52 protein-coding genes (2 of these 52 only partly in view) are annotated in these 57,671 nt (G+C 39.8%); 27 read left to right on the top strand and 25 right to left on the bottom strand.

The window, feature by feature from the left end:
- Positions 1 to 355 carry the start of a saccharopine dehydrogenase family protein gene (locus IEE83_RS04570; protein WP_194119440.1) on the bottom strand. Its footprint begins 698 nt before the window's first position, so only the first 355 of its 1,053 coding nucleotides appear in the window; the start codon lies at positions 353 to 355; its stop codon lies beyond the left edge, outside the window.
- Positions 356 to 521: 166 nt separating this feature from the next.
- On the opposite strand from IEE83_RS04570, the gene IEE83_RS04565 reads away from it, so the two are divergent.
- Entirely contained in the window at positions 522 to 1,754 is a 1,233-nt protein-coding gene (locus tag IEE83_RS04565; RefSeq protein ID WP_194119439.1) for a BaiN/RdsA family NAD(P)/FAD-dependent oxidoreductase, read from the top strand.
- Positions 1,755 to 1,817: 63 nt separating this feature from the next.
- Entirely contained in the window at positions 1,818 to 2,657 is an 840-nt protein-coding gene (locus IEE83_RS04560; protein ID WP_194119438.1) for a polysaccharide deacetylase family protein, read from the top strand.
- A gap of 1 nt (position 2,658) precedes the next feature.
- On the opposite strand, the gene uvrC is transcribed toward IEE83_RS04560, so the two are convergent.
- From uvrC to porW, 5 genes are all read right to left on the bottom strand, one after another.
- Positions 2,659 to 4,470: an excinuclease ABC subunit UvrC gene (gene uvrC, locus IEE83_RS04555; protein WP_194119437.1), complete on the bottom strand. Its 1,812-nt coding sequence runs from the start codon at positions 4,468 to 4,470 to the stop codon at positions 2,659 to 2,661.
- 59 nt (positions 4,471 to 4,529) lie between these two features.
- Complete coding sequence (locus tag IEE83_RS04550) at positions 4,530 to 5,669, bottom strand: glycerate kinase (RefSeq protein ID WP_194119436.1); 1,140 nt, start codon at positions 5,667 to 5,669, stop codon at positions 4,530 to 4,532.
- Between the two features lie 97 nt (positions 5,670 to 5,766).
- Positions 5,767 to 8,043 carry a penicillin-binding protein 1A gene (locus tag IEE83_RS04545; RefSeq protein ID WP_194119435.1) on the bottom strand — a complete coding sequence of 759 codons (2,277 nt, stop codon included), beginning with the start codon at positions 8,041 to 8,043 and terminating at the stop codon, positions 5,767 to 5,769.
- A gap of 25 nt (positions 8,044 to 8,068) precedes the next feature.
- Entirely contained in the window at positions 8,069 to 10,366 is a 2,298-nt protein-coding gene (locus tag IEE83_RS04540) for a transglycosylase domain-containing protein (RefSeq protein ID WP_194119434.1), read from the bottom strand.
- Between the two features lie 73 nt (positions 10,367 to 10,439).
- On the bottom strand, positions 10,440 to 12,659 hold the full coding sequence (gene porW, locus IEE83_RS04535; RefSeq protein WP_310588473.1) for a type IX secretion system periplasmic lipoprotein PorW/SprE: 2,220 nt from the start codon (positions 12,657 to 12,659) through the stop codon (positions 10,440 to 10,442).
- A 134-nt stretch (positions 12,660 to 12,793) separates the two neighbouring features.
- Between porW and IEE83_RS04530 the strand changes: the two genes are divergently transcribed.
- The 5 genes from IEE83_RS04530 (at position 12,794) to atpH (ending at position 16,181) form a co-directional block, all read left to right on the top strand.
- Positions 12,794 to 13,060, top strand: a complete 267-nt coding sequence (locus IEE83_RS04530; RefSeq protein ID WP_194119433.1) for an AtpZ/AtpI family protein — start codon at positions 12,794 to 12,796, stop codon at positions 13,058 to 13,060.
- Positions 13,061 to 13,503: 443 nt separating this feature from the next.
- Positions 13,504 to 14,598, top strand: coding sequence for a F0F1 ATP synthase subunit A (gene atpB / locus IEE83_RS04525; protein WP_194119432.1), 1,095 nt, complete (start codon positions 13,504 to 13,506; stop codon positions 14,596 to 14,598).
- Between the two features lie 47 nt (positions 14,599 to 14,645).
- Entirely contained in the window at positions 14,646 to 14,909 is a 264-nt protein-coding gene (gene atpE / locus IEE83_RS04520) for an ATP synthase F0 subunit C (RefSeq protein WP_090335138.1), read from the top strand.
- Positions 14,910 to 15,097: 188 nt separating this feature from the next.
- Entirely contained in the window at positions 15,098 to 15,592 is a 495-nt protein-coding gene (gene atpF, locus IEE83_RS04515; RefSeq protein WP_228101675.1) for a F0F1 ATP synthase subunit B, read from the top strand.
- Positions 15,593 to 15,644: 52 nt separating this feature from the next.
- Positions 15,645 to 16,181: an ATP synthase F1 subunit delta gene (gene atpH, locus IEE83_RS04510; protein ID WP_194119431.1), complete on the top strand. Its 537-nt coding sequence runs from the start codon at positions 15,645 to 15,647 to the stop codon at positions 16,179 to 16,181.
- A gap of 82 nt (positions 16,182 to 16,263) precedes the next feature.
- Here atpH and IEE83_RS04505 read toward each other — a convergent pair whose 3' ends face one another.
- The 11 genes from IEE83_RS04505 to IEE83_RS04455 form a co-directional block, all read right to left on the bottom strand.
- The gene (locus tag IEE83_RS04505) at positions 16,264 to 17,154 is read right to left on the bottom strand and encodes a sugar phosphate isomerase/epimerase family protein (RefSeq protein ID WP_194119430.1); all 891 of its coding nucleotides are present in this window, start codon (positions 17,152 to 17,154) and stop codon (positions 16,264 to 16,266) included.
- A gap of 36 nt (positions 17,155 to 17,190) precedes the next feature.
- On the bottom strand, positions 17,191 to 18,870 hold the full coding sequence (locus tag IEE83_RS04500; RefSeq protein ID WP_194119429.1) for a carboxylesterase family protein: 1,680 nt from the start codon (positions 18,868 to 18,870) through the stop codon (positions 17,191 to 17,193).
- Positions 18,871 to 19,031: 161 nt separating this feature from the next.
- Complete coding sequence (locus tag IEE83_RS04495) at positions 19,032 to 20,273, bottom strand: OmpA family protein (RefSeq protein ID WP_194119428.1); 1,242 nt, start codon at positions 20,271 to 20,273, stop codon at positions 19,032 to 19,034.
- Positions 20,274 to 20,580: 307 nt separating this feature from the next.
- Complete coding sequence (locus IEE83_RS04490) at positions 20,581 to 23,124, bottom strand: ATP-dependent Clp protease ATP-binding subunit (RefSeq protein ID WP_194119427.1); 2,544 nt, start codon at positions 23,122 to 23,124, stop codon at positions 20,581 to 20,583.
- Positions 23,125 to 23,193: 69 nt separating this feature from the next.
- Positions 23,194 to 23,853, bottom strand: coding sequence for a WbqC family protein (locus IEE83_RS04485; protein ID WP_310588472.1), 660 nt, complete (start codon positions 23,851 to 23,853; stop codon positions 23,194 to 23,196).
- Positions 23,854 to 23,954: 101 nt separating this feature from the next.
- Positions 23,955 to 24,581, bottom strand: coding sequence for an L-threonylcarbamoyladenylate synthase (locus IEE83_RS04480; protein WP_194119425.1), 627 nt, complete (start codon positions 24,579 to 24,581; stop codon positions 23,955 to 23,957).
- A 28-nt stretch (positions 24,582 to 24,609) separates the two neighbouring features.
- Positions 24,610 to 25,605 (bottom strand): glycosyltransferase, encoded by a 996-nt coding sequence (locus tag IEE83_RS04475; protein WP_194119424.1) that lies wholly within the window; start codon positions 25,603 to 25,605, stop codon positions 24,610 to 24,612.
- A 120-nt stretch (positions 25,606 to 25,725) separates the two neighbouring features.
- Positions 25,726 to 26,649 carry a YihY/virulence factor BrkB family protein gene (locus tag IEE83_RS04470; RefSeq protein WP_194119423.1) on the bottom strand — a complete coding sequence of 308 codons (924 nt, stop codon included), beginning with the start codon at positions 26,647 to 26,649 and terminating at the stop codon, positions 25,726 to 25,728.
- Between the two features lie 11 nt (positions 26,650 to 26,660).
- Positions 26,661 to 27,077 carry an acyl-CoA thioesterase gene (locus tag IEE83_RS04465; RefSeq protein WP_194119422.1) on the bottom strand — a complete coding sequence of 139 codons (417 nt, stop codon included), beginning with the start codon at positions 27,075 to 27,077 and terminating at the stop codon, positions 26,661 to 26,663.
- A gap of 47 nt (positions 27,078 to 27,124) precedes the next feature.
- Positions 27,125 to 28,162, bottom strand: a complete 1,038-nt coding sequence (gene mltG / locus IEE83_RS04460; protein ID WP_194119421.1) for an endolytic transglycosylase MltG — start codon at positions 28,160 to 28,162, stop codon at positions 27,125 to 27,127.
- Positions 28,163 to 28,238: 76 nt separating this feature from the next.
- On the bottom strand, positions 28,239 to 29,321 hold the full coding sequence (locus tag IEE83_RS04455) for an Ldh family oxidoreductase (RefSeq protein ID WP_194119420.1): 1,083 nt from the start codon (positions 29,319 to 29,321) through the stop codon (positions 28,239 to 28,241).
- A gap of 271 nt (positions 29,322 to 29,592) precedes the next feature.
- On the opposite strand from IEE83_RS04455, the gene IEE83_RS04450 reads away from it, so the two are divergent.
- The 5 genes from IEE83_RS04450 to IEE83_RS04430 all read left to right on the top strand — a co-directional run bounded on the left by IEE83_RS04450 (position 29,593) and on the right by IEE83_RS04430 (position 35,647).
- Complete coding sequence (locus IEE83_RS04450; RefSeq protein WP_194119419.1) at positions 29,593 to 30,219, top strand: DUF502 domain-containing protein; 627 nt, start codon at positions 29,593 to 29,595, stop codon at positions 30,217 to 30,219.
- Positions 30,220 to 30,304: 85 nt separating this feature from the next.
- Positions 30,305 to 30,919, top strand: a complete 615-nt coding sequence (locus IEE83_RS04445) for a hypothetical protein (protein ID WP_194119418.1) — start codon at positions 30,305 to 30,307, stop codon at positions 30,917 to 30,919.
- 68 nt (positions 30,920 to 30,987) lie between these two features.
- Complete coding sequence (locus IEE83_RS04440; RefSeq protein WP_194119417.1) at positions 30,988 to 32,232, top strand: 3-phosphoshikimate 1-carboxyvinyltransferase; 1,245 nt, start codon at positions 30,988 to 30,990, stop codon at positions 32,230 to 32,232.
- Between the two features lie 74 nt (positions 32,233 to 32,306).
- Positions 32,307 to 33,899: an FMN-binding glutamate synthase family protein gene (locus tag IEE83_RS04435; protein WP_194119416.1), complete on the top strand. Its 1,593-nt coding sequence runs from the start codon at positions 32,307 to 32,309 to the stop codon at positions 33,897 to 33,899.
- A gap of 74 nt (positions 33,900 to 33,973) precedes the next feature.
- Positions 33,974 to 35,647 carry a S8 family peptidase gene (locus tag IEE83_RS04430; RefSeq protein WP_194119415.1) on the top strand — a complete coding sequence of 558 codons (1,674 nt, stop codon included), beginning with the start codon at positions 33,974 to 33,976 and terminating at the stop codon, positions 35,645 to 35,647.
- A gap of 8 nt (positions 35,648 to 35,655) precedes the next feature.
- Here the strand turns inward: IEE83_RS04430 and IEE83_RS04425 are convergent, their stop codons facing one another.
- A complete protein-coding gene (locus IEE83_RS04425) occupies positions 35,656 to 36,195 on the bottom strand; it encodes an NUDIX hydrolase (RefSeq protein ID WP_194119414.1) in 540 nt (179 codons plus the stop codon).
- Between the two features lie 76 nt (positions 36,196 to 36,271).
- Here IEE83_RS04425 and IEE83_RS04420 point away from each other — a divergent pair, with 76 nt between their 5' ends.
- The gene (locus IEE83_RS04420; protein ID WP_194119413.1) at positions 36,272 to 37,171 is read left to right on the top strand and encodes a DUF2911 domain-containing protein; all 900 of its coding nucleotides are present in this window, start codon (positions 36,272 to 36,274) and stop codon (positions 37,169 to 37,171) included.
- Positions 37,172 to 37,244: 73 nt separating this feature from the next.
- On the opposite strand, the gene IEE83_RS04415 is transcribed toward IEE83_RS04420, so the two are convergent.
- The 3 genes from IEE83_RS04415 to IEE83_RS04405 all read right to left on the bottom strand — a co-directional run bounded on the left by IEE83_RS04415 (position 37,245) and on the right by IEE83_RS04405 (position 39,281).
- The gene (locus tag IEE83_RS04415) at positions 37,245 to 37,853 is read right to left on the bottom strand and encodes a trimeric intracellular cation channel family protein (RefSeq protein ID WP_194119412.1); all 609 of its coding nucleotides are present in this window, start codon (positions 37,851 to 37,853) and stop codon (positions 37,245 to 37,247) included.
- Positions 37,854 to 37,981: 128 nt separating this feature from the next.
- Entirely contained in the window at positions 37,982 to 38,803 is an 822-nt protein-coding gene (locus IEE83_RS04410; RefSeq protein WP_194119411.1) for a thymidylate synthase, read from the bottom strand.
- 37 nt (positions 38,804 to 38,840) lie between these two features.
- Positions 38,841 to 39,281, bottom strand: a complete 441-nt coding sequence (locus IEE83_RS04405; protein WP_194119410.1) for an OsmC family protein — start codon at positions 39,279 to 39,281, stop codon at positions 38,841 to 38,843.
- Positions 39,282 to 39,614: 333 nt separating this feature from the next.
- Between IEE83_RS04405 and IEE83_RS04400 the strand changes: the two genes are divergently transcribed.
- The 6 genes from IEE83_RS04400 (at position 39,615) to IEE83_RS33255 (ending at position 43,509) form a co-directional block, all read left to right on the top strand.
- On the top strand, positions 39,615 to 39,851 hold the full coding sequence (locus IEE83_RS04400; protein ID WP_194119409.1) for a 4a-hydroxytetrahydrobiopterin dehydratase: 237 nt from the start codon (positions 39,615 to 39,617) through the stop codon (positions 39,849 to 39,851).
- A 184-nt stretch (positions 39,852 to 40,035) separates the two neighbouring features.
- Positions 40,036 to 40,746, top strand: a complete 711-nt coding sequence (rsmI, locus tag IEE83_RS04395; protein WP_194119408.1) for a 16S rRNA (cytidine(1402)-2'-O)-methyltransferase — start codon at positions 40,036 to 40,038, stop codon at positions 40,744 to 40,746.
- The gene (locus IEE83_RS04390; RefSeq protein WP_228101674.1) at positions 40,703 to 41,971 is read left to right on the top strand and encodes a lipoprotein N-acyltransferase Lnb domain-containing protein; all 1,269 of its coding nucleotides are present in this window, start codon (positions 40,703 to 40,705) and stop codon (positions 41,969 to 41,971) included. Before rsmI ends, IEE83_RS04390 begins: the two co-directional genes overlap by 44 nt.
- Positions 41,972 to 41,977: 6 nt before the next feature.
- Positions 41,978 to 42,772 carry an inositol monophosphatase family protein gene (locus IEE83_RS04385; RefSeq protein WP_194119407.1) on the top strand — a complete coding sequence of 265 codons (795 nt, stop codon included), beginning with the start codon at positions 41,978 to 41,980 and terminating at the stop codon, positions 42,770 to 42,772.
- 45 nt (positions 42,773 to 42,817) lie between these two features.
- Complete coding sequence (locus tag IEE83_RS04380) at positions 42,818 to 43,354, top strand: YfiT family bacillithiol transferase (protein WP_194119406.1); 537 nt, start codon at positions 42,818 to 42,820, stop codon at positions 43,352 to 43,354.
- 17 nt (positions 43,355 to 43,371) lie between these two features.
- Complete coding sequence (locus IEE83_RS33255) at positions 43,372 to 43,509, top strand: FeoB-associated Cys-rich membrane protein (protein WP_194119405.1); 138 nt, start codon at positions 43,372 to 43,374, stop codon at positions 43,507 to 43,509.
- Between the two features lie 45 nt (positions 43,510 to 43,554).
- Here IEE83_RS33255 and acs read toward each other — a convergent pair whose 3' ends face one another.
- Entirely contained in the window at positions 43,555 to 45,444 is a 1,890-nt protein-coding gene (gene acs / locus IEE83_RS04370) for an acetate--CoA ligase (protein ID WP_194119404.1), read from the bottom strand.
- Positions 45,445 to 45,691: 247 nt separating this feature from the next.
- Here acs and IEE83_RS04365 point away from each other — a divergent pair, with 247 nt between their 5' ends.
- The gene (locus IEE83_RS04365) at positions 45,692 to 46,909 is read left to right on the top strand and encodes a THUMP-like domain-containing protein (protein ID WP_194119403.1); all 1,218 of its coding nucleotides are present in this window, start codon (positions 45,692 to 45,694) and stop codon (positions 46,907 to 46,909) included.
- A 34-nt stretch (positions 46,910 to 46,943) separates the two neighbouring features.
- Positions 46,944 to 47,582 carry a hypothetical protein gene (locus tag IEE83_RS04360; RefSeq protein ID WP_194119402.1) on the top strand — a complete coding sequence of 213 codons (639 nt, stop codon included), beginning with the start codon at positions 46,944 to 46,946 and terminating at the stop codon, positions 47,580 to 47,582.
- Positions 47,583 to 47,638: 56 nt separating this feature from the next.
- Here IEE83_RS04360 and IEE83_RS04355 read toward each other — a convergent pair whose 3' ends face one another.
- The 3 genes from IEE83_RS04355 to IEE83_RS04345 all read right to left on the bottom strand — a co-directional run bounded on the left by IEE83_RS04355 (position 47,639) and on the right by IEE83_RS04345 (position 50,260).
- Positions 47,639 to 48,319: a helix-turn-helix domain-containing protein gene (locus IEE83_RS04355; RefSeq protein ID WP_194119401.1), complete on the bottom strand. Its 681-nt coding sequence runs from the start codon at positions 48,317 to 48,319 to the stop codon at positions 47,639 to 47,641.
- A gap of 139 nt (positions 48,320 to 48,458) precedes the next feature.
- Entirely contained in the window at positions 48,459 to 48,812 is a 354-nt protein-coding gene (locus IEE83_RS04350; protein WP_194119400.1) for an ArsC family reductase, read from the bottom strand.
- A 50-nt stretch (positions 48,813 to 48,862) separates the two neighbouring features.
- Complete coding sequence (locus IEE83_RS04345) at positions 48,863 to 50,260, bottom strand: dicarboxylate/amino acid:cation symporter (RefSeq protein WP_194119399.1); 1,398 nt, start codon at positions 50,258 to 50,260, stop codon at positions 48,863 to 48,865.
- Positions 50,261 to 50,466: 206 nt separating this feature from the next.
- On the opposite strand from IEE83_RS04345, the gene IEE83_RS04340 reads away from it, so the two are divergent.
- From IEE83_RS04340 to IEE83_RS04315, 6 genes are all read left to right on the top strand, one after another.
- Positions 50,467 to 50,904, top strand: coding sequence for a hypothetical protein (locus IEE83_RS04340; RefSeq protein WP_194119398.1), 438 nt, complete (start codon positions 50,467 to 50,469; stop codon positions 50,902 to 50,904).
- A 210-nt stretch (positions 50,905 to 51,114) separates the two neighbouring features.
- The gene (locus tag IEE83_RS04335) at positions 51,115 to 52,029 is read left to right on the top strand and encodes an ABC transporter ATP-binding protein (protein ID WP_194119397.1); all 915 of its coding nucleotides are present in this window, start codon (positions 51,115 to 51,117) and stop codon (positions 52,027 to 52,029) included.
- Between the two features lie 42 nt (positions 52,030 to 52,071).
- The gene (locus tag IEE83_RS04330; RefSeq protein WP_194119396.1) at positions 52,072 to 53,400 is read left to right on the top strand and encodes an ABC transporter permease; all 1,329 of its coding nucleotides are present in this window, start codon (positions 52,072 to 52,074) and stop codon (positions 53,398 to 53,400) included.
- Positions 53,401 to 53,643: 243 nt separating this feature from the next.
- Positions 53,644 to 56,622: a glycosyltransferase family 117 protein gene (locus tag IEE83_RS04325; protein ID WP_194119395.1), complete on the top strand. Its 2,979-nt coding sequence runs from the start codon at positions 53,644 to 53,646 to the stop codon at positions 56,620 to 56,622.
- Positions 56,623 to 56,788: 166 nt separating this feature from the next.
- Positions 56,789 to 57,382, top strand: coding sequence for a Crp/Fnr family transcriptional regulator (locus tag IEE83_RS04320; protein WP_194119394.1), 594 nt, complete (start codon positions 56,789 to 56,791; stop codon positions 57,380 to 57,382).
- Between the two features lie 164 nt (positions 57,383 to 57,546).
- Positions 57,547 to 57,671, top strand: partial view of a hypothetical protein gene (locus tag IEE83_RS04315; RefSeq protein ID WP_194119393.1) — the 5' portion only. 274 nt of this gene lie beyond the right edge of the window; 125 of the gene's 399 nt are visible here — the first part of the coding sequence; its start codon is at positions 57,547 to 57,549; its stop codon lies off the right edge, out of view.

The following is a 57,671-nucleotide window of genomic DNA, read 5'->3' as shown; positions in this document are numbered from 1 at the left end:
CCGGAGCCAGCCCGCATTGCGGCACCATTACGCCTTTGCTGTCCTTTGCTAATTCACGAATAGCAGAAGTGGTGTAGACATCTTCCGTTAAATCGAAATAATGAATTCCTTTTTGATAAGCCATGATGGCTATCGGCAGGTTCAAATTGTAAGGCATGCAGGAAACCACGGCATCAGCCCCTGTCAGAATTTCATCTAAAAATGCATTTTCAGAAATATCTCCGGATTTAAATAAAAAAGGAATTTCAACCGGTGGTTTTGTTTTGTCGATGCCTGTTACCTGAAATCGCTTGCTGAGCAAGGTAGCAACCAGCGAACCAACCTTTCCTAATCCTATGACAACAATGTTTTTCATAATGATTTAAGAGATGAAGTGTGAATTTCGATCAGAAAATAAGTTGTCAATAATTCTTGATACCGACAGTATTGTTCTGCAAAAGATTTAATGAAAGATAGGGAAAGAAATTGCAGTTTTATAAAACTTAGTCGTCATTTTTGTAAGTTTTACATCAATTGGTACTATGCAGATTGTGATTATCGGAGGCGGTGCTTCGGGATTTATGGCAGCAATAACAGCCGCCGAAACTTATCTTGATGCTCGGATTATTATCTTAGAAAAAAATAAATCAGTATTAAATAAAGTCCGCGTTTCCGGAGGCGGCAGATGTAATGTCACGCACCAGCCTTCCGATCTCCGTTTTTTTATCAAAAACTACCCGAGGGGCGAAAAATTTCTGCGAAAACTTTTCTCTCGTTTTGACGCGCAGGATACAGTTAACTGGTTTGAAAACCGGGGAGTAAAATTAAAAACAGAGACCGATGGCAGAATGTTTCCGGTTACCGATTCTTCCCAAACAATTATTGATTGTCTTTTACGTGCTGCAAAAGTTTTAAATATTGAAATAAAAACGAGTACCGGCGTTAAATCTTTTGCCTGGACCGATATGGAAAATGTGCCCAAATTTTCTATTCAACTCGATACAGAAGAAGCAATAAAGGCGGACAAACTTTTAATTGCAACCGGCGGACATCCAAAAACGAGCGGGTTTAACTGGATCAGCGAACATGAACATTGCATTGTTGAGCCTTTGCCATCCTTATTTACATTTAACGTTCCAAACGGATATTTGTTACCATTATCCGGCGTTGCCGTGCAGGATGCTTATGTTAAAATAATAGGAACAAAACATGAATGGCGCGGACCCGTTTTGCTGACACACTGGGGTTTTAGCGGACCGGCGATTTTGAAATTATCAGCCTGGGGAGCGCGTGATCTGGCCGCGATGGATTATCATTTTACATTTAAAATCAACTGGCTGCCGGAAATGAATGAACAGCAGGTCAGGGAATTTTTGATTGCTGAAAAAACAAATACACCCAAACAGCAAATCAATTCGCACGCCCGTTTCGGAATACCGATAAGATTGTGGAAAGCTTTTACCGAGAAAGCGGAAATCACGGAGAATCTGCGTTGGTCGGATGCTACCAATAAAGTGCTCAACCGGATGGCAGAACTTTTGACAAATAGTCAGTTTGATGTAAGAGGAAAAAGTACCTATAAAGAAGAATTTGTAACCTGCGGCGGTATCGCTCTTTCCGACATTAACCAGGAAACATTGGAAAGTAAAAAGGTACCAGGATTATTTTTCGCAGGTGAAATACTGGATGTTGATGGAATTACTGGTGGTTTTAATTTTCAGAATGCCTGGACAACCGGTTTTGTGGTTGGAAAAGAAATTGGTCGAATTTCTTAACTTTAACAGAGCAATATTTCAATATCAGATTAATAAAATTCTTCAATACTGAAAAATATCTCAATGAAACTTTTAATCCTTTTCACTCTTCTTTTCTTAACCGGAAATTTAATTCTGGCTCAACCCGCCAATTTGAAAAATGATTATTTCCTCCGTCAGCTTTATAAAGATCAATCTTATAACAATCAAAAAGATCTGGTGCTTAAAGAATTTGTACATGTAGTTCCGGGTAGTTGGGGAGAATTTGTGAAAGGAGTGGATGAAGACATTGTCACAGACAAAAAACTTCTGGCGCTTACATTCGATGCCTGTGGCGGTCCGAGAGGAAGTGGATATGACGCAGAACTGATCAATTATTTGAGAAAAGAAAAAATCCCTGCAACGCTCTTTGTTACCGGAAAATGGATTGATGCCAACTATAATACTTTTCTGGAATTGAGTAAGGACACACTTTTTGAAATCGAAAATCACGGCCTGAATCATCAGCCCTGCTCTGTGGATGGAGAAAGTGAATATGGAATTAAAGGGACGCCGGATGTCCCTGATGCTTTTGATGAAATTGAAGCCAATGAAAGGAAAATTCAGTTTATTACCGGAAGACGTCCGAAGTTTTATCGTTCTGCAACGGCTTACACTGATGAAGCTTGCGCCAAAATCGCAAGACAACTTGATGTTACGGTTATCAGTTTTGATGTACTTTCTGGCGATGCTGTACCATTTACAAAAATTCCGGTCATAGAAAAAAGTGTATTGTCAAACGTAAAACCTGGGGCTTTGATCATCATGCATTTCAATCACCCGGAATGGAATACTTACGAATCCCTGGAAAAAATAATTCCAGTTCTGAAAAAGCAAGGTTATTCTTTTTCAAAACTGGAAACATATCCTTTGAAAGGGAAATGATTTACTGATGCGCCATGGTATCGAAATAGGCTCTCACTTTTGTCGCTCTATCCAATCCAATTAAGGTTGTTAAGGTTTCAAGGGAACTTTCACGGATTGCCCGTATCGAACCAAAATGTTTTAACAATTTCGTAGCCGTTACTTTTCCAACACCAACTACACCATCAAGTTCACTCACCAGACTGCCCTTACTTCGCTTGTCGCGGTGGAAAGTGATGGCGAATCTGTGCGCTTCATCCCGGATTTGCTGAATAAGTTTTAATGATTCTGATCTTTTATCAATATAAAGTGGCAGAGAATCTTCCGGAAAATAAATTTCTTCCAGTCGTTTGGCAATGCCTACAATCGGAACCTGACCGTAAATTCCCAGACTTTTCAACGCATCACAAGCAGAACTTAACTGACCTTTTCCACCATCGACAATGATCAGATCCGGCAGCGGCTCGTTTTCAGCTATTAATCTCAAATACCTGCGGCCAACGATTTCATTCATGGACGCAAAATCATTTGGACCAACCACGGTTTTTATATTAAAATGGCGATAATCTTTTTTAGACGCTTTCCCTTCTTTAAAACAAACCATGGAAGCAACCGGGTTTGTCCCCTGAATGTTTGAGTTATCAAAACACTCTATATGTCTTGGTAATGTTTTCAATTGAAGATCCGTTTTCAGTTTTATTAAAACACGATCCTTTTTTGAAGAACTGGCAGAATTTTCAACTTCCCTTCGCTCGGCTTTTTCTCTGCGGAAATACATCACATTTTTCATGGACATATCCAGCAATTTCTTCTTATCGCCAATTTGCGGGATTACCAGTTCAAGTTTTAATTCCAGATCCGGTTTCAGATTGGTAATCAATTCCTTCGCAGCGGTACCATATTTTTCACGCATTTCAACGATCATCATGGCCAGCAAATCTTCATCACTTTCGTCAAGTTTTTTCTTAACCTCGAAAGTCTGCGTGGCAATCATGTAACCTTCGGTAATTTTCATGAAGTTCAGATAGGCCGATTCCTCATCCGAAACAATGGTAAGCACATCCACATTACCAATTTTTGGATTGATAACCGTTGCCTTACTTTGAAAATTAGACAAATGCTCGATTTTTGTTTTCCAGGAATGTGCCTGCTCAAAAGCCATTTGCTCCGCCGCCGCCAGCATTTTTTCCTTGAAATATTGCTGCGGCAAAGTCAGATTTCCTTTAAGCATATGATGTATCTGCTCAATCTCAACATTGTAGTCCGATTCGGGTTGCAAACCCTCACACGGGCCTTTACAATTGCCAATATGATATTCCAGACAAACTTTAAATTTCCCCGCTTCAACGTTTTCTTTCGATAAATGCAAATGGCAGGAACGTATCGTATAAAGTGCCTTGAACATATCCAGCAGCGTATGCATGGACCTTAAATTCGCAAATGGGCCATAAAAAGTCCCGCGTTTTTTATCAAGTTCGCGCGTTACATATACTCGCGGAAAACGCTCGTCTGTGATACAAATGAACGGATATGTTTTATCGTCTTTTAGAAGAATATTGAATTTAGGCTGAAACTGCTTTATTAGTTGATTTTCAAGCAATAAAGCATCCCATTCCGTATGCACGATGGTATACTCAATCCGTCGAATCTGACTTACAAGCCGTTTCGTTTTTCTGTCGTGCTGATTTGATTTTAAGAAATAACTTGAAACCCTGTTTCTCAGACTTTTTGCTTTACCAACATAAATTACCTCCCCGGTATCGTCGAAATAACGATAAACACCAGGATCAAAAGGAATTTTAGAAAGCTCCTCTTTGTAATTAAATTCGGGCATGTATTATGGACTTTTTAAGCGAATGCGAAGTTTACTATTATTCAGAGCGAATTAAGAAATTAATTCCGGCTCTTATTGAAAAACAACCGTACCAAATGAAAAGTTGCGTCACGCACAAGTGAATAAGCTTCCGTCTCGGCTTGCTGTAAATTCATAGGACGATTTAAAACAGAAACTGCGTAAGTTATTCCCGCATTTTGAGCCTCTTCTGGTGTTATCACAAGCGTACCGCAAACAACAGCCAGCGGAACATTATTTTCCTGACAAAGATTTGCCAGCCCTTTTACTACTTTTCCCTGCAACGTCTGCTCATCTACTTTTCCTTCTCCGGTAATCACCAGATCAGCTTTTTGAACATGTTCAGCGATATTGGTTTGCTCCATGACAATACTGACACCTTCCCGAAGTTCAGCATTTAAAAACCAAAGCGCACCAGCTCCTAATCCGCCGGCTGCCCCGGCACCAGGATTATTACTGATATCGGAGCCAAAAGTTTGGGTAGCTACTTTGGCAATGTTTTTCAAACCATTATCCAGCTGAACAACCATATTTTTATCAGCACCCTTTTGCGGACCATAAACATAAGCTGCACCAGATTCTCCGTAAAGCGGATTTGTAACATCACACGCCACTATAAATTCAACAGATTTTAAAATAGAATTGACATTTTCTGTTTTGACGGATTTAATTGAAGAAAGATTTTCTCCATTAACAAGCATTTCCACCCCATTTTCATCCAGAAATTTATAGCCGAGCGCAGCTGCCATACCAATTCCTGCTTCCGTGGTAGCACTTCCGCCTATTCCAAGAATTATTTTTTTAACTCCTGAATTAATGGCGTGTAAAATTAATTCTCCTGTTCCATAAGTATTTGTCAAAAGTGGATTTCTTTCTTCCGGTTTTAAAAGATTTAATCCGGAAGCCGCAGCCATTTCAATGTAGGCAGTATTCCCATCCCCAGATAATCCGTATTCAGCTTCAATAAATCTTCCCAAAGGATCATGAACAACCGCCGTTACAAATTTCCCTTTCGATTGTTCTGTCAAAATCCTGGTTGTCCCTTCGCCGCCGTCGGCTAAGGGAACTGAAATAACTTCGGCATCCGCAAAGGCCAATCGTATTCCTTCTGCAACAGACTGACAAACCTCTGATGCTTCCAGAGAATCACGAAATTTGTCAGGTGCAACCAGAATGTACACGGGGATTAATTTTGAATGGGTGAATGATAGAATGAGTGAATGGGTTTTTCCACCACTTATTAGTTAAAGATTTTTTGGGATTTTGTTTACTATATTTTTAGAATGAAGTTCCTTCGTCGTCTGTTGTTGATGGCGGTATGTAGGTATCTGTACTATCAGATGCGACGTTTCCACAATCCAGGACAAAGTTTTCCGGTTTTATGAACGGACCTCTTCTGTATTGGATCAGGGTTTGGTCGTCGTAGACTTTTTTCATGTATAAACCCCAGGCCGGCATGGCTGCGCGTCCGCCTTGTCCTAGCTCTATGGTCCGGAAATGTATTTGCATATCTTCTCCCCCAACCCAAATCCCTGAAACCAGATTTTGGGTCATGCCCATAAACCAGCTATCCGAATGATTGTTCGTTGTTCCGGTTTTTGCCGCAATTTCATTTCCGCTTGTTACCCCATAAGAATGCAGACGACCGGCAGTTCCGCCTTTATCTTCAACAGCACCGCGCATCAAATACAGCATGTCATACGCAATGGAGGCCTGCAATTCCTGGTTTTGTTTTTGGTGAAATTCCTGTAAAACATTTCCGTTACGATCTTCAATTCTTAAAATTGTCATCGCTTCTGAGCGGTATCCGCCGTTGGCAAAAGCACAATAAGCATTCACCATTTCAAAAACGGAAACAGAACTTACGCCAAGTGCAAGGGCGGGATACGGATCCAGTTTACTGGTAATTCCCAACTTATGTGCATATTCAACCACCGTTTCTGGTTTCTCCATTTGAATAATGGCAGCACTGACAGAATTGACAGATTGCCCTAATGCCTGTCTGAGTGTTAATGACTGATTCGTATACTTCCCATTTGAATTTTGCGGATTGTATTCATTTTCCGGAATAGGCGCATCAACAATTTTGTCACAAGGCGTCAGAAAGTTTTTGTCCAATGCGGCGACATATACAAAAGGTTTAAAAGTCGAGCCTGGCTGACGAGTACCCTGTTTTACGTGATCATATTTAAAATATTTGAAATTCACACCACCAACCCAGGCCTTGATTTCTCCGCTTCTTGGATCCATCGACATCATTCCGGCGTGTAAAAATCTTTTATAATAACGAATGGAATCCATCGGACTCATTGTCACTTCTTTTTCTCCATCATAAGAAAAAACCTTCATTTTATAAGGTCTTTGCATCACTTTCCAGGCTTCGTCTTCCCCAATTTCGGCTTTCAAAACTTTGAAATAAGGTAATGCTCTGACTGCCTTTTCAATGAATCCTGGTATTTCTTTACCCTCTTCATCTGCCCAGGGATTTCTGCCTTTCCAATGCGCATCAAAAAGTTTCTGCTGGGTTTTCATATGCTCATTCAGCGCCTCCTCCTGATACTGCTGCAAACGGGAATCGATGGTAGTGTAAATTCGTAAACCGCTTGTATACAAATCATAATCAGTACCATTGTCGTCATTATATTGTTTCACCCAGGCACGCATATATCCACGCATGGATTCACGGAAATAAGGCGCCGGACCCGTATTATGTCCATCGACCGTAAACCTTAATGCAAGTGGTTTTTCTTTTAAACTTTCGAATTCCTCTTCCGGCAAATAATCATATTTTGCCATTTGAGCCAGAACTGTATTTCTGCGGTTTGTAGCATTTACCGGAAACCTGAGTGGATTGTACAAAGTTGGATTTTGCAGCATTCCAACCAGCAATGCCGCTTCACTAACTTCCAGATCGGACGGTTCTTTATCAAAATATGTTTTAGAGGCGACTTTTATACCAAATGTATTATTACCAAACGAAACCGTATTCAGGTACATCATCATGATTTCCCGCTTTGTATACTTCCTTTCCAAAGTCACCGACAAAATCCATTCTTTGGTTTTGGCAATAACGGTTCTGACGAACGGAATTTTACCAAGCAGGCCTTCAAACTTTTCAGAACGTGTTTCAAAAAGATTTTTCGCGACCTGTTGTGTCAAAGTACTTCCTCCACCCGAACTTGGATTTCCCAGCAAAACACCTTTGGCAACCCGCAGCATACTTCTCGGATCAATACCGGAATGATTCAGGAAACGGGCATCTTCTGTTGCCACCAATGCATCGGTAACATTTTTTGAAACCTGTTCAAATTCTACTGGCGTACGATTTTCAAAGAAATATTTGCCCAGAGATTTTCCATCCTGGGAAATTAATTCAGAAGCAAGCTCACTTTTTGGATTTTCAAGGGTAACAAGATCCGGCATTCCGCCGAATAGCCATAAAAAATTAAAACTTACGGCAACAATGTAAAGTATAAATAGCCCCAGGCCCAATGCTGTAAACAACCAGACGCGAATAATGCTGCGTCGGTATTTCCCTGGCTGCAATTCAATCATAAAATAAAGTTTCCTTGGTTATTAGTTAAAACAAAGCTCCTTCGTCGTCGGAGCGTGAAGGCGGAATATAGGTATCTGTGCTGTCAGAAGCAACATTTCCACAATTTAGAACAAAATTTTCCGGTTTGTTGAATGTCCCTTTTTTATATTGAACCAGCGTCGGATCGTCATATACTTTTTTCATATACAAACCCCATGCCGGCATCGCAACGTGACCACCTTGTCCGAGTTGCATCGTTCTAAAATGTATTGACATATCTTCTCCGCCAACCCAGATTCCTGAAACCAGATGTTGCGTCATCCCCATAAACCATCCGTCAGAATAATTCTGGGAAGTTCCTGTTTTAGCTGCAATTTCATTCCCTTCGGTTACGCCATAAGTTCTTAAACGACTGGCTGTTCCACCCGGATCCTCCACCGCACCACGCATCAGATATAGCATACTGTATGCCATATTTTCACTTAATTCCTGATTTTGTTTTTGGTAAAACTGTTGTAAAACATTTCCGTTACGATCTTCAATTCTTAAAATCGACATCGCTTCTGTTCTGTGTCCGCCATTTGCAAAAGCGCAATAAGCGTTTACCATTTCAAAAACAGTTACCGAACTGATACCGAGACAAAGGGATGGTTTTGGATTTAATTTGCTTGTGATACCCAGTTTGTGTGCATATTCTACAACAGTATTGGGCTTAACCATTTTAATAATATTGGCACTTACAGAGTTTACAGATTTCCCAAGGGCTTGTCTAAGCGACAGAGGGCGATAAGAAAATTTGTTACCGGAGTTATGCGGTGTCCAGCCACCCGGAACGCCATCTGACAGACCAAAATGAACGGGTGCATCCATAATTCTGTCACATGGTGTCAAAAAGTTTTTGTCCAAAGCTGAAACGTAAACGAAAGGCTTGAATGTAGAACCAGGCTGACGAGCTCCCTGTTTTACGTGATCGTATTTGAAATATTTAAAATTAACACCGCCAACCCATGCCTTGATCTGTCCGTTCCGCGGATCCATTGACATCATGCCTGCATGCAAAAATCTTTTGTAATAACGCAGAGAATCGATCGGACTCATAGTCACTTCCTTTTCTCCATCGTAAGAAAAAACTTTCATTTTGTACTTGCGGCGCATAACTTTCCATGCTTCTTTTTCCCCTACTTCTTTTTTCAAAACATTGAAATAAGGTAGTGCACGGACTGCTTTTTCAATAAATCCAGGTATCTCTTTTCCGTCCGGAGTTGCCCAAGGATTTCTGTCCGCCCAGTGCGCATCAAAAAGTTTTTGCTGCGTGCGCATATGTTCATTCAGTGCTTCTTCCTGATACTTTTGCATCCGGGAATCAATGGTGGTATAGATCCTAAGTCCGCTGGTATATAAATCCAGATCGGTTCCGTTTTCTTCATTAAATTGTTTTACCCATGCTTTCATATATCCACGCATGGATTCTCTGAAATAAGGAGCCAAACCGGTATTATGTCCATCAACAGTGAATTTCATCCCCAGCGACTTATCTTTCAAAGTCACAAATTTTTCTACCGACAGGTAATTGTATTTTACCATTTGTGCCAAAACTGTATTTCTACGGTTCAGCGCATTGGTAGGAAATCTTAGCGGATTATATAAGGTTGGATTTTGAAGCATCCCAACCAAAAGGGCAGCTTCACGGACGTCAAGATCCCATGCATCTTTATCGAAATAAGTTTTGGCGGCGACTTTAATTCCATAAGTATTATTTCCAAAAGATACCGTATTCAGGTACATCATCATGATTTCCCTTTTGGTATATTTTCTTTCCAAAACCACAGAAAGAATCCACTCTTTGGTCTTTGCAATTACTGTTCTTACCAAAGGAATTTTACCGAGAACACCTTCATACTTCTCAGAACGGGTCTCAAAAAGGTTTTTGGCAACCTGCTGCGTAAGCGTACTACCACCACCAGAACTGGAATTTCCTGAAACAACACCTTTAAATACACGCGCCAAACTTCTTGGATCTATACCCGAGTGATTTACAAAACGGGCATCTTCTGTCGCGACCAGCGCTTCAATAAGATTGGGTGAAATCTGGTCAAATTCAATCGGCGTGCGGTTTTCAAAGAAATATTTTCCCAGAGATTTTCCGTCTTCCGAAATCAGTTCGGAAGCAAGTTCACTTTTAGGATTTTCGAGCGTTTTAAGGTCTGGCATTCCACCGAAAAGCCATAATAAATTTACGCTGACGGAGAAAATGTAAAATAAAAAAAGACCCAGGCCAATTGCTGCATATTTCCAAAGGCGGACAATGCTGCGACGATATTTTCCTGGCTGCAATTCAATCATAAGTGGGGATAATTTATTTGTGAATCGTATTTAAACGGATCAATCAAGTCAACAAAGATACAATTTCCATGAATTATCTCTTTCCAACCGAAATTTCGCGAGATTCCTGCATTTCTTTAAGTCGTGGCAAATAAATGCTGCCGGGATATAAACGAACAAATTCGTTAATAGCTTGCAGATAGGCCTCCCGTCCTCTGACTTTCCCCACTAAAAATACTCTGAGTAGTGCAAATTTATCTTCCAGCATACTTCCTTTATATGCGGGCAAATCAGCTTCGATATCTTCAAGTGCCTTGGTGTAATTTCCGTTCGCATACAATTGATAAGCACTTTCGTAAGCCTTCACAGGATTATTTCTGTTTTTATCATCGGCTCCGGTTCCGACCGACTTATTAACCAGTCTTGCATAGGTTGAATTGGGGAATTCCGAGGTAAGCTTATCTTTCCAGGCAACCCGATTCTGATCATTTTCCGGAAGTGTCAGATACATCAGATAATAAATCTCTTCCCTGTATTGCGTCTTTGGATATTCTGTCAAAACCCTGTTAAATGTTACAACGGCGCGATCCGGTTCTTTTAAATCGAAGCGGTAGATTTTTCCGAGATTATATAAAGCATCTTCTTTTCTTTTTTGAGAAACTGCAAAACTTGAATCTGTCAACGGAATATTCTTTTTAAGATTGTCATGTCTTGCCTGCCAAATCGCAGTTCCTTTTGCCATCACAGGTTCTGCTGCTACCGCCGGAAGTCCTCTGCCATTTGACGCACTGTCAGCCGAATTATTTCCCCTTGCAGCCACAGAAGTTAATTGTTTTGTACTTCTGCGCCAGTCATCTTCAAGCACACGATTTCCCCAAAGTCTGCGGAACTCGATTTTCCCCTGGTTAATTAAAGCAGGATCATAGAGTTCCCACCGACGATCCGTGCTGCTGCTTATGGATGTTCCCGAATTTAAATTGATCTGGTTATTTGCAGCAAGTTGGGCGGCTTTCAGGCGTTTTTCGTCTTCAATCCTCGCCTTTTCCTGTTCCTCAATAATATTGTCGATTTTGTCATCCAGCGCTTTGGGATTCATATGAGAAAGAATCTGCAAACTGTCTTCCATTTTAACAATGGTAAGCTGTGTGACAAAATTATCCAAAGCGAGTTTGCGGTCTGATACAACACGATATTCCTGGGCGTCTTTTGGTAGAATAATTAAGGCACTGTCATAATAAGCTTTTGCCAGTTCATATCTTTCAAGCGCATCATAATGGATCCGGGCAAGCTGTAAATAGGTATAAGCTTTCTGAACATTATTTTTCCCTGATGCCAACGAAGCTGATTTTTGTAAATATTTTACTGCTTCCGGCAACTGTTTTCTATGCTCAGCAAGAAGTCCCATTGTAAAATAAATCCGGTCACGCAGATCATTATTTTTTCTGTCACGGAGCATTTTGTCAAAACCTACCGAAGAAACATCGGTTTTCGGATTGATAATAACCTGGTTTTGTAATGAATTCATGGAAGAATAAAATCCAAGATCATAATCCGGCCGGTTTTTGCTGACACTTTTGTAATGTTTGTTTGCCAGAGCAAATTGCCCAAGACGATCATACATCTGCGCAGCTGCGAAATGCAATCTTGCCGTTTCAATAGATTTACTCAGCAACGGAAATGTTTCTTCCAAAATGGCAACCGAAGTCAGATACTCTCCATTCTGCTGATGCAAATATGCTTTTGTCAGATAAAAATCTTTGGTAGCTGCTTTTGATAATGGTTGCTGGCTCAGATATTCTGCAACGCCAAGTGCATTGGAATAATCCTTGCGACTGATATATGCGCGCATCAGAACGATAAGCGCATTATTTTTATCATTTTCATCTTTACCGTTGGCATAAACGTAACGTAATGCTTCCAAACCATCGGCCCACTGACCCAGATATAGTCGGGATTTTCCTAAAATGATATAGCTGTTATCCACCCACTTGCTGTTCTGATGTTTTTCTGCAACAATGGAAGTTTTCTTGATGGCATCCAGCAATTGCGGTTTCACAGGAAGTGCCAGGATTGAGTCCAGAGGCATTAAAATTGGCAGAAGCTGGTTGTAATCCTCTTTGAAAGCGGCACGCATAGCGAATTCCGCATCAAGCATATCCTGCTCGGCAATAAAGTACGCGTTGTAATGAGAAGCAACATTATGAAAATTTACAGCCGCCGGTCGGGAACTGTATTGAGAGCACCCGATCAGTATACATACAAACAGGAGACAGAACGCTAATGTTTGAATAAAACGGGCTAGTGTATGAGTCACAAATAAAGACTTTATGGATGATATTTTATCTTTTCCTGGCAAAGCTAAAACGGTATTTTACTTAATAACGTATCGAAGATAATGCCATTTGCAAAATTTGAAGCAACTTTACCTATAAATTCTACAAAAAGCACATGGAAGAAGATAAAAATGAATGGAAAAATCCAGAAAATAAACCTTCCCTATCAAAGGGAAATTCCAGAAAAACGCCTTCAAACTTCATCAGATATTCAGGAATGGCCATGCAAATGCTAGGAACCATTCTGGTTTTCACTTATGCAGGTTATAAACTTGACCAGTGGCAAATGAATAAAACCCCGGTCTGGACTTTGGTGTTATCACTCAATTCCATTGCTGCATCTTTATACTTATTAATACGCAGTATGCCAAAGGTGAAGTGATTATTTGTCACCATTTGTCTACAAAATATCAGGATTTAAATTTACCATTTTCAGTTCACATGTTACGAAGCATTATTGCCTCAGTTATTTTAGCAATTGCATTATTTCTAGTACAGCGTTTTGTCAATGCTGCCTGGATACATCCTAATATATGGTACATCCTGGCGTTCTTTGTCATGCTGTCGTTTCTTATTCACAGACTGATGGAATACGGTCTGAAAAACAATCGCGAAAAATTTGTAACCTTTTACCTTTCTACCATCGTCGGGCGGCTAATACTGAGCATAATCTTTATAGCCATATTTTTATATTCAGGGTTAACTGATTCATTTACATTTGTTCTCAACTTTTTTGCACTGTATTTATTTTATACATGCTTTGAAATATATGGTTTGTATTGTAACTTGCGCCGCGATTGACAAAGCATAGTATTTCAAGCATTTATGTATACGCCTTTAAGACTCTTTATAACGACTGCCCTAGTAGCGGCAACCTGCCTTTTTAACCTTCCGACGCAAGCTCAGGAATCGGGTCACGCTGACCAGAATCCGATCGCTGATTCTGTAAATAAAGAAGAGCACGAAATAGAACATAATCTGGAAGAGTCCGAAGAGAAATTTAACATCGGACAGATGATCATGCACCACATTGCGGACTCTCACGAGTGGGAATTCTCTCATGGTGTTGCTATTCCTCTTCCTGTAATTCTTTATTCTGCTGACCGCGGAATTGAAGTATTCTCATCTTCCAACTTCCACAATGAGCACCATGAATACAATGGTTATCATCTAGTTCACGGAGATTCTGAAACGGTTGAGCCTGTTGACCACGAGCGTAAGATCTATGACTTTTCAATTACGAAAAACGTAGCTTCCATGATGCTTAGCGCAATCATTCTGGTTCTTATCTTTACAAGCATTGGTAAAGCTTACCAACGTAATGTAGGCAAAGCACCGAAAGGATTCCAGTCTGCAATGGAAATCGTTATTCTTTTCATTCGTGACGATGTTGTTAAACCAAACGTTGGTCCTAACTACGAAAAATACCTTCCATACCTTTTGACATTGTTTTTCTTTATCCTTGTCAATAACATTCTAGGTCTTCTTCCGGGTGCAGCAAACGTTACAGGAAACATTGCCATCACGATGACACTTGCTGTGATCACTTTCATTATTGTTCACATCAATGCAAACAAAAACTATTACAAACACCTTGTAAGTCCTCCGGGCGTTCCTGCTCCATTGTTGCTTATCATGATTCCTGTTGAGGTTGTAGGTGTGTTCATGAAGCCGTTCTCTCTTATGGTTCGTCTTTTTGCAAACATGACAGCTGGTCACATTATCCTTTTAAGTCTTTTTGGATTGATCTTTATTTTCCAGAGCATGTTCATTGCTCCGGTGATCTCATTATTTGCCCTGTTCCTTAACTTCATCGAAATCATGGTGGCGTTTATCCAGGCATTTATTTTTACCCTGTTATCGTCTATGTACATCGGAAGTGCTATTGAAGAGCATGGCCACGCCGATCACGGACATTGATTTTTAATCTCTTTTTTTATTAATTATATTTTAAAACAAACACAATTATGTTGCTTCAAATTTTGCTTCAGGCTACAGAACAAGGTGGTGCAGGTCTAGCTGTTTTCGGTGCTGCTATCGGCGCTGGTCTTGCTGCTATCGGTGCTGGTCTTGGTATCGGTAAAATTGGTGGTTCTGCAATGGAAGGTATCGCTCGTCAGCCAGAAGCTGCTGGTGCTATCCAAACTGCAATGCTTATCATTGCTGCTCTTATCGAAGCGGTAGCGTTGTTCGCGGCGGTTATCTGTCTGCTTATCTCGTTCAAGCTTTAGTAACGAATTTGGGATTCAGGTCCCGGCTGTATCTTCTTTCGCATTAGGCCTGGAAGTTGGCAAAAAAAATTACCGTGGAAGCAATAGGCTTCCACGGGTTTTATCAAAAAAGAGAGTGCAAGGAAGGAAAAGTTAAATAAACTGAACTTCGCATTTAAAGATTTTACAACTCACAAAACTCAGATATTATGTCATTGCTTACTCCAAACCCAGGTCTTATTTTCTGGATGCTGGTGGTATTTTTACTGGTAGTTTTCATTCTTGCCAAATTTGCATGGAAACCAATCATTAAAGGCTTAAAAGATCGTGAAAACGAAATTCAGGGAGCTTTGGATCTTGCAGAAAGAACCAAATCTGAAATGGTTAAATTGAAAGCTGATAACGAAAAACTGATTATTGAAGCGAACGCAGTTCGTGACCGTATTCTTCGTGATGCAAAAGAAGCTTCTGACCGTATGATCGCTGAGTCGAAAGACAGAGCGGTTGTTGAAGGACAGAAAATGATTGAAAGTGCACGTGACACAATCCGTAACGAACAACACGCTGCTATCGCCAAAATGCGTAAAGAAGTTGCTGTTCTTTCTCTTGAAATCGCTGAGCAGGTATTGCACCGCGAATTGAAAGATAAAGAATCTCAGGAAAAACTGATTTCAGATCTTGCGTCATCAGCTCGCATGAACTAATTCGTTACCGAAGAAGTAACTTCCATTTCATTCAAAAATTAATTGATTCCCTATGTCAGTAGGTATAGTTGCTGCCAGATACGCTAAATCACTTATCGAGCTGGCAAAAGAAAAAAATGTTGTTGAAGTTGTTTATCAGGATATGAAACTGTTCCTGGATACTGCTCATCAAAACCGTGGGTTGATGCTGGCGCTAAAAAGCCCGGTAGTACGCCACGAAAAGAAACTGGCAATTTTAAAGGCGCTTTTTCTAGAAAGAGTTAACCCAGTTTCTTATTCTATTTTTGAGATCATTACAAGAAAAAACCGGGAATCAATTCTTGATGCGATTGCCGAAGAATTCATAAATGCATATGATGAATACCGCGGTATTCAGAAAGCAACTGTGATTACGACAACACCTTTAACTGAGGAGCTGCGTAAACAGTTTAATAAAATTGTGGCAGAAGCTACTGGCAAAACAGTTGAATTGGAAGAAAAAGTTGATCCTTCACTAATTGGTGGTTATTTGCTTCGTGTAAACGACCGTCAGATTGATGCATCACTTAAAAGCCGCCTGAATGAACTAAAATTACAGTTTGCCAACTAAAAAATTTTTATCTGTATAATTAGAAAGACCCGGTTGCTATGCGGCCGGGTCTTCTTTTTGATATGTTGTTCAGCCTAAAAAACTAAACTTTCATTTTGACAAGATTACCATAACTGATAGCAATTGCTTCCAGAGGTGGTCTTTTACAAACATCCTGCTCAACGAAGAAATGGGTCAGGCCAGCTGTTTTTCTTGCTGCAAAGATTTTAGCAAAATAGATTGATCCCGTTCCAACTTCTGCAAAGGCCTTATCCGGCCCTTTTTCCATGTCTTTTACGTGCCATAACGGGAAACGTCCCGGGTGCTGCTTGAATAGCTCCACAGGATCTAAACCAGCTCTTACAGCCCAATACAAATCCAGTTCCAGTTTTACCAGAGAAGCATCGGTATCTTTTGTGATAATATCATATGGCAATTGTCCATCCAGTTTCTGGAATTCAAAATCATGGTTATGATAACCAAACTGGATTCCGGCAGCTTTACAGATTTCACCAGACTTATTGAAAAGAACTGCATACTTTTTGTAATCATCGATTGATTTACGCTCGTCCGGAGTCAGGTAAGCGCACATCATATATTTTTGACCAAGTTCTGCCGAATCATCAACTGCACGTTTCCAGTCATTTGATAATGTCCCTTTTCTGTCAGGTGCTGCAATACCTGCACCATAGTGACCGCTAACAGCGCTAAGTCCAAGACCGCTTAATAATGACTTGAATTCTTTTGGTGTTTTACCAAAGAATTTTCCATCCGAGTAGCCAAAAGTTTCAACTTCTTTATAGCCGATTTCAGAAACCTTTTTAAGTGTTCCTTCCAGATCCTTGCTCAAAGCATCTCTTAAAGTATAAAGCTGCAAACCAATTTTAGACGAAGCCTTCGCCATAGAAGGCAGCTGCGAAATCAAAGGAAGTGAAAGTGCCAGTGCACCAGTCCGCAGAAATGATTTCCGGGAAATTTTTTGGTTAAAATCCATGGTAGTGGAAGACAAAAGATAAATTAAAACTAAGTACTATTTTGAAAGTGTTATAACGCCGGATTTTGTCAAAGGCGTCAGCAGTGATTCAGGTAATTTCCATTCTTGTGTGAAATAACCATCTGTAACTATATTTTTTGATGAATCTTTAAAAAACAATAAATCCTTGAATTCAGGCAAATCTCTGTGTGTAGCCGGAACAAAAGGTAATCCTTGGTCCACGACACCGGTCCACCAAGGCAAACCAGAACTTATGGTCACGTAATGTTTGTCGACAGGAAATATATAAAGTAAACCATAATCCTTCGTAGCGGCATTGAGATGCACAGGTAATTTATCAGCATATTTACTGATAATGGCATTTGTTTCTTTGGTTCCAAACAGAATAAGATTGCTGGATTCAAAATCACTTGCCCTCACTTCTTTGTCGGAAAGGACCCGTGGAAAAAACATTACTCTTCCCAAAAATGGACCGCGATATACCGACCAGTTCGCAGCTTCGTTCGCTATATCCAAGCGCTTTTTCAATTCCTCCGCAGAAGGATTGTCAGCAGTCCCGTAAACATAAACATGGCGACTTGAAAAAGCATCAAAAATTGGCCCCTCCGCCCCTTTTCTCTTTTCGATAATACTTGTAACAAATTCTTTATTAATCGCCCAGGCTGATCCTTTTTTAGTGAAAGAAATAGTGCTATCTACTTTGCTGCTCAATGCAATTCCGTCAATTGTAAATGCAACGGGTTGATTGCTGATAAACTTGGCGTGACCTTTCAGATTCAACGTAAAGCCATCAAGATTTTTGGTCTTAATTTCCAATGTATTCGATCTTTTAAAACTTGCTGATATATCAGATAAAAGACCACTTTTCATTTTATCAAACTGCACCCAGTAAGCTTTATTGTATTTATAAAACTTACTTGAAAATTTCACCTCATTAGGAAAAGGATTTCTTACCTGATTGAACCAGCTGAAAATAAATTCATCATCATAAGCATTCACCCAGCTATCATGTTTGACGTCAACAAATTCCTTATAAGTAACTTCCACACCAAGATCCTGCATTTTGGCTACCCAGTTTCTGCTGCTTTCAACGGGTACTACGGGATCTTTGTCTCCATGAAAAAAATGAACCGGGAAATTGCTCGCATTCCCCGCCAGATCAATCGTACCGGCCGGTGGTGCTGCGCAAACCGGTGCAATGGCTGCCCAAATGTCAGGTCGTGTCAAACCTATCCATAATGTACCCCCACCACCCATAGACAAACCGGTTAGATAAGTCCGGTTTTCATCAATATTAAAACGCTTTTTAACATCAGCCAAAACATCATATACATCCATTTCCGGAATTCCCTGATATCCCGCAGTTCCTCTTGCCAAAGGTGTCGCCACAATAAAATCAACGTCTTCCCATTCCGGAAAATACCGGCTCGCTTCAACATCCGTCTCGTCACCAACATTACTTTTCCCAAAAACACGTCTTAATTCAAGTCTGTGATTGGAACCTGCACCGTGCAACATCATTACCAATGGATATTTTTTGGCCGAATCGTAATTCTTTGGAATGTAAAGGCCATAAGGTTGCTCGGTGTCATCAGCGGAAGAAAAGAATGTTAGTACTTGTGGCCCTGCCGGGAGTTTTTGAGCAATACAAATATCTTGGCTCATCGTTATCATGAAGACTAAACTAAAAACGGAAAGCCAGTTACTTATTTTCATATATTAAAATTTAATCTAACAAAGCTTAAATATAATTCAAATCATAATCTTCTTTCCTTCTTTTTAAAATTGATTTTGCCAATATCCGCAAGTCACATTAAAGGGCATAAAAAAAGAGGTCAAATTAATAATAATCTGACCTCAGCTTATAAAGAAAAAATCTATTTCCTTGTAACGTTTATAGCAATTCTTCGATTTTGCGCTCTTCCTTCCTCGGTGTTGTTATCCGCAACTGGGTGTTCGATTCCATAACCTTCGGAACTTATACGAGTGGCCTTGATGCCTTTATTGACAATTCCACGCCTAACCGCATCCGCTCTGCTTTTGGATAAACTTAAATTGGTTGCCGCGTCACCCGTATTATCCGTATAACCTCCGATTTTGATGTTAACGTTTGGATATGCTCTTAAAATTTTGGCAATATTATCAATCTGCTCCATCGATTCCTGGCTCAGATTTGCCGCACTAGGTTCAAACGTCACCCTGTCGAAATCAAACCAAATATCCTTATCGACAACCACTGAACTGTCCGCTATAAAATTGGCCAGTTTCGCTTCAATTCCGTTTTCAGGAATATTCAGGCTGATATCTTTTGGAAGTTGTCTTGTTACAAATTGTCCAAGAGTCTTTTTCGAGGTACCTTTTGAATTCCCTACACTATCCGCACCAACGGGGAAATCTTCAACCACTACCGTTTCCTCTTCTTTGGTCAATTTTTTATATCCATAAAACGCCCCGCCAAGAATCAAAAGGAATAAAATCCAGTAAAATATTTTCATCCCTCTGGAAAGAGGTTTTCCCTCCAATTCACTTTCACTTAATGGATTCCGAATCAGACTTTTATTAAGGTCTTCAAGCTCTTTAAAATTCCAGAGAGTATTAAGATCTTTTGGCAGAAACTTAACCATAAACTCTTTTTGCTCAACCAGAAGACTGGTCAATCTAACAGGTTCTACCGACTTTACACCTTTAACTTTGGCATATTTGGCAACCACGCTAAGCACAATCGGAGCACAAATACTCAGTATAGTAGATACTGAATAACTTTTTATTCCACTTGAAGAAGAAATAGAGTCGGTAACCGTTTTTAAATCCAGATCCAGAAGAATGGGGAGTAAGGAGAGTCCGTTAGAGATAAATTCCTTAGACCTTGATTCGTCTCCAAGAATGGATCCGAGACCATTTAAAACGTAATCTTCATTATTAAGATTGATAAGCCCGATCAATTCGTGAACTCCGCCAACTGTTGAGGCTTTATTCATAATTCCACCGATAAGTCCTGGAAGAGCACCCAGCATTGCGATCTGAACGTCGCTGGTACTTTCTTGGGTCAAATCGGATATTTTAAGACCAACCTCTTTCGTGATATATCCCTTGGTTAACTCCAGTAAATTGACAGCCATAATGTGTTATTATTCTTTGTCCTGTTTAGGTTTTACTTTAATATTCATAATTTATCTGGAGGTTATGCAAAGTAATGATTTTCTAATCATTTATAGCTACTTATACTGCCTCAAAATTAAGAATAAACATTTTAAACAATGAGTAGAAATAGCAAATATAAAGGCAGTAACTGATTTTTTACTTACTTAAATTTAATTGCAAAAATATAACAAATTAGTATACAACCATATACATAAAAAGAGAGGCAAATCTGAAAGACCTGCCTCTCTTCTATATTTTCAATTAATTATCTCAAAAATCAGTTAACTAATTTGCTACTTCTTCTTCTTTTTTTCTAACGGATATTGTCAGCTCTTCACTATTCTCAACGTGATTCGCTACCAACACATCTCCTTCTCTTAAATCACCTTTAAGAATTTCTTCTGCAACAGGATCTTCAAGATATTTCTGGATCGCTCTGTTCAAAGGACGGGCGCCATACTGAGGATCATATCCTTTATCAGAAAGAAAATCTTTCGCAGGAACAGTAAGCTCAATTTCATAACCCAAACCTTTCACGCGGCTGAACAATTTGCCAAGTGAGATATCGATGATACGGTGCAGATCTTCACGTTGAAGTGAATTAAACACGATCACATCATCCAAACGGTTAAGGAACTCAGGAGAGAATGCTTTACGAAGAGCACTTTGAATGGTGCCTTTCATTATTTCATCCTGGTTATCAGCCTTCGCTTTTGTAGAGAAACCGATTCCAGAACCAAAATCTTTCAAGTCACGCGCACCAATGTTCGAAGTCATGATAATGATTGTGTTACGGAAATCCACACGACGGCCAAGACCATCTGTCAAAATTCCATCATCAAGCACTTGTAGTAAGATGTTGAAAACATCAGGGTGTGCTTTTTCAATCTCATCAAGCAAGACAACGCTGTATGGTTTACGACGAATTTTTTCAGTTAACTGACCACCTTCTTCGTAACCAACATAACCCGGAGGTGCTCCAACCAAACGAGATACGCTGAATTTCTCCATGTACTCACTCATGTCGATACGCACAAGGGCATCGTCTTTATCAAACAAATAGGTTGCAAGAACTTTCGCTAATTCTGTTTTACCTACACCCGTTGGTCCAAGGAAGATAAAAGAACCAATTGGTTTCTTAGGATCTTTCAAACCTACACGTGTACGCTGAATTGCTTTTACCAATTTTTCAATCGGTGGGTTCTGGCCAATTACCTTTGATTTAAGCTCATCTGCCATATTAAGCAATTTCTTACCTTCATCCATGGATACGTTAGTCACAGGAATTCCGGTCATCATTGCAACTACCTCAGCAACATTATGCTCAGTAACTGTATATCTTTTTTGCTTGGTTTCTTCTTCCCAGGCAAGTTTAGCGCGGTCAAGCTGATCGATCAATTTCTTTTCACGATCACGTAACTGAGCTGCTTCTTCGTATTTCTGGCTTTTAACAACTCTGTTTTTTTCCTGTTTGATATTTTCAATCTGTTCTTCCAGATGAAGAATATCCTCAGGTACAGTGATGTTGCTGATATGAACTCTTGCACCAACTTCATCCAAAACGTCAATGGCTTTGTCCGGAAGGAAACGGTCTGTAATATAACGCTCAGATAATTTCACAGCAGTGCTGATCGATTCCGGCGTGTAGCTTACATGGTGATGATCTTCATATTTGTCCTTGATATTTTCAAGGATCTGAATAGTTTCTTCGATTGAAGTAGCATCAACCATTACCATCTGGAAACGACGCGCAAGTGCTCCGTCTTTTTCAATGTATTGACGATACTCATCAAGTGTAGTAGCACCGATACACTGGATTTCTCCACGTGATAACGCTGGTTTGAACATATTCGAGGCGTCCAAAGAACCTGAAGCACCACCGGCACCAACAATTGTATGAAGCTCATCAATGAAAAGGATCACATCCGGAGATTTTTCCAGTTCATTCATTACCGCTTTCATTCTTTCTTCAAACTGACCACGGTATTTTGTTCCTGCTACCAGAGAAGCAAGATCAAGTGTTACAACTCTTTTACCGAAAAGAACACGTGAAACTTTTTTCTGAACAATTCTTAGCGCAAGACCTTCTGCGATGGCTGTTTTACCAACACCAGGCTCACCAATAAGAATTGGGTTATTCTTTTTACGACGGCTAAGAATTTGTGCTACACGCTCAATTTCCTTTTCACGTCCAACGATTGGATCAAGTTTTCCAACCTCAGCCATTTTCGTAAGATCACGTCCGAAATTGTCCAGCACAGGAGTACGAGACTTTTCTGCACCTTTTGATTCTTTACCGGAAGCTGCGCCTCCGCCTCCACCGCCAAACATGCCGCCTCTCGCTTCATCGTCACCGTCTTCGGTTTCCGGACCCATATGGGGTTTTGTTCCTGATGATTGATATTCTAACATTTCTTTAATGACTTCGTAGTTAACATTAAATTTATGCAGGATCTGGGTGCCTACATTGTCTTCGTCACGTAAAATTGACAGAAGCAAATGTTCAGTTCCAATCAAGGGGCTTTTGAAAATCTTGGCCTCTAGATATGTTATTTTCAACACCTTTTCAGATTGTCTTGTAAGAGGGATATTCTGCAGATTCTTAACATTATTAGTTGCCGCACCCTTCGTTGCCTGTTCGATCGTCTGTCGAACATCATCAAGGGACACGCCCAGCTTTTTCAGTAAACCAATAGCAACTCCATCGCCCTCACGAATCATTCCAAGTAACAGATGTTCGGCACCGATATAATCGTGACCAAGTCGCAAAGCTTCTTCCCGACTCAGAGAGATTACTTCTTTTACTCTATTTGAAAATTTTGCTTCCATGTGTAGCAATAAAAATGTGTCTTAATATTCTAAACGCTACTTTTTAAATCTTTGTTCAAAGTAGCAGATTTATTGTTGCTTACAAGATCTCAGCAAAATACTTCTCGCTTCGGGCCCCATATTAAATAATAAATCGACGATACTTAAATTACTTACAAAATCATTCCCAAACGTCTGATAGTATGAAATTGGCTGATAATATTTGCCAATATTTTTATTTTTTTTATCATTAATCAACGATAAGTCGTCAATTACGCTGGAATCGCCATTTATTGGTACTGACAAATTGTACCAAACCTCTTTCTTAATCCCCAACAATCTAAGACAAATTGTCAATAATTCATAATTTAAGTCTACAAGAAATTCTGGTTTTTTATTAAAAACGCTATGGAGTTCGTCTGAGTAAAATTCAAAATAGGGAGATTTTCCGTATGCTGATCTCAAACATCCCCAATGCCTCCTTATCCAGTCCTGGCTATAATCAATTTTTATATCCTTTGTCGGGGCATATTGAGCGTAACCTTTTACGGGAACGGTCAAAGTATCTGTTTTATTAGTCGTTAAAACGCTGCAACGGTTCCTGAAAGTCTGCTTAATGTATCTTTCATTAATGTCGATCCAGGTAACGTCATTACTCAAAATGCAAGTAAAATATTCGAGACACGGAAGGTATTGCAATTCAATCCTTACTATTTTTTCAGGTTGATTATTGATAACAATTTCAGGCACTATCAAATATGGTAAAGGGGAATGATATTATCAAAAAAATGATAACAATTATTTAACGGGATTTATTAAATTCTATATTAACTTAATAAATTATAATTTAATTAGAGAAATATGCTTGTATCTCCTAATCCTTCCCGGATTATTTCAAAATCATCATTAATAGCGAGCACAATTGTAGATGCCACATTACCACCATATCCACCATCAATCACGATGTCAACCTGGTGCTGAAATTTTTCATAAATCAACTCAGGATCAGTGGAATACTCGATAATTTCGTCCTCATCTTTAATAGAAGTGGTCACAATCGGGTTGCCAAGCTCTTTCACCATCAGACGGGGGATCATATTATCAGGCACACGGATACCGACCGTTTTTTTATTGGTATTCAACAATTTCGGAACCTGATTATTCGCATCAAGAATAAATGTATAAGGTCCGGGAAGAACTCTTTTCATCATTTTGAAAGCAGAATTCCCTACCCGCGCATAATCTGCTATATGGCTGAGGTCATAACAGATAAATGAAAAATCATTTTTCTGTGCCTTGATCCCTTTGATGCGTGCGATTTTCTCTACCGCTCTGGTATTAAAAATATCGCAGCCCAGACCATAAATTGTATCTGTGGGATAAATAACAAGACCGCCGTCACGAAGGCAGTCTACAACCTGACGTATCTTTCTTTCGTCAGGATTTTCGGGATATATACGAATTAATTCAGCTGGCATAGTATGTACTATTTACCAAATTAACAATTCAAAATGCTAAATCCTCCCTTCTATGGGCTTTTTTTTGCAGATTATTCAGATAAAACCGGTACAAACCATTTACAGGAAGATGCAAACGGCATAACATCACGATCATTTCTGTAAGGATTCCAGGGTTTTCAATGTAATTTAAAAGTGTGCGAAAACGAAGGGCCAGTTCAAATTCCTGGGCATAAAAACATTTTCTGATGAATGTTCTGATGCGCGCCGCCAATAAATCAAATTCCTCCTGATCACGATTCAGATCATAAGCTTTATTACAAACGATATAACAGGTTTCCAGCAGGCTATTTCCTTTTTTATAAATCTGAGTACTTAATGAACCAGGAACATTTCTTTTTCTGGTAAGCACTTCATCCTGATAAAAATATTTGTAGCGAACAGCCGATCTTACCCAAAGGTCAAAATCTTCAAAATCGAGTGTTTCGTCATAACCACCCATTTCAATCAGCATTTTGGTGCGCATCATCATGGTTGGTGTACAAATAAAATATTTTTCCAGAATGCTTTTGTAGACATCCCCCGAAGGAATCGATTTTTCAACTTTAAGATTGGTATCAACCGGGTAATGGAAATTCAGGATTCTGCCGTTAGCATCAATATACTGGGCATTGGAAAAGACAACGCCATAGTCATCTCCCAGACTTTCCAGTGCTTCCACCTGATGTGATATCCTGCCTGGCAGCATGATATCATCGGCGGCAAGATCAATGATATATTTCCCTTTGGCTAATGCAAGGCCCTGATTAAAAGCCCGGCACAATCCGAGATTTTCTGCATTTTTTATTAAGGTGAATTCAGGAAAATCGGATACAATATTTTCTATCAATAATACCGTTCCGTCACTACTTCCATTGTCAATAATGACAATCTGAAGATTTGGGTAAGTCTGGGCGAAAATTGAACCCAGTGTTTCCTTAATGTATTGCCCCTGATTAAAAGCGGTCAAAACCACAGTAACCAATGGCTTTTTTATTTCGTCCATCTATAACTTTTTTGTGTCACCTGTCCAGACTGCTATTGATCTAATACGAACAGGGCTTCTAAAAGTCACAAACTTATGAGAGATAAAGAAAGAGAAAGCAGACTACTTATTTAACGGCATTCAAGATTTTGGATTCAGCGTGTTATTTCTGGCAGAAGCGATTCCGGCATTAATTTCAAAACCAAAAATTAAGAGTAGGGCCAGTAAATAAAACCAGATCATAAGGGCGATCATCGTGCCAATTGAACCATACAATTTATTGTATGAACTAAACCGCGAAAGGTAAAATGAAAAACCATAAGTGGCGACCAAAATGAGTACAGAAGCAATGATCGATCCAATATTTACAAAAGCATATCGCCTTCCCTGGGACGGGGCAAAACGATAGATAATAGATATCGCCAACATTAATGCTGCAAAACTGACAAGATATCTGGTAATATTTAGTGAAGAAACAATCCATGTATCCTGTATAATATGCCAGTCACTGACAATTCCTTTCACCGCATCACCAACAATCAGCAGCACGATCAGCAAAAACATAACCGCGACAAGAATTACTGTCAACAATAATGCGACACCTCTTTGCGCCAGAAATCCTCTGGTTTTAATATCTTCATAAACCATGTCAAAGGAGCGCATCAGCGACATCATTCCATTTGTTGATGCGACAAGGGCAAGAATAAAACCAAACGACAAAACGCTGTTTCTAGGTCTGCTGATGATATCGGTGATGGTCTGGCGGGCGTCCTGATAAATCCCTCTTGGTAAAACCTCTTTTAAAATTTCAAGAATCTGATCATCCAGATTTTCAATAGGAATGTAGGGAACGAGGGTGAAAAGAAAGATAATTCCAGGGAAACAGGCAAGTGTTAAACTATATGCTACGGCCGAGGCACGCTGATCAATGTCATAACGGTGATTATTTTTCCGAATATTAGCCAGAATGTCATACAAGGAAACCGTTCCGCGAAGAAGCATCGTCGTTCGCAGCCATACAATAAGCCGCTTGATTTGCCGGTTTTTCAACAGTCTTTCAAGCATAGCAAGATATATTACAGAATCTGGAAATAAGGATTTAGTTTTTCCAGGAGTTTGGCCGGAGCAATGCAAAGTTTTGCATTGTCCATCCGCTGAAATACCAGCGTTGTTTCTCCTACATTCAACAAAACGTCATTCTGGTTTCTTATTTCATATTCAAAAACAACTCTTGTTCCCGGCAGTTTTTGCATCAAAACTTTTATGGTAAGCTCATCATCATAACGGGCCGGTTTTATATACCGCGACCGGTTTTCGTAAACGGGCATCATGACGCCCGTTTCTTCCATTTCCCTATAACTAAATCCGACGCTGCGCAAAGCTTCCACACGCCCGATCTCATAATATCTCGCATAATTTCCGTAATACACATAACCCATCTGATCTGTGTCGGCATAACGTACTCTTATCCCTTTAACTTCGTAAGCGAACATTTTCTATTGATTATAAGGCGTTTAAAATTAAAACGAACGCCCGAAACTTACTTCATAATTTTAAGCCTGTTCAATTCCGCCTGATACATCCGGGCATTATTCAGGTGATCTTCATAGGTTTTTGCAAAAGCATGATAACCCGAAAGGTCCGATTTTGCACACATGTACAGAAAATCATGTTTGCTATAATTTAAAACAGCGTCCAGAGAATTAAAATCTGCCACACGGATAGGTCCCGGAGGCAAACCAATATTTACATAGGTATTGTAAGGAGATTTTACACGAAGCTGCTCATTCAAAATACGTTTGATCGCAAAATCCTGTAAAGCATATTTAATCGTCGGATCGGCCTGTAACGGCATTGCTGCATTTAAACGATTGATATACAAACCTGCAACCATTGGTCTTTCATCTACTTTTCTGGCTTGTTCTTCTTCAACAATCGATGCCAAAATTGAAACCTGAACAGGCGTCAGACCAATTGTTTTTGCTTTTGCAACGCGTTCAGCGTTCCAGTATTTTTTATATTCACTATGCATTCTGTCAAGAAATTTTTCCGTTCCTGTTGTCCAGAAAATGTCATAGGTATTTGGCAAAAACATGGAAACAATCGTAGCCGTATCCAGTCCGTATTTCTTGCAAACTTCCTCACTGTTCATTGCCTGACGGAATTTATCTTCGCCAAACTCAAAACGGTTACCAATTCTTTTGATCAGATCTTCTTTTAATCTGATGTTATTAAAAGTAAGTTTCACAGGATCCTGTACGCCGGAAAGAAGTTTTTTAACGGCTTTGTAATTGCTGGTTTCAGGTTTGATCACATAACGTCCGGGTTTTACATTTTCGGTATACTTCAAAAGTTTAGCCAAAAAACGGAATGAAATATTGTCGTTGATCACCTTGTGTTTGTCCAAAGAATCAAGAACAGTCTGATAAGTTGCGCCTTCGGGAATTAATAATGCAAAGCTTTCTTTTTTCTCAACCTGTAAATTCGGTGTTTTGAAAATTTGCCAAAAGTAAAAAGTGAAAGTTGTTGTAAGAATTGCAATGACCAAAAACAATCCTACTTTGAAATTACGAGACATATATTGAATACGAAGTTTTTAAAAAACAACTGACCAAACCGGCAGCTGCAACAAGAGACAGTAATTATATTTTTTGTTAATCAATTCTGTTTTCAAATGCGATATTGAAGCGTTTTGCCAATTCGGCCAACGATTCCACGACAGGCTGTAAAAGTGAAATTCCTTCAACACTTCTAATGGCTTCCATTTCACGTTCAGGATCACCCGGAATGATTACCGATTTCCCTTCCACGGCTCTGGCACCTCTGAAAGCGCGGATCCATTTATCCATATCAAGTTTGAATTCATCAGCCGGCCGAAATCCATCAACACGCATAGCACCTAAAAAGTGTCCGGTACCCAGGCCAACTCCTTCATTTGCAGACATAAAACCTGCCGTTGCAAAAGGCGGAACCCAGGGCCCAAAATTCGCGCCGGAAAGTACGCCCGAAAAAATATCAACAATGGCACCCAGTCCGTATCCTTTATGACTTCCATGTTCACGGTCGGAACCCAGCGGCAACAATCCTCCCCCACTTTTCACAGCGTTGGAATCCGTTGTAGGATTTCCCTCTGCATCCTGAGCCCATCCCAACGGAGCCGGCAAACCTTTTCTTTGCAAAATTTCAAACTTACCATAAGCAACAGCAGTTGATGCAAAATCAGCAACAAAAGCGGGTTCCTCAAAAGCGGGAACGGCAACTGCCAATGGATTTGTACCTAATAATTTATCAAGGGAAAAAGTTGGCGTAACCAGCGGAGCAGCGTTTGTCATCGTCCAGCCGATCATATCTTTTTGCAAAGCCAGCATCGCATGATACCCGGCAATACCAAAATGATTTGAATTCCTGACAGAAACCCAGCCAGAACCTACTTTCTCTGCTTTTTCCATCGCAATTTCCATTGCTTTTGGCGCTACAACCAATCCCAAACCTCTGTCTCCATCCACGACAGCGGTACTTGGCGTTTCATAAACCACTTTTACATCAGGCGTCGGATTCAATCTTCCGTTGTCATATAACCGGACATAACCGGCCAAACGTGCGATTCCGTGAGAATCAACACCTCTTAAATCTGCACTAATTAGTACAGTCGAAGCCAAAGCGGCTTCCTCAGCCGAACATCCGATAGCCAGAAAAACCTCCTCAGTAAAATGTTTTAAGTATTCAGCCTGATACATATACGTTTACTAAATGAATTGCCAATATCTTCTAAAACTGATACAAAATTTTGAATTTTGCGTCTTAGCGGATGCAAATATCTGCATTCATCGTCCAGCTTACAATACTTATGTATAGTGATAAGGGTTTTACTTTCCGGATCAGAATAAAAAAGCATTTTGTGACTGACCGAATTTGAACTTAAAACCGTTGAAAACCGTAGTTTAAACAGGTATTAGCGGAGATTTCTACTTCCGCAAAAAATAATACGGCATGTTAGAATAAATTTTAATGGAAATTAAAAATACTTTCCTCAAACGCATACTGAGCTACTTTATCCGTGGCCTGGTTCTGGTAGCCCCTCTTTACGTAACTGTTATCATTATTGGCAGCGCTGTTGAATTCCTTGATAATATTATCCCGATCAATATTCCAATTTCAGGAAATCAGACCGTTTATCTTCCCGGCCTCGGCGTACTGATTATCCTGACAAGTATTATTCTGCTCGGTTTTGTTTTTTCAACGATCATCCCGCAGTCATTTTTCAAATTTACGGAAAGCATCCTGCGACGCATTCCGCTCGTCAGTCTGATCTATTACTCGATCAAAGATCTGGTCATGGCTTTTGTGGGGGATAAGAAAAAATTCAATCAACCGGTTTTGGTTACGATGTATAAGGATACGGGGATAAAGAAAATTGGTTTTATTACGCAAACCGATCTTAGTCATCTGCATATTCATGATCACGTGGCGGTTTACATGCCGATGTCCTATGCACTTTCGGGAGAATTATTTATTGTACCAACTGAAAATGTTTCCGTACTGGACGCAAAGTCCACGGACGTTATGAAAATGCTCGTATCCGGTGGAGTTTCATTGAAGGTGCCGCCGCATGAAGAGCATGATGACGAGGAGTGATTCGCCCGTGAAAGCCTAACAACAATGTAAACGGATTACCCGTTTAAAGAATGATTCCTTATCTTTGAGCCTTTCTATTTTCTTTATGAGATCAGTTCTGACATTACTAATTTTATTCATCCTGGGCAGCATCCCGGTTTGGGCACAGGATAATTACGACCCTAAAAAAGCTCTTTCAAGTGAAGAACTGTTTCTTAAACAAAGCGGCGACAGTCGTGTAGTTGGCGCTCCGGGGCAGAAATACATGGTTTTAGATGCTTCTCCGGTTCTTGGTGGTTTTCATCGTTACCGATTTTTCCCTGGTGATAACATCAAATTCCGGATGAAAAACGAGACGATCAAGTTTAATGAAACCATTGCCAATGTAACCGATTCGGCTTTTAGCATTGCTGTTATTAATGAAGCATTGGGACAAATGACTTATCAGTCTATTCCTTTGAAGGAAATTAAGCTGATAAAAACGCATCGTCGTATCCCTTTCATTTCTCAGGCAGCGACTTTGCTTCCTTTGGCTGGATTAATTTACATCGGCGCCGACTTTTTCAACAAAGGCATTGATAACAAGCGATATACAACGGACGCTTCAACTTTGATTGTTGGAGGAGCCATCATGGCTACCGGATTTATCTGTTATAAAATGACTTTTTCGACCTTGAAAATCAATGGCAGAAATAAGTTAAAAATATTAGAAACTTATTAAATTTTAAGGTTAAAAACCTGCTGCTACGCTGACTCACCGCATAATTTTGAATCTGAAATAATACTATTGTGAAATCCATTCTTGTACATCCACCACAAAATCCAATTCGTGCCGAAATCAAATTGGCAGCATCTAAAAGTGAATGCAACCGCGCGCTGATTATTGATGCCTTAACTGGTTTTCAATGTCAGCTTTCTAACATTTCAGAAGCACGGGATTCTCAAACGATGCAAAGGTTGCTAAAATCGGATGATGCCGTTGCAGATGTGATTGATGCAGGTACAACAATGCGTTTCCTGACAGCATATTTTACGGTAACAAATCAGAAAAAACGAATGACCGGAACGCCGCGTATGTGTGAGCGCCCGATTGGAATTCTGGTTGATGCGCTGAAAACATTAGGAGCTGATATTCAGTATGAAAATGTTCCGGGTTATCCGCCAATGCAGATAAATGGTTTTGAATATTCCGGTAACAATGAATTGAAAATCCGTGGTGATGTAAGCAGTCAGTATATTTCTGCTTTGCTTTTAATCGCGCCGTCTTTGCCCGATGGTTTAACTATCATTCTTGAAGGAGAAGTTGGGTCTCGTCCTTATATCGAAATGACATTGAAACAAATGGAATATTTCGGTATCGTTTATGAAGCGGACTGGGAAGCGAATATCATCAAGGTAAAACCATCAAAATACGAGCCAAAAAGTTACGCGATCGAATCAGACTGGTCCGGCGCGAGTTATTGGTATAGCATTGTTGCTCTGGCGGAAGATGCAGAAGTTGAATTGCTTGGCTTGAAAGAAAATTCGCTACAAGGTGATAGTGATATCGTCAATATCATGGCACATCTTGGCGTTCAAAGTACTTTCACTGAAAGAGGCGTGCTTTTGACAAAAATTCCTGCTGAAACTTCTCTGGCCTGGGATTTTACTAATTGCCCTGATCTTGCTCAAACAGTTGCTGTTTGCTGCGCAATGAAAAATATTCATCTGACGCTTACAGGAATTGAAAGTTTAAAAATAAAAGAAACAGACCGCGTTTTCGCTCTTCAGGAAGAACTCAAAAAACTGGGTGCTGAACTGAATGAAGTTGAAAAGAATTTGAAATACGAAGTTGTAAAAAAATCTGACTTCACTGCTACTTCTGTTCCTTCTATATTTACTTATGATGATCACCGTATGGCACTTGCTTTCGCGCCAATCGGTATGATTCACGACGTTATAATTGAAGAACCGGGCGTTGTAGTAAAATCATATCCCGGGTATTGGAATGACCTGGCAAAAGTGACAACCTGGGAAGAATTGCAGTTGTCTTAATATTCGTGAGGCCGTTATGTTATTTTGAAAATTGTTGCTAGCTTAACGGCCTCGCACACCACATTTGTAAGTTTATGACTGCATTTTTTGAGTTTTTTACCTCCGTGCCAATCTGGGCATATATTCTTATTATCCTGCTAATTTTTGCTCTTCGGGATATTTTTCAAAAGAAACATACAATTCAGCATAATTTTCCGCTACTCGGTCATTTCCGGTATATGATTGAGCAAATCGGACCGGAATTGCGTCAGTATATTGTGGCCAACAACAGGGAAGAATTACCTTTCAACCGCCGCCAGCGTTCCTGGATTTATGCGTCTTCCAAAATGGAAAACAATTATCAGGGTTTTGGCTCGGATCAGGATATGAACGAAGCTGGTTTTGTTTTTATCAAACCGGCGATGTTACCTTATAAATTGCCATTAAACCATCCGCATCACGCCGCAAACGGGAAAGATCCAAATCATTATACTATTCCTTCGGCCAAAGTAATTGGTGCTTATCACAAACGTAAACGTCCTTACCGGCCACATTCTGTCGTGAATGTGAGTGCGATGAGTTATGGTTCATTGTCGGCAAGAGCCATTGAATCGCTTAATAAAGGTTCGTTGCAATTCGGGAATTACCACAATACAGGCGAAGGCGGACTTTCTCCTTACCATCGTTTTGGTGCCGACGTGGTCTTCAATATGGGTACGTCCTATTTTGGTGTACGCGATCATGAAGGTAATTTCATGATGGAGAAACTGGTCAAAATGACTCAGACAAATCCGTTTGTCAGGTTGATCGAACTAAAACTTTCCCAAGGCGCTAAACCTGGAAAAGGCGGCGTTTTGCCGGGAAGTAAAATAACAGCTGAAATCGCAGAAATTCGTCAGGTTCCGATGGGGAAAGATGTCGTTTCTCCTCCATATCACAGCACATTTTCTGATGTGCGCGGTATGATTGATTTTATTGAACAAATGGCTGAGGAAACCGGTCTGCCTGTTGGAATTAAAGCCGCCATTGGAAAAATAGATATGTGGGAACAGCTGGCCGATCTTATGGTGGCAACCGGAAAAGGTCCCGATTTCATTACCATAGATGGTGGCGAAGGCGGAACCGGAGCAGCGCCTCCTTCTTTTGCTGATCATGTGGCTTTGCCGTTTGTTTATGGATTTAGTACGGTTTACAAAATTTTCCAGGCCAGAAATCTTACGGATAAAATTACATTTATCGCTTCCGGGAAACTGGGACTTCCTGCACAAGCTATCATGGCTTTTTGCATGGGTGCTGATATTGTGAATGTTGCAAGAGAAGCGATGATGTCAATCGGCTGTATTCAGGCACAGGCTTGTCATACAAACCGCTGTCCAACCGGAATTACCACTAATAACAAATGGCTGGAAGCAGGTCTTGATCCGACTTTAAAAAGTGAACGTTTCCATAATTATATGAAAACGCTGGCAAAAGAAATTATTGAAATTACCAATGCAGCAGGTTATGAACATCCTTGTCAGCTTGGTATGGACGATATTGATATTTCCATGGGAGACAATAATGTTACCAGATCACTCGCTCAAAACTACGGCTATTTAAAAACGCCGGTTCCGTACAAAAACATCCAGGAACTGCTTGATTGTTCAAATTTAGGAGGAAAAAATGCACCGGTAGAAAGTATTGCTTAAATTGGGCAACACTTCCGGATATTCAGGCGTATGATTTGATAAAAAGAAGTGATTATCAACAAATGCTGTGAAAAATGAAAATCAAACTTTTACTTGTTGCTTCTTGCATTTTATTCTTTTTATCGAATTTCAGCCAGGCTCAAACCAATCCGAGATATTTAATTTTATTTAAGGATAAAACCGGCTCTCCTTATGCTGTCAGCCGGCCAACGGAATTTCTGTCAGCCAAGGCTATTTCCCGCAGAACAAATCAAAATATAGCCATTACCGAGCATGATTTCCCTGTAAATCCTGCTTATGTGAAAGCCATTGCTCAAACAGGCGCCAGCATTATTTATTCTTCCCGCTGGTTTAACGGCTCACTTGTTGAAGCTTCCGCATCACAGCTTGCAGCTATAAAAAATCTTGCTTTTTATAAAGGAATTGAACAAAATCATGCGCTGGCAAACCTGACAACACCATCGGCAGGCTTATCCAGAACTGCAAAAATAGCTGAAACACAATCCACAACAGCTGATCTTGATTACGGTCTGATGCAGCAGCAACTTGCTTTAATTGGTGTAGACAAATTACATCAGGAAGGTTTTCATGGAGAAAATATGCTGATTGGCGTTTTGGATGCGGGTTTTAACCGTGCCAATGAACTCAATTATATGAAACCGATTTTTGATGAAAACCGGATCATTGACACACATGATTTTATCACAAGAGAAAGCAATGTTTATGACGATGATTCGCATGGTATAAACGCATTATCGACCATAGCCGCTTACCAGCCCGGCACCATGATCGGCGCTGCTTTTAAGGCCTCCTTTGCGCTATATCGAACAGAAAATGTTTTTATGGAATCTCCTTATGAGGAAGTTACCTGGCTAATGGGGGCAGAACGGGCGGATAGTGTAGGCGTTGATATAATCAGTTCTTCACTTGGTTACAATACTTTTGACGATGAATTTGATTCTCCTGAATACAACTATACCTATCAAAATATGGATGGGAAAACTACTATCATTTCCCGAGCAGCAAGATTTGCTACAAGAAAAGGGATTTTGGTTGTAAATTCTGCCGGAAATGAAGGAAATAAGGCCTGGCATTATATCACCGCTCCTGCGGATGTGGATTCAGTAGTCAGTGTTGGTGCAACTACTCTGGACAGAAGTTATGCTGCATTTAGTTCGGTAGGACCGAATTCCATTGGACAACTGAAACCTGATATTTCTGCCGTTGGATCAGGAGCAGTTGTTGGTAACAGCACCGGAACAGGTTCCGCTACAACAAGCAGCGGAACATCATTCTCAGCTCCACAAATCGCCGGACTTGCTGCAATACTTTGGCAAGCTTTTCCAAAACTTACTGCCCAGCAAATAATCACTGCTTTAAAAAAATCCGGAAATCAGGCTTCTAATCCTGATAATCTTTTAGGTTTTGGTGTGCCAAATGGTGCTCTGGCGGAAGCCATTATTAAAAATGATTTTGTTCTCCTTGGTACCGAACCGGATGTTTTAAATGATATTATTCTTTCCCCAAACCCGGTCCAACAGGATTTAACTTTGACTTTTCCGGTGTCGCTAATTGGAAAAAAATCAACATTAAGTCTGATTTCACAAAGCGGAAAAACGATCTGGCAAAATCAGCATGTACTGAATTCGACTATACCGCTTCCAACCAATTCTCTTAGTGCGGGTTTATACCTTATAAAAGTTGATGTATTAAACCGGAGTCGTACTTTGAAATTTGTGAAGCAGTAGTAGCTATTTTAAATCAAAGCAGTTTTCCTGACCATCCGCATCAGCGATTCCGAATCATTTAAAAGATGGATATCTCCAACAGGTATCCACTGAACATCTTTTGATTCAATATTGATCACAAGTTCGTTTTCAGGATTTGCTTCAAATACAAAACGGATATCGTAATGATAATGTGCCGGGTCTTTGCTGTTGGCAGGAATTAAATGTACATCTACATCAAATACTCCGTCTTTTGCCAGTTTAAGATTTGACGCACCTGTTTCTTCTTCCACTTCTTTTTCTGCAACGTGGCGCACGTCAGGATCCCCGTCTGCATGTCCGCCAGGTTGGAACCAGCGATCCAGTTTCCGGTGGTGCATCAATAAAACTTTATCCCGATCCGGCGAAACTACCCAGCCGGAAGCTGTTACATGACCGATTTGTAATGTCCGTTCAAAACATTCCGGATTATCATTCACAAATTGTTTTGTTTCGAGGTACATTTCTGTTTCAAGGCCCTCAGTCGGCGTGTAGGAATCAAGTAAAGAAAGTAAGCTGCTTCTCTTCATTTAATAGGCTATGTAATTATTTCATTCTAATTTCACCACAAGTTTAACAGATCAAAAAACAAACATCATTACCCAAATGAAAAAGTATTTATTAACGCTCACTTTTGCTATCGCTCTTGCATCAGCCACCATTGCACAGCGTACGCCACAGGCAAGTCCGGGAGCAACCATAATCCAGACTGTTGGAATTACTGATTTTACCGTAAAATATTCTCGTCCAGGCATTAAAGGACGCGCAGTTTTTGCAGACAAGTCTCCAATTGCTCCGATCGGACAATTATGGAGAACAGGCGCTAATCAGCCAACAATTTTTGAATCTTCTACTGATTTTACTTTTGGCGATAAAAAAGTACCAGCCGGAAAATATGCACTTTTTTCTATTCCTGAAAAAGCAAAATGGACCGTGATTTTGAATAAAAATCTGAACGCCAGTACTGATATTTATAAAGAAACTGAGGACGTTGCCCGTATTGATGTAACCCCTGTTTCAGGAGAAGCAACAGAATCATTTGAAATCAGTTTTTCGAACGTAACCGATTCTACATCATTTATGAATATTGCCTGGGGAACGGTAAAAGTGCCTGTCAAACTTTCATTAGCAACACAGGAATTAACGATTGCATCGCTTGACAGAGCAGTTCAGGACAAACCGGAAGATGTTGCTACTTTGCAAAGCGCCGCAGGTTACTACCTGTCAAAAAATATCGATTTGAGAAAAGCTTTGTCTCTTGCTGACAAGGCAATTGGTTTGAAAGAAGGCTGGTCAAATCTTTGGATTAAGGCACAAATCCTTGACAAATTGGGTAAAACTTCGGAAGCATTGCCGCTAGCACAAAAAGCATTGACCGTTGGAGCGGCAGCTCCGGATGGTGCTTATGATTTTTACAAAACACAAATAGCAAAAGCCATTACGGATATGCAGGCAAAAGTTCCTGCAAAAGAAGTTGCTAGCAAAGGCAAGAAGAAAAAGAAATAATATCAGTAATGAAACTAAAACGACCGGCTCAATCACTGAACCGGTCGTTTTATATTTATAAACAATTATAATTTTATCTAAAAAATCTCGGAACACTCCATTCATAACGAACCGCCAGAATCCGGATCGCAATAATTACCAGTGAAGCAGCGATAAAAGCAACATTTCGCTCCGCCCCTGCCCTGTCCAGAACCAGATAAGAAACCGCTCCTGCCAAACAGGCCGTTGCGTAAACTTCTTTCCGATAAATAATCGGAATTTCGTTATTCATCATATCACGGACAACACCGCCCATAATCGCAGTAAACACGCCCATAATCGCTGCAATTTCCGGCCGCACTCCCAAGTGAAGAGCTTTTTCCGTTCCTACAATGGTGAAAAGTGCAATTCCAAAAGTATCGAACAAAAATAAAGTTCTTCTTAAACCAATTAGGTATTTGTAGAAAATGAAGGTTGTTAAAATTCCTGCTATGATGGCGTAAAGAATCGTAATGTCACTTATCCATACCAAAGGATAACTATCTAAAAGTACATCACGCATTGTTCCTCCGCCAATTGAACAAAGAAAAGCAGTAAAACTAGCACCGAACCAGTCCTGATGTTTCTGGTCTTTAACGGAAAGAGCGCCGGAAATTGCAAATGCAAAAGTCCCGATGATCTCTAATATATATTGGATACTCATTTTAATTTCTAATGTCGGGCGTGACGTCCGACAACAACTTGTTAAGCAAAAAAATTGGATAAAAGACTACATGCTAATCACTTAACAACATTAGTCTTTTATCCGTTCTATATAAACAATACGAAAAATTAAACCGCTACCGGTGCTTTAATTCCGGGCCATGGATTATAATTTTCCAAAGAAAAATCTTCAAATTCAAAGTCAAAAACACTTTTAATTTCCGGATTTAATACCATTTGGGGCAAAGGACGGAATTCCCTGCTCAATTGTAATTCAACCTGATCCAGGTGATTGCTGTAAATATGCGTATCACCACCAGTCCAGACAAAATCGCCGAGATCAAGATCACATTCCTGGGCGATCATCATCGTTAACAAAGCATAACTGGCGATATTAAACGGAACGCCTAAAAATACATCTGCACTTCTTTGATAAAGCTGGCAGGACAATTTTCCTTTCGTCTCACCTTTATCCGTATCAGGAGGCGCCACATAAAACTGAAATAAAGCGTGACAAGGTTGCAGCTTCATTTGTGAAAGTTCCGACGGATTCCATGCCGAAACCAGAATTCTTCTTGAATCCGGACTGTTTTTCAACAGATTTAAAATTTCCTGCAACTGGTCAAAAGACTTTCCGTTTGCACCTTCCCAACTTCTCCACTGCTTACCATAAACCGGACCAAGATCGCCGCGTTCATCCGCCCATTCGTCCCAGATCGAAACACCATTATCTTTCAGATATTTGATATTAGTATCACCTTTCAAAAACCAGAGCAGTTCATAAATAATGGATTTGGTATGCACCTTTTTGGTTGTCACAAGTGGAAAACCTTCTTTCAAATTAAAGCGCATCTGGTAAGCAAAAACACTGATTGTTCCTGTTCCGGTACGATCCGTTTTACGAACTCCGTTATCTAAAATGTGGCGAAGTAAATCGTGGTATTGCTGCATTCTGAATATATTTTACCGGAAATAAATTTCCTTATTATTAGCTTTTTAATACTGCCGATTCAATTTCTACACTATGCGTAATGGTTGCAAGCGCTTCCAGCTGTGCAGTAGCAGAGCAATATTTTTCCATTGAAAGCGCAATAGCACGATCAATTTTTTTCTCATCAAGATCGTTTCCTGCGAATTTGAAAGTCAAATGAATATTACGGAACGGACTGCGTTTTGTTCCTTCTTCCTCCACACGGTCGCCGTCAGCAGTTACACGAAAATCAGTAATATCCTGTTTTTGTTTCTTCAAAATAAGAACAACGTCAATTGCGCTGCAACTTGCCAATCCCATTAATAATAACTCCATTGGTCTGACACCAGCACCAACGCCACCGATTTCAGGAGATCCGTCGGTATGTACTTTTACTTCTGATGATCCTGTTCCTTCAAAATGAAATGCGTCATTTACACGCACTAGTTCTACTTTCATAATTATTTCCTGATTTTTCCGGCCTGCCGGAATTTGACAATCTGACGGATACTGGCACTTTAAAATGCAAATATACTTCATCCATGTGGAATCGGCTATTTGCTATTAAAATTTATAAATGAGGTTTTATCCTAGTATATTCGGTCAAATAATGTTTTTTATAAGACCTGACAATAGAACATAAATCAATATACTTTTCGTTTAAAAATATTGATTTAAGTGATGAATTGTAATTATCAGGATGCCTTACAAAACATAAGAAACTGTTAAACAGAATGTTAATTCAGTTTAATTGCACAAAATTTTCATTAGTAAGACTTAAATATTCAGGCAATGTGGAAAGAAGAAGATGACAAGCTAAAACGTACTTTCGTTTTTAAGGACTTCAAAAGCGCTTTTGCCTTTATGACAAAAGTCGCCGAAGTTGCTGATGAAATGGATCATCATCCATGGTGGTCAAACGCATATAACAAAGTTAACATAGAATTAAACACCCACGACGCCGGCGATAAGGTAACCGAAAAAGACAAAACCCTGGCCAACAGAATTGATTTGATTTTTTCATCGTAGGGGCAATCCCTTGTGGTTGCCCGGAAATCACGACCAAAACCGAACCGAAATAAAAACCAAAAAGAATAAAGAAAATAAAGATAGCCCAAAGAAAATTCATGGATGAGAACGGGTAACCACGAGGGTTACCCCAACGGGCGACCCCGAAAAATCCACCAGATAATTCCAGAATTAAATTTACCAAATGAAGCTTTACATAGTACCAACGCCAATCGGCAACCTTGAAGATATTACCTTACGTGCCATCAACGTATTAAAAAGCGTGGACGTAGTTTTAGCAGAAGACACCAGAACTTCCGGTCAGTTGCTGAAACATCTGGGTATCAGCAAACCCATGCACAGCTATCACATCCATAACGAGCACCAAAGCATAACGAGGATTATAGAGAGAATTTTAAAAGGAGAAACCATGGCACTGGTCTCAGACGCCGGGACACCAGCTGTTTCGGATCCTGGATTTCTTCTGGTCAGAGAATGTATAAAATATGGCATAACAATAGAATGTCTGCCCGGCCCGACAGCCTTCGTACCAGCTTTGGTTAATTCCGGATTGCCAAGTGACAGATTCACATTCGAAGGATTTTTACCTCATAAAAAAGGCAGACAAACCAGAATGCAAAATCTGGTAAACGAAGACAGAACGATGATTTTCTACGAATCACCGCACCGATTAATAAAAGCATTACAGCAATTTGCAGAATACTTCGGCGCCGACAGACAAGCTTGTGTATCCCGGGAACTGACTAAAATTTATGAAGAAAACGTTAGAGGTACGATACAGGAAATTATTACCTATTTTTCAGAAAAAACGATCAAAGGCGAAATCGTGATTATTGTTGCGGGTAAAGCTGATGAAAAGAAAAAATCCTCCGATTACAGCGACGACCAAAATTAACATGACAAAATTTTTGAAACTCAACAGCAATCCAATCCGAAGAATCGTAACAGGTTTCTTTCCGATATTATTTTTTCTGATCACTTTTTTCATTCAAACCGCTAATGCGCAATTTGGCACATTAAGTCCGCAGGCAAAAGTCAGTTTGGTTACTGTCGGGCCTGGGCAGGAATTATATTCTGGCTTTGGCCATAGTGTTTTGTGGATTTATGATCCGATAACCGGTTTGGATAATGCTTACAGCTATGGTTCATTTAGTTTTCAAACTGGAAATTTTTATATCAAATTTCTTCGTGGAACATTGCCTTACACCATTTCGGTAGCACCATTGAGACTGGAAGCACCGTATTGGCAGGCTGAAAACCGCTTCATTAAAGAACAGGTTTTAAATCTTTCCCCTACTCAAAAACAAAAACTTTACAATTATCTCGAAACAAACCACTTACCTCAAAACCGGGAATATCAATACAAATTTTTCTATGACAATTGCTCAACCCGTCTTTCAGATGCATTAAAAGCAGCAGCGGGTGATAGTCTAACTTTCCCGGGTTATACAAAGGATACCCTAAGTTTCCGTCAATGGATTGACAGATATGCATATAAGCAAAAACCCTGGTCGGATTTCGGGATGGATCTGGCCATTGGTGCGCCTTCTGATGAAATTGCAACGCCGGCTCAGGCAACATTTTTACCAGACAATTTAAGCAGTGCTTTTGCCGATTCCAAAATCAAACTCAATGGTCAAACTTTGCCATTGGTAGCAGAAACAAGAGATCTTTATGTCGCAACTCCTGTTGAAAAAGGATTTGAAATTACACCTATGATATTTTTCTGGGCATTGGCTGCGCTGGTTTTGGCATACACTTTTTATCAATCCAAAAAAGAGACTGTCAATTTCACCTTTGATAAAATTCTTTTTACAATTGTGGGGTTAGTTGGCTGGTTAATTCTGCTTTTATGGTTTGGAACCAATCATGGCGTGACAACCTGGAATTATGATATTCTTTGGGCGTTTCCGCTTTGGATGCCTTTAATTTGGTATATTTCAAAAGACAAAAAACCGGCCTGGTTTCAGTTTGTGCTGATTTTTTATGCAATACTTTTGATGGCATCGACTGCAAACCTGGTAAAACATAATTTCGTAGTGATCCCAATTTTGGTGATACTGATCACAAGGGTTTATTACATTAATAATTCACTTTCTAAAATCCCGCAAAAAGGATAGTAACGCATGGATCTGGAATTGCTGACCAAACAAACCATAGAAATTGTAAAACAGGCTTCTGCATTTATTCAACGGGAGGCAAAATCTTTTTCAAGAGATAAAATTGAATATAAAGAACTCAATAATGTTGTTTCTTATGTAGACAAAGAGGCAGAAAAAATGCTTGTTGCCGGGCTAAGTAAAATTCTCCCGGAAGCAAGTTTTATTACAGAAGAAGGAACAACCGGACAAGAACCGGATCCGGAAGCACTAAACTGGATTATCGATCCTTTGGACGGCACAACAAATTTCATTCATGGAATTCCTGTTTATTGTGTAAGTGTTGGTCTGGCTAGAGGAAAAGAACTGCTTGTAGGCGTCATTCACGAACCAAGTCTGGATGAGGTTTTCTTTGGCTGGAAAGGTGGCGGAGCCTGGTGTAATGAAAAGAAAATGTCCGTTTCCAGTGTTAAAACGTTACAGGAAAGTCTGATCGCAACAGGTTTTCCGTATTATAAATTTGAAAAACAAAAACGCTATATGTACATTCTGGAATTGCTTATGCAAAAAACGCATGGTATCAGAAGAATGGGCGCGGCAGCGGTTGATCTTGCTTATGTTGCAGCCGGACGTTTTGACGGATTTTATGAGTACAATCTGAATTCCTGGGATATGGCGGCCGGTGTGCTTTTGATCAAGGAAGCAGGCGGAACGGTAACAGATTTTAACGGCGGTGACAATTATCTTTTTGGAGGTGATATTATTGCTGGTTCAGGCGGACACGCGGAACTGGTAGCTGCAATCAAGGATAATTTCAATTAAAACAAATAGACAAACTAACCGGTATTATTTAAATTGGATTTCACCATGGAACTGGAACAGCTTCGTTTTCCTATTGGAAGATTTGTTCCGCAGGACAGTTACACACCTGCTGAAATAAAAACAAATATTCAGATTATCAGTGCTTTGCCTTCTAAATTTATCAATTTATTAGGCAGTTGGGACAATGAAAAATTGAATACACCTTACCGCCCCGATGGCTGGACTGTCAGACAATTAGTGCATCACGTTGCGGATAGTCACATGAATGCCTACGTGCGTTTTCGCCTTGCCTTGACAGAAGATAATCCGACCATAAAACCATATGAAGAACAACTTTGGGCGGAATTGCCGGATGCAAAAGAGGCTCAGGTTGAATTGTCATTGCAATTAATCCGGTATATTCATTTACGCTGGGTATTGCTATTGAATTCTCTGGGAGAGAAGGAATTGGCAAGAACTTATGTCCATCCTGCCAATAATAGCACCAACCGTCTGGATATGGTTATAGCAAATTATGCGTGGCATAGTGAGCATCATTATCAGCAAGCATTTCAGTTGGCTGCGCGGAACAATTGGGCTTGAAAAATTGTTTCCAAGACATGATACAGCAAATAATAATATTCGCTCTTTTTATAGGCGCCGCAAGTTATATTGGTTGGAAGATTTACAAATCTTTTGACAGCAGCGGTGGGTGCGGAAAAGGCTGCGGTTGCAGTTCTGATAAAAAATTAGCTTAAAAAGAATGGCAGATTGAAAATTTCAATCTGCCATTTATATTTTTGTTACAATGCGCCTGCCTTAATATCGTCCACAACGGCCGGATCAAGTAAAGTTGAAATATCTCCAAGACTATCCATTTCTCCTTCGGCCACCTTACGCAAAATACGTCGCATAATTTTCCCTGAACGCGTTTTTGGTAGACCTGAAACAAACTGGATTTTATCCGGTTTAGCAATCGGGCCGATCAATCTTGAAACAGTTGCTGCAATATCCTTGCGCATCATTTCCGGATCGTCCGGTTTACTTTCTGTGATAATATAAGCATAAATTCCTTGTCCTTTGATCTCATGCGGATAACCAACTACGGCCGATTCTACCACACCGAGGTGCATATTGATAGCATTTTCAACCTCAGCGGTACCAATCCGGTGACCGGAAACATTCATTACATCATCCACACGACCAGTAATTCTGTAATTTCCATCTTCATCGCGAAGACATCCGTCTCCGGTGAAATACATTCCCGGGTAGGTAGAGAAATAAGTTTGTTTGCAGCGGTCATGATCTCCATAAGTTGTACGGATAATTCCTGGCCAAGGGAATTTGATACAAAGATTTCCGCTAACCCCATTTCCTTCAATAATTTCACCTTTTTCATCCACCAAAACAGGCTGAATTCCAGGCAAAGGTAAAGTTGCATAGGTTGGTTTTTCTGGCGTAACACCGGCAAGCGATGAAATCATGATACCACCCGTTTCGGTCTGCCACCAGGTATCTACCAGCGGACAATTTCCTTTGCCGATATTTTGCTTAAACCATTGCCACGCTTCTTCGTTAATAGGCTCTCCTACCGAGCCGAGTTTCCGTAAAGATGACAAATCATTATCTTTTACAAATGACAATCCAAAACTCATCAGCGAGCGGATTGCTGTGGGCGCAGTATAGAGAATATTTACTTTATGTTTTGCCACAATCTGCCAGAAACGGCCTGCGTCAGGATAAGTTGGGATTCCTTCAAAAATAAGGGAAGTTGCACCGTAACAAAGCGGTCCGTAAACAATGTAACTATGACCTGTAATCCAGCCAATATCAGCCGTACAGAAATGGATTTCGCCAGGTTCGTATTGAAAAACATTGGCAAAAGTATAAGTTGCGAAAACCATATAACCCGCCACGGTATGCACCACACCTTTTGGCTTTCCAGTTGAGCCAGATGTGTACAAAATGAAAAGCGTATCCTCTGCGTCCATTGGCTCAGCCGGACAAACAGAATCTACTGTTTTTTCTTCCTCTTCCCACCACAAATCTCTTCCTTTTAACATGGAAACAGGCGTGCGGGTACGTGTCATAACGATTACATTTTTAACCGTTTTACACAAATCCAGTGCATTATCCACCGTTTCTTTCATTGGAATTACTTTCTGTCCGCGGAAAGAACCGTCGGAAGTAATTACCATGGTACATTCCGCATCATTAATCCGGTCAGCGATTGATTTGGCAGAAAATCCGCCAAAAACTACTGAATGAACCGCGCCTATTCTGGCACATGCTAGTACTGCAATTGTAAGTTCAGGAACCATAGGCAGATAGATACAAATTCTATCTCCTTTTTTAACGCCATGTTTTTTCAAAACATTGGCAAAACGACAAACGCGGTCGTATAAAACATGATAGGTTATCGTCACCGCCTGATCGTCCGGATCATTTGGCTCCCAGATAATGGCAGGCTGGTCACCTTTATCGGCAAGATGCCTGTCAAGTGCATTTTCGGTGATATTAAGAACTCCGCCTTCGTACCATTTTATGGTTGCTTCTGCGAAATCACCGCTTAAAACTTTTTTCCATGGTTTGCGCCACTGGAATTGCTGGCCAACTTCGGCCCAATAACCTTCGGGATCGTCCACACTTTGCTGGTAGGCAACCTGATACTCTTCAAAGGTTTTAATTCTCATGATTAAAAAAGGTTAACTTAGGAAATTACTATAATAACCGACAATTTATAATTTTCATTTGGTTCGTCCAACTTAAACTAAAACAGATTAACGAAGCTTAATAAAAGGAATTTACTTACTGTGAAGTTATATCACTCTGATTCAAAGGAATCTAGCTCCAGATGTCGTTAACAGGAATTTTTATAAATAAAAAAACTGTAATTTCGGACTTAAAAACAGGAATAAAAACCTGTCCAAATGGAAGATTATGAGCCAAGTTTTGACAAATAAAAATTCATCGGAAACCGGTTTTTCAGAAGCTGAACTTGCTTTTATACAAAAATACAAGGACGACGATGTAACTAAACTGATCTTAAAAGGTACTCAGTTTAAAGATATTGATGTCAAAAAACTTGCCGCCCAGATTCTTTCCAGACAAAAAGCTTCCAAAAAATTACCTGAATGGGCAGCGATTGAAAAACTCATTTTTCCGCCGTCCCTTTCCGTTGAACAAAGCTCCTCGGAGGCTACTGCCAAATATAAATCTTCATTAATACAAGGAAAAATGCTGATTGATATTACCGGCGGTATGGGTGTTGATACCTATTACCTCAGTAAAAATTTTGACAAAACGCATTATTTCGAACAACAGGAAGAAGTTGCGATAACGGCGGAATATAATTTTGGATTACTTTCCGCAAAAAATATCGAAGTGCATAATGCAGATTCTATTGAAGGAATACAGAAAAACAATATGTACGCAGACTGGATTTATGCAGATCCTGCAAGAAGAGATGCAAATAAACAAAAAGTTGTGCTATTGTCGGACTGTGCTCCTGACGTAAAATTTCACCTTTCGGAGCTTTTCAAACACGCTCCAAATGTACTTTTAAAAACTTCTCCGCTACTGGATATTGATCTTGCTGCGCAGGAATTAAAATCCGTCAGAGAAGTTCATGTCATTGGTTACGAACAGGAATGTAAGGAATTGCTTTTTAATATCAACAAAGACTTCGATGACGATTTTGCGATTAAAGCCCGTGTGATAAATCCGGCTGGTGAAATAATTCACGAACTGGATTTTACGCGTAATCAGGAGCGAGAAGCCATTATTGAATTCAACGAGCCGCTTTCCTATCTATATGAACCGCATCCTGCCATATTAAAAGCAGGTGCATTTAAATACTTGTGTACGGCGTTTGATGTCAAAAAACTGGCCCCACATAGTCACCTCTATACTTCTGAAAAACTTGTTTCAAATTTCCCCGGACGAACATTTGAAGTAACTGCAATTTGCAAACCCGATGCAAAAGAAATAGGACAATTTGTGCCAGATAATAAGGCAAATCTGACGATCAGAAATTTTCCCGCAAAAATTGATGACCTGAGAAAAAAATGGCGTCTTAAAGAAGGTGGTGATATCTACCTTTTTGCTACGACCCTTTTTAACCAGAAAAAGACAGTGGTTGTAACAAAAAAATTATAACTGTCTAATCAATTTTTGACTAAAATTTAAGAAAATGAAACTTCAGATTCGTTCAATCGTTCTTGCTGTTGCTTTATTTGTTACAGCTAACCTTTATGCCCAAACGATTTCTCCGGGAAAAGCTACTATTGATAAACAGGAATATTTGGGTTTAAACCTGAACCAGAATATTTCGGACAAATACCTGAGCAAATACTGGGAATCCTACCTGGAAAAATTCGGAAAAGTTAAAAGCAAACGCAGTGTTTACAGCATTGACAAAGCTGCGATAACGTCCATTTCTACAAATCCCGTTACAGTGACAAGTCAGATTACATCAGGAAAGGATCTTTCACAGGTTTTTCTTGCTCTTAATGTTAATGGACAATATATCACAGCGTCAACAGATGAAGGTTATAAAAGCGCGGAAGCATTACTAAAAGATTTTGCAGATTACGCTTCAGTGCGGGAAGATGCGCGTGTGGCTGATGAAGTATTTACGACATCGACAAAAAATTACCAGAAATTGCAGAAGGACAATGACAATACTGCCAAAGACATTGAAAAAACAGAAAAGAAACTTACTGAATTAAAAGCCGAATTGGAAAAGAAAAAACTGGAAGCAGATAATTCCCTTGTTGATTTGCAGAACAAACAAAAGTCGCTTGATGCAGCGAAAAGCAAGATTAAGTAAGAAGGGTAATATTGATTTAACAAAATGAGTCAGTATCAGCCTGACTCATTTTTTGTTTAAATAAGATCAAAAGCCCGGGCATATTGGGCGAAATCATAGTATGAACTTATTGACAATTTCTTCTTAATATTTTTTCGATGTGCATCCACAGTCGCTGATGCAATTCCTAATTCTTCTGATATTTCCGGCGAACTTTTGCCGTAAGAAACCATTTTTAAAATTTCTTTCTCGCGTTTCCCCAAAGTTGAAAATTTTTGATAATTCTCCCGCAGAAAAGTACTTTCTTCCAGCAAACGTTCAGCTTTTGCAGGCATATGTTTCATTTCATCAATGGCCGTAGCCGTGGTGATACATAAAAAAGCATTTCCCTCTTCGTCCTGCATAAATAATTTGGTTGCGCTTATATACCAGGCCCAATTTTCGCTACCCGCAAGTTTCACCTGCTGGAAATAGGAAATACTGCTGTCCATATCATTTTTTGACAGCATCACTTTGAACTTTGGCCAGTAATCATCCGAATCTTCAATATTAAAAAACCGGTGCTGATATTCGGCGCGCATTTGTTTTAACTCATCAAGACTGACACCTAATAGGGATAATCCTTTAGGAGACATATAAACCACCGAAAAATCTTCAATTCTATGTACAATGACAATCGCCGGAAGTTGGTCTGCAATTGCCTCAATTGCCTTAACTCTTTCAGAAATAAGACTTTCAGTGTGTTCGTTGATTAACATTTTGTCAGGATGAGTAGTTTGCGCTGGTTACCGTTTCAAAATCGTGCCAAAGTATAAGAGTGGTATAAACTATGTAATGGATAAAAAGAGAGAGAGCATAAATTTGCTCTCTCATGGAATATTGTCAAAAATACAATTACTATAAAAACGCCCTCTCGAATTCTGTCTCTGAAAAACCAAGGGTAAGGGCTTTTCCAGATGCGTCTTCAATCAGTGGTCTTTTAATCACTGAGTTTTTCGATATCATTAATTTAGTTGCAGACTTTTCGTCTATGACAGATGTTTTTTCTTCATCGGATAATTGTTTCCAGGTCGTTCCGGCTTTATTGACAAGTTTTTCCCATGGAAAAAATTGAAACCAGCCTGTTATCTTTTCTTCGGTGATACCTTTTTTCTTGTAGTCATGAAAAGTATATGCGATACCTTTTTCATCAAGCCAGGTTCTTGCTTTTTTTACTGTGTTGCAATTCGGAATTCCGTATACTGTGAACATAATTATAGCTATCGGCCGTCGGCTATCAGCTTTCGGCTGTTAAAAATAAACTAGGCTGAAACGACTTCCTGTTCCAGAACCTGATCGGATAAACGCATTTTTTCATCGTCCAGTTCTCCTTCCCATCGTGCGATTACTGCGGTTGCCAAACAATTCCCTGTCACATTGACAGAAGTTCGTGCCATATCCATAAGCTCGTCAATTCCCATTAAAAGAAGCACAGGCCATTCAGGCATATTAAAATTGGCGATCGCACCCAACAAAATTACAAGTGTTGCTCTTGGAATTCCTGCAACGCCTTTACTGGTCAGCATCAATAAAAATACCATTGAAAGCTGCTGTCCGATAGACATTTCAGTTCCGGTAGCCTGGGCAACGAAAACAGTTGCAAGTGCAAGATAGAGCGTCGAACCATCCAGATTGAAACTGTAACCCGTTGGCATAACGAAGGAAACAATTTGACGCGGAACACCAAATTTCTCCATTTTCTCCATAGCTTTTGGCAAAGCAGATTCTGAACTTGTGGTAGCAAATGCAATAGAAACGGGCTCGAAAATATTCTTGACAAATTTGATAATCGGAATACGTGCGAACAGCATAATTGGTACAAAAACCAACAAAATGAACGCAGCCAGTGCGCAATATAATGTGGCAAGCATCAACGCAAGGTTTTTCAATACGTCGATTCCCATATGTCCAACCGTTTCCGCGATGGCAGCTCCCACACCAATCGGAGCGAAAAGCATGATAATTTTAGTGAATTTGAACATCACCTCAGCCAAAGTTTCAATTCCGGCTACAAATTTCTCTTTTTTAGCAGCTGGTATCAACGCAAGACTGATCCCGAAAAGAACACTGAATACCACAATTTGTAGCACTTCTCCATGATAAATTGATTTGGCAATATTTTCCGGGAAAGAATGAAGTATAATTTCCTGCCATGTTTGCTCGGCGACTTTTGGTAAAGTAGCACTGAAATTTGCCGGGATAGCAATACCATCACCAGGACGAATCCAGTTAGCAAAAAACAAACCTATTACCAAAGCAAAAGTTGTTACTACTTCAAAATAAAGAAGCGATTTCCAACCCATGCGTCCAACCTGTTTTAAATCGGAATGTCCGGCAATACCTGTAACCAGCGTTGCAAAAAGTAACGGGGCGATTACCGTTTTAATCATTTGCAGGAATATCTGCCGTAAAAAGTGAAGTCCTGTCCCAATTTCCGGAAAATCATATCCTATCTCTGTACCAACCAGCATCGAAATAAGAATAGATGTGGTCAGGTTTTTCTTTATGATCGCAAAAATGATCAGACCAGCCAACGCAGTCCAACGCAAAGCGACTAAAACATCCGTCGAAAACGTAATGATATTGTAAGCGTTGAGTACTGTGGCAAGCGCGGCGATCGTAATAAGAGCCAGATTTACAATAGTAATGTTCTTCTTCATAAAAGAATTTTGGAGATGAGATACCAGTTTGGATTGGTAAACTTAGCTAAAATCGGGTAAAGCCTTGCATGATTGTGCAATCCTTATTTATCAAACAGCAAAATAAATACTATACATTGGACGATTTTATTGAATATTAGTACTATTTTTCCTAGCTTTCTAAAAATAATCAATTGTTTCTCAACTTTTCCAAACTTCTTCACTGAATGAAACCCGGACTTATCCTTGAAAACGAATTGGAGCCAATCTTTTTGGGCAAATTTCCTCCCTTCCCTGAAAATGTAAAAGAATTTCTAGTAAAGTATGGACCTTATGTAATGCTGGTAGGAGCCATTTTCACACTTTTCGGTTTACTCGCCGCCTTTGGAATTGGAACTGCTGCTATTGGTATAGGCATGGCTGCTTACGGCGGAGGTTTCTACATGTACGTTGGCTTGCTGATTGCCACGGTCATTATGATTATGTATCTGATGGCATTTTCTCCACTTCGGGCAAGAAAAAGAGCTGGATGGAATTTACTTTATTATGCCTTAATTTTAAGTCTGATCAGTAACCTTCTTCAACTGGCAATATTCGCTTTTATTGTTGGTGGAGTTCTTGGCTTTTGGGTACTTTTCCAGATACGTGAAAAATATATTTTTTAACGGATAAGTTAATTCACAAATATTGAAAGAGTCGACAAAATGTTGTCGGCTCTTTCTCTTTTTACCACTAATCCGACTATTTGAGCATTTATCAGTTTTCGACTTTGTAAAGCATCTTATACTTTGCATCTTTGGAATACCGATTTTAATAAGCAGAATTTCATGTAAAATCTATATTAAAAAGGCATACGGAAAATTACCTAACACAAGATGAATATTATAGAAGTTCAAAACATTACGAAAGATTATTCCAATCATCGTGCGCTGGATGATGTCAGTCTCAATATTCCCAAAGGCTGTATTTTTGGACTTTTAGGCCCTAATGGTGCCGGAAAAACTTCTCTTATACGTATTATCAACCAAATTACCGGCCCTGATTCCGGACAGGTTTTCTTTGACGGCCAGCCACTTGGTCCGCAGCATATTTCAAAAATTGGTTATCTGCCCGAAGAACGCGGCTTATACAAAAAAATGAAAGTCGGCGAGCAGCTTCTTTATCTTGCCCAACTGAAAGGCTTATCCCAAAAGGAAGCCATGGAAAAACTAAAAATCTGGTTTATCAAGTTTGATATAAAAACCTGGTGGGATAAAAGCGTGTCGGATCTGTCAAAAGGTATGCAGCAAAAAGTACAGTTTGTATCCACAGTTTTGCACGAACCGGCACTGATTATTCTTGATGAACCATTTTCCGGTTTTGATCCGATCAATGCCAATCTGATCCGTGATGAAATTCTGGAACTGAAACAAAAAGGCAGCACGATCATTTTTTCAACCCACCGTATGGAAACAGTTGAAGAACTTTGTGACAATATTGCTCTGATTCACCGTGCCAAAAAAGTACTGGACGGACCAAAATCCTTGATAAAGGAACAATTCAAAACCAATACGTTTTTTGTTGAATATCGTGGAAATCTGAATGGATTGGAACATAAATATCAACTGGAAAAAACCACGCATGGCGAAAATGAATTTCTGCGTACTAATATTCATCTTCCAAACCATATTACCGCGAATGAACTTTTGAGCGATCTTCTTCCACAAGTTGAAATTCGTTCTTTTGGTGAAAATATTCCTACCATGAGTGATATTTTCATGCGTGCGGTCAACGAAGTTCCCGAAGCCTGATCTTCATCGATATTAAAAATACTCTCTAACTAAATTAAGATAATGCGAAATATATTTCTGGTTATAAAAAGGGAATACATGGTTCGGGTGAAGAAAAAGTCATTTTTGATCATGACGATTCTTGCCCCGGTACTTTTTGTAGGAGGATATGCCCTGGTAATCTGGATGGCGATCAGTTCGGTGGATAGCAAAACGGTTCAGGTTGTTGATGAAAGCGGACTTTTCACTAATGAATTTAAGGATTCAGAATCGATCAAATTTTCCTATCTCAAATCTTCAATTGATTCTGCAAAAATTCATTTTGCCGGAGGTGAGGCCAATGCGTTGGTTTATATTCCCAAAAATGTAATTACCTCGCCCAAAAGTGTGAGGATCTATGCCGCTAAAAATGTGAGTATGGAGCTTAAATCTGATATTGAGTATGTTATTGAAAAACAGATTGAAAATATTAAACTTTCGGAAGCCGGTATAACTCATAAAATTCTGGAAGATTCCCGGGTCAATGTCCATTCTGAAACCATAAGTCTGAGCGAAGAAGGTGAAAAAACGAGTAGCTCTGGTGCGGCGACGGTCATTGGCGGAATTTGCGCATTCCTTATCTATATGTCTGTTTTTATTTACGGAACTCAGGTAATGCGCGGCGTAACGGAAGAAAAAACAAGCCGGATCGTGGAAGTAATTATTTCTTCGGTAAAACCTTATCAGCTGATGATGGGGAAAATAATCGGTGTGGCATTGGTTGGATTAACACAATTTATACTCTGGATTTTTCTTACCATTTCACTTACAGCCGTCGCTTCCAATGTTTTGAGTGCAAAAATTCCAAAAGATTCCAAGCAGATTCAACAGGAAATGCAAAAAATTCAGAAAGGCATGCCGGCTTCTCAAATGGCAGCTTCGGGTGTTGATAACCCGGTTGCTGAGGTTCTGGGTGCTGTTAACAGTTTGAATATTCCACTAATTGTTTCCTGCTTTTTGTTTTATTATCTGGGTGGGTATTTGTTTTACAGCGCACTTTTTGGTGCTGTCGGAGCTGCCGTGGATAATGACGCAGACACTCAGCAATTTATGCTGCCTATTACCTTACCAATAATTTTCTCCTTTGTTTTTGCCCAGTTCGTACTTCGGGATCCTGATGGAAACCTCGCGTTCTGGACTTCCATGATTCCGTTCACGTCGCCGATCATTATGATGGTTCGGATACCGTTTGGTGTCCCTGCCTGGCAGATTGCCTTGTCGATGGTTTTTCTTGTTCTGGGCTTTATCGGCACAATATGGGTTGCATCGCGTATTTACCGGGTTGGTATATTGATGTATGGCAAAAAGGTTACCTACAAAGAACTGGCGAAATGGATTTTTTATAAAGTTTAATAAAAATCTAATGCCTCATTCTGTGGCTTTACTGCACTTTTAGGATAAGATTGTATTCTTAAAAATTGTCATAAACAAATCGTTTAACACTTTTTAAGATCTCTTAACCCTTGCCGTTGAGGTTATTTTGCTAATTTTGAGGCACCGATTAAATATGCAGTTATTTTTTGGAGAAATGTGGCTGGATAAAACTGTCCAAAAACTCCCTAATTACCTTTAAACTCATAACCATAAACTATTATAATGACCCGTTTCAACCGTTCCAACAACCTTACGGGTTGGATTGTTTTCGCCATTGCATTTCTAACATACGCACTTACCGTTGAACGAACGGCCAGCTTTTGGGATTGCGGCGAATTTATTGCCTGTGCATTCAAGTTACAGGTTCCTCACCCACCGGGAGCTCCCTTTTTCCTTTTGATCGGAAGAATTTTCTCCATGTTTGCTTTCGGTGATCTTACCAATGTTGCTTACTGGGTCAATATGGTTTCAGTACTCAGCAGTGCTTTTACCATTCTTTTCCTGTTCTGGACTATCACGCTTTTAGCCCGTAAAATAATTGGCAAAACGGACGAGGAATTAACTCAGGGAGATATTCTTCTTCTTATGGGTTCAGGCGTTGTTGGTGCTTTGGCATATACCTGGTCTGATTCATTCTGGTTTTCAGCTGTTGAAGCGGAAGTTTACGGAATGTCATCTTTCTTTACAGCCATTGTAATCTGGGCTGTTTTCAAATGGGAGCGCATCGAAGATCCAGCTGCTGAAAACCGCTGGTTAATTTTCACGGCTTATCTGGTTGGACTTTCTATCGGTGTCCATTTGCTTAACCTTGTTACAATTCCTGCTCTTGCGTTGGTTTATTATTTCAAAAAATATCCTAAACCAGGCGTTTTTGGAGGAGTAATTGCATTTGTTGGAGGTCTTGTTATACTGGCTATTATTAACTCCGGAATTATCCCTGGACTTCCAAGTATCGCTGGTAAATTCGAGATATTTTTCGTCAACTCACTTGGTCTTCCTTTTAAATCCGGTGTAATATTCTTTATCATTATTTTCCTTGGCTCATTGATTTGGGGCATTATTTATTCTCAGAGAAAAGCGAAGGTTTTATTGAATACCGGTCTTTTATCACTTGCTTTTATTTTGGTTGGTTATGCGTGTTACCTGATGGTTCTGGTACGTGCAGAATACAATCCGCCAATCAATGAAAATAACCCGAATGACGTTCTTAGTTTCGTTTCTTATTTGAAAAGAGAGCAATACGGAAGTCGTCCTTTGTTATACGGACCATCTTTTGTATCCCGCCCCACAAGCCAGAAACGTGGTGCCCCGATGTACCGCAAAGAAGCCGGAAAATATACAATCTACGATTACCGTCCGGAATACGAATACGAACCAGGCAGCAGCATGCTTTTGCCTCGTATGTATAGCACGCAAGCAGGTCACCCGCAGCTTTATCAGCAAATGACAGGACTGGCCGAGGGACAAAAACCTACAATGGCGCATAACCTCTCTTTCATGTTTTCATACCAGATCGGGCATATGTACTGGCGTTATTTCCTTTGGAATTTCGTTGGCCGTGAAAGTGATGAAGAAGGTGCAGGAAATCTTTTACCATGGGATGCGTTTAAAAAATTCCCGTCTATTATTGAAAACAACAAGGCGCATGACAACTTCTTTATGCTGCCGTTTATCCTTGGACTTTTTGGTGTTGTGATCATGTATTTCCGCCGTCAGCGCGATTTACTTGTTCTTGGATTGCTATTTTTACTAACCGGTGTTGCACTTGTTGTTTACCTGAACTCACCTCCTACCGAGCCGCGTGAACGGGATTATATTTATGTCGGTTCATTCTACATTTTCTGTATGTGGATTGGTATTGGCGTCATTGCTTTGGCAGATGGATTGAACAAAATTGTCAAAAATTCATTGGCCCGCGCCGGTGTTGCAACCGGAATAAGTCTGATCGTTCCTGTTATTATGGGAGCAAAAGGCTGGGATAATCACAACCGTGATCACCGTTACCATTCAGTTGATTTTGCAAAAAACCTACTGAATTCCTGCGCTCCTAATGCGATTTTGTTTACAGGTGGTGATAACGATACGTTCCCTCTGTGGTACGTTCAGGAAGTGGAAGGATTCAGAACGGATGTTCGCGTTTGTAACCTAAGTCTTTTGGGTACCGACTGGTATATTGACCAGATGAAACGTAAAACGTATTTGTCAGAGGCACTTCCGATTTCCTTGGATAAAAACAATTATGCTTTTGGCAAGAATGACATTGTTCCTTTTTATGAAATACCAAGTGTTAAAAATGGTATCAATTTGAAAGAATATATGGGACTGGTAAAACAGGAAAATAAAGCCATTCAGGTGCCGCTTACGAGTGGTGATATGACTTCGATTTTGCCATCATCTATCCTTTTCCTTCCAGTGGATGTTGAAGCTGTGAAGAAAATGAATATTATCAAAAGTGATCTTTTGCCTTATCTAAGCGATTCTATCAGCTGGACTGTTGGGAAAGGTGATTTGTACAAATCGGATCTGATGATGCTTGATATGATTGCTACCAACGACTGGAAAAGACCAATTTATTTCTCTTCAACGTTGGGCGGATCGAGCTATCTTAATCTGAAAGAATACATGCAATTGGAAGGTTATGCCTACCGTTTGCTGCCTGTGAAAGTTCCGGGTGCTTCTGACGGTTATGTGAATTCAGATATCATGTACAAGAATTTGATGACGAAAATGTTTTGGAGAGATCTTGACAATCCAAAAACATATTACGACAACACATATCTTGGTTCTCCAATATTTACAGCACGTATCGCTTTCCTAAGATTGGCCGGTCAGCTGATTGCAGATGGTAAAACAGGCGAAGCGAAAAAAGCAATGGAAAAGGCATTGACCGTGATGCCGGACAAGAGTATTCCCTACGATCAGATTTCTTCGAATTTCATCGGGACACTTTTTGATCTTGGCGAAACGAAAAAGGCACTTGAAATTGCTGACGTAATGGCAAATCGCTCAGACGAAAACCTGACCTGGTCAAGAGAAAATCCTACTACCAAACGCCGTGACAGCCAGGTAGATTTATACATTCTGCAAACGATTGTTCATGAATGTAAAGAGGCTAAACAAGAAGCTGCTGCTAAAAAATATGAAGCTATTTTCCAGAAACATATGGCAGCTTTTAACATGTACGGAAATCCGGCTCAGTAAGTCAATCTGATTAAAAAAAACGGGAGCTATACTGATAGCTCCCGTTTTTTTTAAACCGGACGAAGAAATACTATTTCTTTTCTTCAAAAATGAGTAATTTTAAAATCAACGGTATGAAAATCAGCAACGGGTATTTCTTGAAAAGTATTATTTTTCATGCCAACGTATGCACAAAATTTTCGCGTTACTCTGTAACTACAACATTATAAGTGAGAGAACTTACAATGCAGTTCTTCAAAAACTTGTTATATCTGAATTTAAACAGGGTACTATTTTAATTTCGCCTGAGCGCCCACAGGATATGGTTTACTTCATCGCAGAAGGTATCACACGTAATTTTTATCGTCATCATGACCAGGAATGGACGCATGGTTTTGACATGGCAGGTGATTGTATCATGACCTCCGCTACTTTTGTTGATGACGAATTATCGATGGACTATGTCGAAACGTGCACGGATGTCAAGCTTTATGGTATAAGCAAAAAGGATTTCCAGGCACTCATGCTCATGAATCCTGATCTTGAAAAGGTATCAGGGAAAATTCTGGAAAGAAGGTTAACCCGTTTTGAAAAAAGAATGCAGGACCTTTACACTTTGACCGAAGAAGATCTTTTTGTAAAATTTGGTAAAGATTTTCCAGCTATTTTTTTCCAGGTTGATGACAGGCACATTGCAAGCTATCTTCGCATGAGTACAAGCATGTTTTCAAAGTTGAAGAAGAAAGCAATCCTTGAAAAAAAATCAGGAATCACATTATAAAATTTTATTCGAATGGCGCTTAAATATTAAGCGTTATTCGAATAAAAATTCGATATTGTGTACTAATTAACGCCTCCTCTTTTAAGTTTTCTAAACTTGTGAATAATTCCGGATACATTTTAAATGTTTCCAGATTTGTCTGTGAATTATTGTAAAAATGGAGTATGCGTACCTTATTGATTTCTGCTTTTAGTGTTTTTTTGATTTACGGGCTGTCGGCATGCAGCGATTCAGCCCCCTCTTCTTCCATGGTCCAGTTTCTGGTAACCAATAAATCCACTTCTAAAAT

The organism is Dyadobacter subterraneus, assembly GCF_015221875.1.
Lineage (GTDB): Bacteria > Bacteroidota > Bacteroidia > Cytophagales > Spirosomataceae > Dyadobacter > Dyadobacter subterraneus.
The sequence above is the reverse complement of the archived record's forward strand: the minus strand, read 5'-3'. Positions and strand labels throughout refer to the sequence as shown.

Coding starts and splice junctions, on each gene's coding strand:
- IEE83_RS04565 (WP_194119439.1), top strand. CDS start 522: ATGCAGATTGTGATTATCGGAGGCGGTGCTTCGGGATTTATGGCAGCA.
- IEE83_RS04560 (WP_194119438.1), top strand. CDS start 1,818: ATGAAACTTTTAATCCTTTTCACTCTTCTTTTCTTAACCGGAAATTTA.
- uvrC (WP_194119437.1), bottom strand. CDS start 4,470: ATGCCCGAATTTAATTACAAAGAGGAGCTTTCTAAAATTCCTTTTGAT.
- IEE83_RS04545 (WP_194119435.1), bottom strand. CDS start 8,043: ATGATTGAATTGCAGCCAGGGAAATACCGACGCAGCATTATTCGCGTC.
- IEE83_RS04540 (WP_194119434.1), bottom strand. CDS start 10,366: ATGATTGAATTGCAGCCAGGAAAATATCGTCGCAGCATTGTCCGCCTT.
- IEE83_RS04530 (WP_194119433.1), top strand. CDS start 12,794: ATGGAAGAAGATAAAAATGAATGGAAAAATCCAGAAAATAAACCTTCC.
- atpB (WP_194119432.1), top strand. CDS start 13,504: ATGTATACGCCTTTAAGACTCTTTATAACGACTGCCCTAGTAGCGGCA.
- atpE (WP_090335138.1), top strand. CDS start 14,646: ATGTTGCTTCAAATTTTGCTTCAGGCTACAGAACAAGGTGGTGCAGGT.
- atpF (WP_228101675.1), top strand. CDS start 15,098: ATGTCATTGCTTACTCCAAACCCAGGTCTTATTTTCTGGATGCTGGTG.
- atpH (WP_194119431.1), top strand. CDS start 15,645: ATGTCAGTAGGTATAGTTGCTGCCAGATACGCTAAATCACTTATCGAG.
- IEE83_RS04505 (WP_194119430.1), bottom strand. CDS start 17,154: ATGGATTTTAACCAAAAAATTTCCCGGAAATCATTTCTGCGGACTGGT.
- IEE83_RS04500 (WP_194119429.1), bottom strand. CDS start 18,870: ATGAAAATAAGTAACTGGCTTTCCGTTTTTAGTTTAGTCTTCATGATA.
- IEE83_RS04495 (WP_194119428.1), bottom strand. CDS start 20,273: ATGGCTGTCAATTTACTGGAGTTAACCAAGGGATATATCACGAAAGAG.
- IEE83_RS04490 (WP_194119427.1), bottom strand. CDS start 23,124: ATGGAAGCAAAATTTTCAAATAGAGTAAAAGAAGTAATCTCTCTGAGT.
- IEE83_RS04480 (WP_194119425.1), bottom strand. CDS start 24,581: ATGCCAGCTGAATTAATTCGTATATATCCCGAAAATCCTGACGAAAGA.
- IEE83_RS04475 (WP_194119424.1), bottom strand. CDS start 25,605: ATGGACGAAATAAAAAAGCCATTGGTTACTGTGGTTTTGACCGCTTTT.
- IEE83_RS04470 (WP_194119423.1), bottom strand. CDS start 26,649: ATGCTTGAAAGACTGTTGAAAAACCGGCAAATCAAGCGGCTTATTGTA.
- IEE83_RS04465 (WP_194119422.1), bottom strand. CDS start 27,077: ATGTTCGCTTACGAAGTTAAAGGGATAAGAGTACGTTATGCCGACACA.
- mltG (WP_194119421.1), bottom strand. CDS start 28,162: ATGTCTCGTAATTTCAAAGTAGGATTGTTTTTGGTCATTGCAATTCTT.
- IEE83_RS04455 (WP_194119420.1), bottom strand. CDS start 29,321: ATGTATCAGGCTGAATACTTAAAACATTTTACTGAGGAGGTTTTTCTG.
- IEE83_RS04450 (WP_194119419.1), top strand. CDS start 29,593: ATGGAAATTAAAAATACTTTCCTCAAACGCATACTGAGCTACTTTATC.
- IEE83_RS04445 (WP_194119418.1), top strand. CDS start 30,305: ATGAGATCAGTTCTGACATTACTAATTTTATTCATCCTGGGCAGCATC.
- IEE83_RS04435 (WP_194119416.1), top strand. CDS start 32,307: ATGACTGCATTTTTTGAGTTTTTTACCTCCGTGCCAATCTGGGCATAT.
- IEE83_RS04430 (WP_194119415.1), top strand. CDS start 33,974: ATGAAAATCAAACTTTTACTTGTTGCTTCTTGCATTTTATTCTTTTTA.
- IEE83_RS04425 (WP_194119414.1), bottom strand. CDS start 36,195: ATGAAGAGAAGCAGCTTACTTTCTTTACTTGATTCCTACACGCCGACT.
- IEE83_RS04420 (WP_194119413.1), top strand. CDS start 36,272: ATGAAAAAGTATTTATTAACGCTCACTTTTGCTATCGCTCTTGCATCA.
- IEE83_RS04415 (WP_194119412.1), bottom strand. CDS start 37,853: ATGAGTATCCAATATATATTAGAGATCATCGGGACTTTTGCATTTGCA.
- IEE83_RS04410 (WP_194119411.1), bottom strand. CDS start 38,803: ATGCAGCAATACCACGATTTACTTCGCCACATTTTAGATAACGGAGTT.
- IEE83_RS04405 (WP_194119410.1), bottom strand. CDS start 39,281: ATGAAAGTAGAACTAGTGCGTGTAAATGACGCATTTCATTTTGAAGGA.
- IEE83_RS04400 (WP_194119409.1), top strand. CDS start 39,615: ATGTGGAAAGAAGAAGATGACAAGCTAAAACGTACTTTCGTTTTTAAG.
- rsmI (WP_194119408.1), top strand. CDS start 40,036: ATGAAGCTTTACATAGTACCAACGCCAATCGGCAACCTTGAAGATATT.
- IEE83_RS04390 (WP_228101674.1), top strand. CDS start 40,703: ATGAAAAGAAAAAATCCTCCGATTACAGCGACGACCAAAATTAACATG.
- IEE83_RS04385 (WP_194119407.1), top strand. CDS start 41,978: ATGGATCTGGAATTGCTGACCAAACAAACCATAGAAATTGTAAAACAG.
- IEE83_RS04380 (WP_194119406.1), top strand. CDS start 42,818: ATGGAACTGGAACAGCTTCGTTTTCCTATTGGAAGATTTGTTCCGCAG.
- IEE83_RS33255 (WP_194119405.1), top strand. CDS start 43,372: ATGATACAGCAAATAATAATATTCGCTCTTTTTATAGGCGCCGCAAGT.
- acs (WP_194119404.1), bottom strand. CDS start 45,444: ATGAGAATTAAAACCTTTGAAGAGTATCAGGTTGCCTACCAGCAAAGT.
- IEE83_RS04365 (WP_194119403.1), top strand. CDS start 45,692: ATGAGCCAAGTTTTGACAAATAAAAATTCATCGGAAACCGGTTTTTCA.
- IEE83_RS04360 (WP_194119402.1), top strand. CDS start 46,944: ATGAAACTTCAGATTCGTTCAATCGTTCTTGCTGTTGCTTTATTTGTT.
- IEE83_RS04355 (WP_194119401.1), bottom strand. CDS start 48,319: ATGTTAATCAACGAACACACTGAAAGTCTTATTTCTGAAAGAGTTAAG.
- IEE83_RS04350 (WP_194119400.1), bottom strand. CDS start 48,812: ATGTTCACAGTATACGGAATTCCGAATTGCAACACAGTAAAAAAAGCA.
- IEE83_RS04345 (WP_194119399.1), bottom strand. CDS start 50,260: ATGAAGAAGAACATTACTATTGTAAATCTGGCTCTTATTACGATCGCC.
- IEE83_RS04340 (WP_194119398.1), top strand. CDS start 50,467: ATGAAACCCGGACTTATCCTTGAAAACGAATTGGAGCCAATCTTTTTG.
- IEE83_RS04335 (WP_194119397.1), top strand. CDS start 51,115: ATGAATATTATAGAAGTTCAAAACATTACGAAAGATTATTCCAATCAT.
- IEE83_RS04330 (WP_194119396.1), top strand. CDS start 52,072: ATGCGAAATATATTTCTGGTTATAAAAAGGGAATACATGGTTCGGGTG.
- IEE83_RS04325 (WP_194119395.1), top strand. CDS start 53,644: ATGACCCGTTTCAACCGTTCCAACAACCTTACGGGTTGGATTGTTTTC.
- IEE83_RS04320 (WP_194119394.1), top strand. CDS start 56,789: ATGCACAAAATTTTCGCGTTACTCTGTAACTACAACATTATAAGTGAG.